Consider the following 57,333-nt stretch of genomic DNA (forward strand, 5'->3'; position numbering starts at 1 on the left):
TGAAGTACCACAAGGCGGTCATCGACGCCGGGGTGGACATCTTCGTCATCCGTGGCACGACCGTCTCGGCCGAGCACGTCTCGGGCAACGCCGAGCCGCTCAACCTCAAGCAGTTCATCTACGAGCTCGACGTCCCGGTGATCGTCGGCGGGTGCGCCACGTACACCGCGGCGCTGCACCTGATGCGCACCGGCGCGGCCGGCGTGCTCGTCGGCTTCGGCGGCGGCGCCTCGCACACCACCCGCACGGTGCTGGGCGTGGCGGTGCCGATGGCGACCGCGATCTCCGACGTGGCCGCGGCGCGGCGGGACTACATGGACGAGTCCGGCGGCCGGTATGTGCACGTGATCGCCGACGGTGGCATGGGGACCTCCGGTGACATCGCCAAGGCCATCGCCTGCGGGGCGGACGCGGTCATGGTCGGGTCGCCGCTGGCGCGGGCCACCGAGGCGCCCGGGCACGGGTTCCACTGGGGGTCTGAGGCGCACCACCCGGATCTGCCTCGGGGCAAGCGGGTGCATTTCGGGACGGTCGGGTCGTTGGAGCAGGTGCTGCATGGGCCGTCCAGTGCGGCTGACGGGTCGATGAACCTGATGGGGGCGTTGAAGCGGACGATGGCTTCGACCGGGTACTCCGACATCAAGGAGTTCCAGCGGGTTGAGGTTGTGGTGGCGCCGCCTCAGCGGTAGGGGCTTTTCCTTGTGCGGCGGGGGTCTGGCTTCGCCGCACAGGAGCATTTCCCGGGGATCGGGGTGCTCGCCGCATAGGTGACCGTGGTGCTCGCCGGGGAAAAGAGTTTGTCGGTGGGGTGGGCCGGTGCGGCATGATCGGGCGGGTGTCTTTGTGGAGAAACCGGAACTTCCTGATCTTCCTCACCATCCAGGCGTTGTCCGTCGCCGGTGACTCCTTCTCCGCGATAGCCGTACCGCTGCTGGTGTTGCAGGAGACGGGCTCGGTCGTGCAGATGGGGTTGCTGACCGGCACCTCCGCGGTGGCCTCGCTGCTGGCGGGGACGTTCGCCGGGGTGATCGCCGACCGGTTCGACCGCAGGCGGCTGCTGATCCTGTGCGACGTGGTCCGGGCGGTGCTGTTCGCCGCGGTGCCGGTGGTGTGGTTCTTCTCGCCGCAGATCTGGCTGCTGTACGTGATCATGCCGCTGGCGGCGGCGATCGGCATGTTGTTCCAGGTCACCTACGTCACCGTGGTGCCCGCGCTGGTGGACGACCGGGAGCAGCTCACCCAGGCCAACAGCCGGCTGTACGCGGTCTACGCGCTCGGCGGCATCGGCGGGCCGGCGCTGGCCGGCCTCACCTCCCAGTTGTACGGTCCGGCGGTCGCGCTCGGCATCGACGCGCTGACCTTCGCGGTCTCGGCCGTGGGGCTGCTGCTCGTCCGGCTGCGGCCCGCCGAGCCGGTCGCGGCGGCCGATCGGGGCGGCTTCTTCGACGGGGCGCGCTTCCTGTTCCGCCAGCCGGTGCTGCGGGCGCTGACCATCCTGCTGACCTGCTACATCTTCCTGACCAGCGGGCTGGACGACATCGTCATCTACTACCTCAAGCACGATCTGCGGCAGAACGACGACGCGGTCGGTCTCGTGCTGGCCTGCGGGGCGGTCGGCTCGATCCTGGGTGCCAGCGCGCTCACCCGGTTGCGCCGGCGGTTCGGGTTCGGGGGGACGTGGATCGGGGCGGTCAGCTTCTCCGGCCTGGTGATCGCGGCCGTGGGGGTCGGGCCGGGGGTGATCGGGCTCGCCGCGATCATGATGGGGTACTTCCTCGGGCAGGCGGTGGCCGGGATCTGCTCGCAGACGTTGCGGCAGGAGATCACGCCGAGCCATTTGCTCGGGCGGGTCACCTCGGCGTTCTGGACGATCCACTTCGCGCTCGGGCCGGCGGGGGCGGCGCTGCTCACGCTGGCGGTGGCGGGGTTCGGGGTGCCCGCGGTGATGCTGGCCGCCGGGGCGGGGATCGTGCTGATCGCGGTGGCCGGGTCGTTGACGCCGGTCCGCCGGCCGCGTCCCGAGGAGGGGGCGGCCGGCTGACCCGGGTTCAGGTCGCGGACGGGGTACGGCGGCGCCGTACCAGCAGCCAGGTGAGCAGGCCGAGCACGGCGGCGGCCCCGGCCACGACGGCGGGGACCAGCGGCGACGGCGGCGAGGCGGCCCCGGACCCGGCGGCCGGGACGGCCGAGGGGTCCTGAGCCGGGTCGGAGGTGTTTCCGGTGGGCCTGCCGGCCGGGGCGGGCTGGGGGGCGGGGAGGGCGTCCAGGACGGCCTCGGCCTTGGCCGGCTCGGGGAAGTCGGCCGTGGTCACGGGACCACGCCCGGCGGCGACGACCGCGTTGCCCGAGCACAGCGAGGTGTGGAAGCCGGTGCCCGGGTCCTGCTCGCCGAGCAGGCCGGACTCGCCGGTGCCGGCGTAGACCAGGTAGCGGGTGCCCTTGCTGAAGTTGTAGCCGCAGGCGGCGCTGTCGGACGCGGTGGCGACCTCGTAGGTGGCGCGCGGCTCGCCCTTGTAGAGGTGATCGGCCTGGATGGTGGCGATCATCGGCGTCGGACCGGCGGGGCCGGTGGACGGGGCGGGGCGGAGGTCGGTCACGGTGCCGGTGAAGATCAGCGGCGTCTCCTTCGCGGCGCGGACCGGCTCGAAGGGCGCGCAGGAGCAGGCGCACGCGGCGCCGGCCGGGATCAGGACCAGCCCGGCCAGGAGGCTGAGGACGGCGAGGATGCGCATGGTCTACTCCGATCGGTTCCGGCGAAGCCTGAGGACGAGCAGGAGGCCGAGGGCCAGCAGGAGCGCGGCGCCGCCGACGACGGCCGGCGTGGTGCCGGTTCCCGAGGAGGCCGCCACCGGACTCGTGGTCGCCATCTCCGCGGGACGTTCCGTGCTGGAGGTGGGCTTGGCCGGTGTCTCGGGGCGCTCGGTGCCCGAGGCGGCCGGGCCGAGGGCGGCGAGGAGTTCCTGCTCGCGGAACGGGTCGCCGAAGGCCGCACCGGCGGGGACCAGGCCGGGGCCGGGCTTGATCCGGCGGGTCCCGGCGCAGCTCGTGGTGGCCAGGAGGCCGTCCTGCTCGGTGGCGAAGACCAGGTAGCGGCGGTCCTTGGCGAAGGAGAAGCCGCACGCGGCGGACTCGGTGGCGGTGGTCACCCGGGCGGTGCGGCCCGGCTTGCCCTTGTAGACGCGGTCCACGGCGAGCGTGACGACGACCCGGTTGCCGCTCAGGCGGCTGGTGGTCACGGTCCCCGAGAAGATGACGGGATTCTGCACCCCGGTGGCCAGGGTGAAAGGCACGCACTTGCAGGCGCACGCGGCCGACGGGCTCGCCAGGACGAGCGAGGCGATCAAGCCGAGAAGGGCCACTAGACGGAAGGTCACACCCTACTGACGAGGGCGGGTGCCGGGTGGTTCACCCCGGCACCCGTGCTCCCGATCATGCGCGGCTGAACCAGGTGACCTGGGCGCCGTTGCTGAACTCCTGACGCGCGGTCGGCGTGAACGCGGTCGGGGTGAACCCGCCGGCGAAGGCGGGCAGGCCGGCGCCGCCGACCACCGGGTAGGACTTGATCACCAGCTCGTCGACCTCGGCGAAGAGCGAGCCGGCCAGCTTGCCGCCACCGGCCAGCCAGACGTCCTTGTCGCTCTCCTCCGCCTTGAGCTCGCGCACCAGCTCGACGGGATCGCCGGTCACCAGTTCCACGGCGGGGTCGGCGATCTCGCCGAGCGTCGTGGAGACCACGTACTGGCGCATGTGCCCGTACGGGTTGGTGATGCCGTGCTCCAAGGCCGGGTCGTAGGTGCCGCGGCCCATGACCATGGTGTCGAAGCTGACATTGGGCGTGTCCACCGGCATGCCCACCATCTTGCGCACGTGGGTGGGCACGGTCTCGGGGTAACGCTCGTTCATCCACGCCATCATGTCGTCGGCCACGGGGTAGAAGTCGACCTCGCCGCTGGGGCCGGCGATGTAGCCGTCGATGGTGAGGGCCACGTAGTACACGAGCTTTCGCATATGCATCTCACTTCGTTTGGAGTACTCTGTTTGGAGTGGTTTCACCGTAGTACTACATGTGGAGTGGTGTCAATGCGGAAGAATCCGGAACGCCGGCAGGCGCTGGTGGACGCGGCGATCGAGGTGCTGGCCCGGGAGGGCGCCCGCGGGCTGACCTTCCGCGCGGTGGACGCCCAGGCGGAGGTCCCGCCGGGCACGGCGTCCAACTACTTCGCCAACCGCGACGAGCTGTTCACCCAGGCCGGCGGCCGGATCTACGAGCGGCTGCTGCCGGACGACGCCACCCTGGCCGAAGGGCACACCGGGCCGCGCACCCGCGAGCGCTACGTGGAGCTGATGCAGGAGCTGGTCGAGCGCATCACCGCCTTCCGCTCGGGCTACCTGGCCCTGCTGGAGCTGCGGCTGGAGGCGACCCGGCGGCCGGAGCTGCGGGCGGTGCTGACCAAGCGGATCCGCGAGGACATCGACGCCAACCTGGCCTACCAGGCCGCCTCGGGCCTGCCGGGGGACGACACCTCGGTGCTGTTGCTGTACCTGGCGCTCAACTGGCTGATCGTCGAGCGGCTGACGTTGCCCGACATCTTCACCGAGGACGAGGTCCGCAGGCTGGTCGACGCCGCCGTCGAACGAGTGCTCTGACCGGGGTCGCGGCCCGCCGTTCCGCTCTGGCTAGGATCGCGGCCATGCGGATCGCGACCGAGGACGACCGGAAGACCGTCGAGGAGATCGTGCGGGCGGCCTACGAGCCGTGGATCGAGGTGATCGGCACGCCGCCGCTGCCGCTGGAGTCCGACTACCGCGCGCTGATCGAGGCCGGTCACGTGCACCTCGACGGCGACCGGGCGCTCATCGTGCTGATCCCCGAGCCGGACGTGCTGCTGGTGGACAACGTCGCGGTCCGCCCGGGGCTGCACGGGCAGGGCATCGGGCGGGAACTGCTCGCCTTCGCGGAGGCGGAGGCGCGGCGGCTCGGGCTGAGCGCGCTGCGCCTCTACACCAACGTCAAGATGGCCAGGAACATCCGGTTGTACGAGTCCCTGGGGTACGTGTCGCAGGGCGTGGTCGGGCTCAAGGGCCGCCAGGCCGTGCACTTCCGCAAGGAGCTCTAGCCGAGCACGCCGAGCAGGTGCTCGACCTCGCGGGCCACCGCCTGGCGGCCGGCCTTCACGTACTTGCGCGGGTCCACGTTCGACGGGTTGGCCGCCAGGTGCTCGCGGACCGCGCCGGTGAACGCCTTGTTTAGGTGCGTGGCGATGTTGATCTTCTTCATGCCGTGCCGTACCGCCTCGCGCAGCGTCTCGTCGGGCACGCCGGACGAGCCGTGCAGGACGAGCGGCACGGGCACGGCGGCGCGCAGCTCGGCGATCAGGCCGAGGTCGAGCACCGCGTCCTTGGTGGTCATCGCGTGCGAGCTGCCCACGGCGACGGCGAGCGCGTCCACGCCGGTGCGGGCCACGTAGTCGACCGCCTCGTGCGGCTTGGTGCGCGCGCCGGGCGCGTGCACGCCGTCCTTGCCGCCCACCTCGCCGAGCTCGGCCTCCACCCAGACGCCCCGGGCGTGACACCACTCGGCGACCGAGGCGGTCTGCGCCACGTTCTCCTCGTCGGACAGCGCGGAGGCGTCGAACATGACCGAGCCGACGCCCAGCTCGACGGCCTGCTCGACCAGTGCGCGGTCGGTGGCGTGGTCGAGGTGCACCGAGACCGGCACCTTCGCCGCGCGCGCCACGGCCAGCGAGGCGGCGGCGATCGGCTCCAGCGCGCCGTGGTAGCGCACGCAGTTCTCGCTGATCTGCAGGATGACCGGCAGCCCGGCCGCCTCGGCCCCGGCCACGATGGCGGTGGCGTGCTCCAGCAGGATCACGTTGAACGCGCCCGCCCCGTGGGGGCTGCTGGCGAGAATGTCGCCGGTTCCGACGAGAGGCATCTGGGGCTCCCTTTACTCGATCACGATCTTGGGCTGCAGCTCGGAGAAGACCTCGTGGTCGATCTCCCCGGCGACGGGGGTGGCCACGGCCGCCGCGCCCAGCGCCGCCGCGCGGCGCAGGCGCTCCGGCCAGGGCTCGCCGCCGACCAGGCCCAGGGCCAGCCCGGCGACCAGCGCGTCGCCCGCGCCGGTCGGGTTGCCTTCCACCCGGTACGGCATGCGCGCACGGAAGGCGCCTTCCGGGGTCACCGCCAGCAGGCCGTCGGCGCCCATGGACACGACCACGGCCCCGGCGCCCTCGGCCATCAGGTGGCGGGCGGCCTCCTCGGGCGAGGCGCCGGGCACGGCCCGCGCGAGCTCCTCGGCGTTCGGCTTGATCAGCGCGGGGCGGCCGGGGACGGCCTGGCGCAGGGCCTCGCCGTCGGCGTCGACGATGACCGGGCAGGCGGCCCGCCGCGCGATCTCGGCGTAGACATCGGTGGGCACCCCTCGCGGCAGGCTGCCGGACACCACCACGGCCTGGGCGCCTTTGGCCAGGCCGTCGAAGGTGTCGAGGAAGCAGGCCAGCTCGGCGGCCGAGACCTCGGGTCCCGGCTCGTTGAACAGGGCGGCTCCGCCGTGGGAGGGGGCGACGACCAGGGTGCTGCGCGACTCGCCGGCGACGCGGACGAACGCGTCGGGCAGGCCGGAGGCCTCCAGGTCGGCCTTGATGGCCTGGCCGGTGAGGCCGCCGGCGAGGCCGGTGACGATCACCTCCTGGCCGAGGGCGACCAGCACGCGGGCGACGTTGACGCCCTTGCCGCCGGCTCGCCGGTGCACGGACCGGACGCGGTTCACGCCCTCCCAGTCGACCTCGCCGACCTGGTAGGTGACATCGAGGGCGGCGTTCAGCGTCACGGTGACGATCATCAGATCCAGGCGCCTTGCTTCATGACGGTGTCGACGGACAGGTCGGCGTCGAGCACGACCAGGTCGGCCCGCTTGCCGACGGCGATGGAGCCGATCTCGGCGTCGAGGCCGAGCACGCGGGCCGGGGTGAGCGAGGCGACGACGGAGGCCTCGGGCAGGCTGAGGCCCACCTCGCGGACCGAGCGGCGCAGGGCCTCGTCCATGGTGAGGGTGCTGCCGGCGATGGACCCGCCCTCGGTGAGCCGGGCGACGCCCGCGCTGACCTGGACCTCCATCGAGCCGAGCAGGTAGGTGCCGTCGCCGAGGCCGGTGGCGGCCATGGCGTCGGTGATCAGCGCGGTGCGGGCGGGCCCGGCGGCGGCGTAGGCGAGCTTGAGCATGGCCGGGTGCACGTGCACGCCGTCGTTGATCAGCTCGACGGTGACCCGCGGGTCCTCCAGCAGGGCGGCGATCGGGCCGGGGGCGCGGTGGCCGAGCGGCGGCATCGCGTTGTACAGGTGGGTCGCCACGCGGGCGCCGGCCTCGATGCCGACCAGCGTCTGCTCGTAGGTCGCGTCGCTGTGGCCGAGCGCGGCCAGCACGTTCTCGGCGACGGCCAGGCGGATGACGTCGAGGGCATTGGGCAGCTCGCCGGCGATGGTGAGCATCCGGACGTGGCCGCGGCCGGCCTTGATCAGCCGCTCGACCTCCGCCACGTTCGGCTCGCGGAGCTGGGCGGGGTTGTGCGCGCCGCACCGGGCCTTGCTGATGTACGGGCCCTCGAAGTGCAGGCCGGCCAGCAGCCCGTCCTCGCACAGGTCGGCCAGCGACGAGGCGGCCGCCGCCAGGTCGTCGAGCGGCCCGGTGACCAGCGAGGCGACCAGCGTGGTGGTGCCGTGCCGGCGGTGATGCTCGACCGCGGTGCGGGCGGCGGCCTGGTCGCCGGTGGGGAAGGAACCCCCGGCGGCTCCGTGGTTGTGGATGTCCACGAAGCCCGGCAGGACGTGCTTGCCGCCGAGGCTGTGCCCGGGGCGGGGGGCCGCGCCATGACCCACGTGGGTGATCCGGCCGTCCTCGATGGTCAGCCAGCCCTCGTGGGTCTCGTCGGGAGTGACGATCAGCGCGTCGGTCAGTGTGAGGCTCATGAAGAAAGAATCACAGATCGGGTCAGGTGCAACGGCTCGTCGGGGTCCAGTCCGCGGGCGAAGGCGCGGGCGACCGCCACCCGCTGGGCGAGCACCAGCTCGGCCATGGGGTCGCGGCCCGACTCCAGGAAGGTGCCGCCGGTCGCCTCCACCTGCTCGCGCAGGCCCTCGGGGGCGGCGCCGAGCATCCAGGTCACCCGGCCGGGGCCGGCGATGCTGATCGGGCCGTGCCGGTACTCCATCGCCGGGTAGGCCTCGGTCCAGGAGCGGGAGGCCTCGCGCATCTTGAGCGCCGCCTCCTGTGCCAGGCCGACCGACCAGCCGGCGCCGAGGAAGGTGAACTGCTCGGCCTCCACGCCGGTCAGCGGCGCGGCCAGCGCGTCGCGGGCGTCGGCGATCGCGCCGGTCAGGTCCTCGCCCAGGCTGGCCCGCAGCAGCGCGAGCTGCGTGGTGGCGAACCGGGTCTGCACGACCGACTTCTCGTCGGCGTAGTCGAGCACGACGACCTGGTCGGCCAGCGTCATGATCGGCGTGTTCGGGTCGGCGGTGATCGCCGTCGCCTTGAGGTCGCTACGGCGCAGCAGCTCCAGCACCTCGGTCGTGGTGCCGGACCGGCTCAGCGCGAGCACCCGGTCGTAGCGGCGGCCGAAGGGGAACTCCGAGGCCGCGAACGCGTCGGTCTCGCCGAGTCCGGCCTGCTCACGCAGGGTGGCGTAGGCCATGGCGATGAACCAGGAGGTGCCGCAGCCGACGACGGCGACCCGCTCGCCGGGCTTGGGCAGGGCGTCGGTGGGCACGCTCTCGACGGCGCGCTCCCAGCAGTCGGGCTGGGACGCGATTTCGGCCTCGGTGTGGGTGGCCACCACTTACCTCCATAGATGCTTGTTTCTGCCAATTTTATAGCACAAAGCTGCAGATTTGGGCAGGGCCGGGTTTCGCTAGTCTTGGCGCATGAGTCGCTACGACAGATGGAACGCGATTCTCGCCCTCCTCGCCGAGGAGGGAAGGCTCTCGGTCGAGCAGGCTGCCGAGGCGCTGGACGTCTCCACGGCCACCGTGCGGCGGGACTTCGACCAACTAGCGCAGCAGCAGATGCTCATGCGCACCCGCGGCGGAGCCGTGGCGCAGAGCGTCAGCTACGACCTGCCCCTGCGCTACAAGACCGCCCGGCACGCCGATGAGAAGCACCGGATCGCGGCCGCCGCCGGCGAGCTGGTCGGGCCCGGCGCGGTGGTCGGCATGAACGGCGGCACCACCACCTCCGAGCTGGCCCGCAACCTGGCCACGCGCTCCTCGCTGGAGTCGGGCTTCACCATCGTCACCAACGCGCTCAACATCGCCGCCGAGCTGGCCGTCCGGCAGCACGTCAAGATCGTCGTCACCGGCGGCGTCGCCCGCCAGCAGTCCTACGAGCTGATCGGGCCGCTGGCCAACGGCATCCTCGACCAGGTCACCCTCGACGTCGCCTTCCTCGGCGTCGACGCCATCGACGTCGAGCAGGGCGCCTCCGCCCACCACGAGGGCGAGGCGAGCGTCAACAGCCTGCTGATCAGCAGGGCCGCCCAGGTCGTGGTGGTCGCCGACGCCTCCAAGGTGGGCCGGCGGGCCTTCGCCCGGATCTGCGAACTGTCCCGGATCGACACGCTCGTCACCGACGAGCGGTTGCCGGAAGAGCAGGCCTCGCGGTTCACTGACGCGGGGGTCAAGGTCATCAGGGCCTGATCGCTCGACCACCCCCAAAGCGGGTACGTTTCGGACGCAGACGCGACACCTGGGGGTTTCGATGACGGCAAGACTTGGCACCGCTCGACTTGGACCCGCCGAGCGCACGGCGGCTCTGGACGCCATGGCCACCCGTGAGCTCGACGTGGTGGTGGTCGGCGGTGGCGTGGTGGGTGCGGGCGTCGCGCTCGACGCCGCCACGCGTGGCCTGGACGTGGGCCTGGTGGAGGCGCGGGACTTCGCCTCCGGCACCTCCTCGCGCTCGTCCAAGTTGATCCACGGCGGGCTTCGCTACCTGGAGCAGCTCAATTTCGAGCTGGTGCGCGAGGCCTTGCAGGAGCGAGCGCTGCTGCTCCAGCGCATCGCCCCGCACCTGGTGCGGCCGGTGCCGTTCCTGTTCCCGATGACGCACTACGGCTGGGAACGTCCCTATGTCGGGGCGGGCGTGGCGCTCTATGACACCTTGGGCTACGCTTCCGGCTTGACCAGGGGCGTTCCGGCGCACCGCCACCTGTCCCGTACGCGTGCCCTGCGGCTGGCCCCGGCGCTGCGCCGTACCGCCTTCACGGGAGCGATCCAATACTGGGACGCCCAGGTGGACGACGCCCGCTACGTGATGACCCTGCTGCGCACCGCCTCCGCCTACGGGGCGCACGTCGCGCAGCGCGCCCAGGTCGTCGGCTTCCTGCGCGAGGGCGAGCGCGTGACCGGCGTGCGGGTGCGCGACCTGGAGGAGGGCGGCGAGGTCGAGATCCGCGCCCGGCAGGTGGTCAACGCCACCGGCGTCTGGACCGACGACATCCAAGAGCTGGTCGGCGGGCGCGGCCAGATCCACGTGAAGTCCTCCAAGGGCATCCACCTGCTGGTCCCGCGCGACCGCATCCACTCGCTGACCGGGATCATCCTGCGCACCGAGAAGTCGGTGCTCTTCGTGATCCCGTGGGGCCGGCACTGGATCATCGGCACCACCGACACCGAGTGGACGCTCGACAAGGCGCACCCGGCGGCCTCGCGGGTGGACATCGACTACCTGCTCGACCACGTCAACGCGGTGCTCAGCGTGCCGCTCACCCGCGACGACGTCGAAGGCGTCTACGCCGGGCTGCGGCCACTGCTGTCGGGCGAGTCGGAGGAGACCTCCAAGCTCTCGCGCGAGCACGTCGTCGCCCACCCGGTGCCCGGCCTGGTGATGATCGCCGGAGGCAAGTACACGACCTACCGGGTCATGGCCAAGGACGCGGTCGACGCCGTGGCGCACGGCCTCGACCAGCGGGTCCCGCCCTCGTGCACCGACCGCATCCCGCTGGCCGGGGCGGAGGGCTACCAGGCGCTGTGGAACTCGCGGCACCGGCTGGCGCACGAGTCCGGCCTGCACGTGGCCAGGATCGAACACCTCCTGCAGCGGTACGGCTCGCTGATCGAGGAGGTCCTGGAGCTCATCGTCGCCGACCCCGACCTGGGCCGCCCGCTCCAGGGCGCCGACGACTACCTGCGCGCGGAGGTCGTCTACGCGGCCACGCACGAGGGCGCCCGCCACCTGAACGACGTGCTCACCCGGCGCACGCATGTCTCCATCGAGACCTTCCACCGCGGCGTCGCCGTCGCCCAGGAGGCCGCCGAACTGCTGGCCGGGCCACTTGAGTGGGACGCCGAGCAGGTCAAGCGGGAGGTCGAGTACTTCACCAAGCGCGTGGAGGCCGAGCGCCGCTCGCAGGAGCAGGACAGCGACCAGGAGGCGGACGCGATCCGGCTCGGCGCTCCGGAGATCGTTCCGGTGGTGGTTCCGGAACGGATGCGCTAAAAGGAACTGGTGGCTGATTTACCGCCGTTACGGCGAAACCGGAGCTTCCACCTCCTGTGGCTCGGCGGCACCGCCTCGGCGCTGGGCTCGTCGATCAGCGGGATCGCGGTGCCGCTGCTGCTGCTCGGCATCACCGGCTCGGCGGCCTACGCGGGCCTGGTGAGCTTCCTCGCGATGGCGGCCGGCACGCTGGTCTCGCTGCCGGCCGGGGTCTGGGTCGACCGGCTCGACCGGCGGCGCATCCTGGTGGGGGCCGAGCTGGTGGCCTTCGCCGCCTGGGGCTCGGTCGTGGTGGCCGACTACGCCGGCGGGGTCTCGGTGGCGCACGTGCTGGGAGCCGCCGTGGTGGGCGGTGCCGCGCTGGCCTTCTTCGAGCCGGCGCAGCAGGCCGCGATCCGGGCGGTGGTCCCGGCGGCGCAGCTGCCCACCGCCTTCGCGCAGGACGAGGCGCGCTCGCACGCCGCCAACCTGGCCGGGCCGCCGCTCGGCGGGCTGCTGTTCGCGGCGAGCCGTACGCTGCCGTTCCTGGTGGACGCGATCAGCTTCCTGATCTCGGCGGCGTGCGTCCTGGCCGCGCGGGTGCCGCGCCGGCCCGAGGGGGAGCCGCGGGAACGGCGCAGCATGCGGGCCGACGTGGCCGAGGCGGCCGGCTGGCTGTGGCGGCAGCCCGGCATCCGGGCGGCCATCGCGCTGGGGCTCGGCGCCAACCTCATGCTCAACTCGATGATCATCCCGCTGATCGTGCGGGCCGGGGAGGCGACCGCGGCCGGGGTGGTCGTGGGCTCGCTGGGCGTCGGCGGGCTGGCGGGGGCGCTCCTGGCCGCGCGGGTGAGCCGGCTGCTGCCCGCCGGGCCGCTCTTCCTCACCGTGATCGCGCTCTTCGCCGGCTGCATGATGCTCGCCGCGCTGCCGCTCGGCCGGTACTGGCCGGTGGTGCCGATCGCGGTGGGCATGCTGGCCGTACCGGCACTGAACGTGGTGCTGAAGACGCTGCTGTCCACCCTGGTGCCGGACGAGATGATGGGCCGGGTCAGCGCCCTGCTGCAGGCCAGCGCGATGGCGCTGGTCCCGCTGAGCCCGCTGGTGGGCGGGACCCTCGCCGAGACGCTCGGCGGCTCGGGCGCGCTGCTGGCGCTGGGCGGGCTGCTCGTGGTGGTCTGCGCCGCCATGGCGGGCAGCCGCGCCCTGCGCGAGCTGGAGGTGCCTACCCCAGCTTGACGAACGCCTGCTCGGTGAGCGTCGCCAGGTCGTTGATCTTGAAGCCGACCTCGGAGAGCGTCCACAACGAGTCGCCGATGACCAGGCTGCGCTGGATGCCGGGCTCGTAGGTGTAGTCCTTCTGCTCGACCTTCGGGTGGCTGATCATCCCGAGCTTGGTCACCGCGGAGTCGGTCACGCTCAGCACCAGCGCGCCGCTCTTGTTGACGCCCTTGGCGTTGTAGCTGTTCAGCGGCACCACGGTCAGGCCGGTCTTCGGCCAGTACAGGAAGGCGTGCGGGTCCCACTCGGCCTCGGAGCCGGAGTCCTTCTGGAAGAGCTGGGAGAGCCGGGTCGGGTTGGCCGGGTCGCGCACGTCGAACAGGGAGAGCTGGGTGCCGAGCGTGCGGCCCTTCTCGCTGGCCTCCTGGCCCAGGCCGATCAGCCGTCCCTCGCCCGCCGGGTGCAGGTAGGCGGAGAAGCCGGTGATCTTGAGCTCGCCGGTGACCTTGGGCGCGGCGGGGTCGCGCAGGTCGAGGGTGTAGAGCGGGTCGACCTGCTTGAAGGTGACGACGTAGCCGGTCGGGCCCATGAAACGCACCGAGTAGATGCGCTCGCCCTTGCCCAGGCCGGTGACCTCGCCGATCTTGTGCATGGTGTCGGTCTTGAAGACGTAGACGCCGCTGGAGCTGGCGTCCTCGGGCGGCTGGGTGGGCTGCGGGCCCCCGTTCGACAGGGTGGTCGCGACCCGGAGGTGGCCCTCGTGCTCCGACAGCGAGTACTGGTTCAGCAGCCGGCCGGGGACCTTGGCGCTCGCGACGTAACGCGGCGCGCCCGGCCGGCTGATGTCGAAACGGTGCACCTCGGTCTCCTCCGGCGGCACCGGCGAAGCGCTCGCCGAGCTCTCCGCGCCGCCGCGGAACATGATCGGCCCGGGCCACCACCAGCGGGGATTGCTGGCGACGTAGAAACCGGTGCCGTTGCTGTAGACGGTCTCACCGTCGGCGACCAGGCTGGACGGGTCGGTGCCGGCCGCGGTCACCCCCTGGGCCAGGTCGATGGTGTGCATGGTCAGCATCGAGGTGCCGGTGTAGTCCTGCGGGTGGCTGACCCGCTCGCACGGCACGCTCGCGCTGCGCTCGGCGCCCGAGGCGTCGGTGATCTGGATCTTCGGCAGCCAGGCCTCGATCGGCGCCTGGCGGACCACGCCCTGGTTGACCTTCTTGCGCTCCGACTCCGGGACATCGCCCTTGGCCTGCGGGAAGGTGATGTTGGGCATGTTCCGGGTGACCAGGCGGACGGTCGAGCCGACCATCCGGGCGTCCACGTGCGTGCCGGAGGTCTTGATGGTGCCGATCACCTTGGGCTCGCCGGACAGGTCCACCAGCACGTAGCGGGGCGAGGTCGGGGCGATGTAGTCGGCGAGGTAGGTCCCGCCGGAGACCTGGCTGTCCTGCGTCAGCACCAGCGCGCGGTCACCGCTGAGCAGCAGGTTGGCCGGCATGTAGGCGTCCTGCTCGTCGTCCACCAGGTTCAGCGTGCCGGTCACCTGGCGGGTGGCCGCGTCGATCACCCGCAGCACGCCCTTGGAGACGGTGACCACCCGCTTGCCGTCCGTCTTGACCAGATCGGGCTCGTCCACACCGGCTTCGTGCACGTTCGTCGAGGAGAAGTCGGAGGACTTGCCCTCCGCCATGGCGGTGTCGGCCTGCGCCGGCTGCACGTCCGAACGCGCGTACGCCTCCGGGAAACCGCCCATCCCGAACCCGTACGGCCCGACCTGCTCGGCGGCCTTCTCCCGCAACTTGCCCAGCAGATCCTCGCAACTGTCGTAGGCGACCAGGCGGATGTTGGCGCTCAGATCGACCGTGGAACGCGGCGGAGCCGCCTGCTCAGAACCCGGCGAGGCGGTGCAGGCCGCACAGGCGGCGGCGAGAGCGGCCGAGGCGGCGGCCGTGCGGATCAGCTTCATGTCCCTAACACGCGTCATGACGTCGGATGGTTCAGCGTGAACACCGGGCTCAGCTCCAAGCCCTTCTCGCTCTCCAGCAGCAGGCGGTCGGCCCGGCCGTCGAAACCGACCACCCGAACCTCGTGGCGGCGGCCATTGTCCAGCTCCCAGCAGTACAGGCTGTTCTCGTCGAACCAGCCGAGCACCTTGTCGCAGTCGGAGGTGAAACGGGTGGTGTTCTCGCCGGTCGCGGTGTCCCAGACGCAGTGCCGGCCGTCCGCGCAGGTCGTCACGAACCTCCGGCCCGACGGGGAGAAGAGGCGGTCGGTGCCGGCCGGCAGGGTGCCTACCTCTTTGACGGTACGGCGGAGCCGGCCGGACAGGTCGAGGAACTGCAGCGCGCCGGCCTCGGCGTCCCAGCTCACCACGCCGTCGCCGGCGCCGTTCCAGCCGAAGGCTGAGCGGCCCTTGGTGGTGACCGTACTGGCCTTCTTGGACCGGACGTCGATGACGGTGAAGCCGAGGTTGGCCCACTCGCCGCCCACGTTGCGCTCCACGTTGAGCAGGAGGCGGGTGCCGTCCTTGGACCAGGCCCGCAGGCTGGCGTTGAGCGGGCGTTTCACGGTTTTGACGGTGTGGCGGGCGCCGGTCTCGCGGTCGGTGATGATCACCGGGTCGTAGCCGTCGGGGGTGTAGTCGCGGGCGCGGCCGGCCAGGTAGCGGCCGTTTGGGGAGACGAGGGACTCCCAGTGGGCGGGATAGGTGGCGAACTTGCCGGTCAGGGAGGCGCGGGCGTAGTCCACCCACTCGCCGTCGCTGTTGCGGATCTCGTAGGAGGTCAGGCGGACGGGGTCGTCCCGGGTCTCGTAGAGGGTCGCCTTGCCGCCGGGGAGGGGGACGGGGGTGGCTTTGGTCTTGGGCTTCGGTTGTTCGGTGGGGGGCTGGGTGGGCTGCTTGGTTGGTTGCCTGGAGGAACCGTCGGATGGCTTACCCGGCTGTTCTGTGGGTCCGCCGGGGGGTGGCTTGGCGACCTGGGGCTCCTGGGTTCCCGCGCTCCAGGGGGCGATCAGGAGCAGGCCGGTCACCAGGACCGCCACGAACGCCGCCGCCGCCCCGATCACCAGCCCCCGCCTCCCGCTCCAGCCTCCCCGCCCAGCCCGCCCGGGGCCCCCGCCCTGACCCACGGGACCCCGGCCCTGTCCTGCGGGGTGCCCGCCTTGGCTCGCGGGGCCTCCAGCCTGTCCCACTTCCCCCACCCACCCCTGGGGCGCGCCCGGGTGGCCGCCGGGCGGGGGAGTGGGCTGTGCGAGCGCCCCGGAGCGCCCAGGCCCGCCCGGGTGGTCGGGATAACCGGGAGCGTGGGGGCCGGCGAGGGATGGGGGGCCGGCGGCGGCTGCGGCGGCGTCGGGTAGGGCGGTGGGGTGGTGGAGCAGCCGGTGGATGACCTGCTCCGCAGTGGGCCGGGCGCCGGGGTCCTTGGCCAGGCAGGCCAGCACGACCTCCTTCAACGGCCCTTCCTCCAGCGCGCTCACGTCGGGCGGCTGGTTGAGGACCCGGTTGATGACCGCGTGCATGGTGTCGTTCCCGAACGGCGCTCGCCCCGTGGCCGCGTACACGATGGTGTTCGCCCACGAGAACAGGTCGGCCGCCGCCCCGACCTTCTCGCCCATGATCTGCTCGGGCGCCATGTACGACGGCGTCCCCACCGGCATGTTGCTGATGGTGACGTTGGCGTCCAGCGCCCGCGCGATGCCGAAGTCGATCACCCGGGGCCCGTCGGCGGCGAGGAGCACGTTGGCCGGCTTGAAGTCCCGGTGCACGATCCCCGCCTGGTGGATCGCGGCCAGCGCGGTCGCGGTGCCGATGGCCAGCCGCAGCAGCCCGTTCCCGCTGCGCGGCCCGTCGTCGAGGACGATGCGCTGCAGCGACGGCCCTTCGATGTACTCGCTGACGATGAACGGCCGCTCCTGTGCCACGCCCTTGGCCAGCACCGCGGCGGTGCAGAAGGGCGCCACCTGTTCGGCGACGTGCACCTCGCGCAGGAAGCGGGTGACGCTCACCTCGTCCCCGGCGAGTTCGGGCCGCAGCCATTTGACCGCGACCTGCCGGTCGTCGGGCGCGGTGGCGAGGTAGACGACTCCCTGCCCGCCCTCACCGAGCCGGCCGAGGAGGGCGTAGTCCCCCAGTCTCTCCGGGTCCGATGCGTTGAGCGGCGCAAACAGCGTCATAGTGGGTCATTCTTGCCTGAGCCTTCCGGTCTGAACAAACGAACTAAGCTCAGGCACCGTGAGCGAGTACGACGTCGTGGTGATCGGTTCGGGCTTCGGCGGCAGCGTCTCGGCGCTGCGACTGACCGAGAAGGGTTACCGCGTCGCGGTCCTGGAGGCGGGCCGCCGCTTCGACGAGTCGACGCTGCCCAAGTCCTCCTGGCACGCCCGCGACTTCCTGTGGGCGCCGTGGCTCGGCCTCAAGGGCATCCAGCGCATCCACGTGCTGCGCGGCGAGGCGGGCGGCAAGGTCATGGTGCTGGCCGGAGCCGGGGTGGGCGGCGGGTCGCTGGTCTACGCCAACACCCTGTACGAGCCGCTCGACCCGTTCTTCGCCGACCCGCAGTGGGCCTCGATCACCGACTGGCGGGCCGAGCTGGCCCCCTACTACGACCAGGCCCGGCGCATGCTCGGCGTGGTCACCAACCCGGCCTTCACCCCGGCCGACGCGCTGATGCGCAAGGTCGCCGAGCGGATGGGCTGCGGCGACACCTTCCGCCTGGCCCCGGTCGGCGTCTACTTCGGCGAGGACGGCGTCGACCCCTACTTCGGCGGCGCCGGGCCGGAGCGCCGGGGGTGCGTCCAGTGCGGCGAGTGCATGACGGGCTGCCGGCACGGCGCCAAGAACATGCTCATCAAGAACTACCTCTACCTCGCCGAACGCGCCGGGGCCAAGGTCTACCCGGAGTGCACCGTCACCTCCGTCCGGCCCCGGTCCGAGGGCGGCTACCTGATCACCGTGCGCAAGACCGGGTCGTGGCGGCTCCGCCGTACCTTCACCGCGCGGGAGGTGGTCTTCGCGGCCGGGACGTACGGCACGCAGCGGCTGCTGCACCGGCTGCGGGCCGACGGCAGCCTGCCCGGGCTGTCGGCCCGGCTCGGCCACCTGACCCGCACCAACTCCGAGGCGTTGCTCGGCGTCGAGCGCCCGGCGGTGGGGGAGGAGCCGCTCAACCGGGGCGTGGCGATCACCTCCTCCATCCACCCCACGGCCGACACGCACATCGAGCCGGTGCGGTACGGCGACGGCTCCAACGCCATGGGCCTGCTGCGCACTCTCCTCATCGACGGCGGCCGGCGGCGCTGGGCGGCCTTCCTGCGCGAGGTAGCCCGTGACCCGCTGCGTGCCGCCCGCCTGCTCAACCTGCGCGACTGGTCGCGCCGTACGGTGATCGCCCTGGTCATGCAGGCCAAGGACAACTCGCTCATCGTCCGTGGCGGCCGCTTCGGCCTGCGGGCCTCGCCCGGCCACGGCGAGCCCAACCCGACGTGGATCCCCGCCGGTCACGAGGCGGTACGGCATGCGGCCGAGGAGGTCGGCGGGGTGGCCGGGGGCACCTGGCTCGACCTGTTCGACATCCCGACCACCGCGCACTTCCTCGGCGGCTGCGTCATCGGCGCCTCGGCCGACGAGGGCGTGATCGACCCCTACCACCGGGTCTTCGGGTATCCCGGCCTGCACGTCGTGGACGGCTCGGCGGTCTCGGCCAACCTCGGCGTCAACCCGTCGCTCACCATCGCCGCGCAGGCCGAGCGGGCGATGTCCTTCTGGCCCAACCTGGGCGAGGCCGACCCGCGGCCCGCGCCCGGCCTGCCGTACCGGCGGGTGGAGCCGGTGGGCCCGCGCAGTCCCGTGGTGCCCGCCACGGCGCCGGGCGCGCTCAGGTTTTCTGTCAGACCCGCTGGTTAAGGTTCCCTCATGGCTTACGACTTCCAGGTTGCCGTCGACTCCGCAGACCCGCACGCTTTGGCCGACTGGTGGGCCGAGGCGCTGGGCTGGGAGGTGGAGAAGCAGGACGAGGCCTTCATCCGGAGCATGGTCGAGCAGGGCCATGCCACGGAGTCCGACACGCTGGTGCACAAGGGGGCGCTGGTGTGGAAGGAGGGCGCGGCGATCCGGCATCCCGAGGGCCTGGAGCGGGCGCCGCGGGTGCTCTTCCAGCTCGTGCCCGAGGGCAAGACGGTGAAGAACCGGGTCCACCTCGACGTGCGCGTGGGGGCCGACAAGATCAAGGCCGAGGCGGAGCGGCTGGCCGGGCTCGGCGCGACCTTCCTGCACGAGGGCCGGCAGGGGCCGACCGAGTGGATCACCATGACCGATCCGGAGGGCAACGAGTTCTGCGTGGCCTGACCGGCCGGGGGCACGATTCTTCGACCGGCGGGGGCCGTCAGAGCGTGTGCACGACCCACACGTTGGGCTCGACGTAGACCGCGTGGTCCTGGACGAGGTCGACGTGCACGGGGGAGAGCGCCTTGGGCACGATCTGCTGGCCCGGGGTGTCGAACGGCAGGCCCGTCCAGCCGCGCCACTCGTCGAGCGTGCCGCTGATCGTCATCGACCGCGGCGCCACCTTGGCGATCCGCGCGCCGGCCCGCACGTGCACGCGCAGCCACGCGTCGTACGGCAGGCCGTCCTCGCGGGTGCGGAAGGCGTACTCCTCCATGGGCGTCTCGGGCTCGACGTGCTTCTGGTTCGGCCGGACCGGCGCGACCAGTTCGCTGAAGCCGAGCCGGATGGCGTTGCCGCGCATGGCGTCGAGCATCACTCCCGACAGGCCCTTGCCGAGCAGGTCGGGGCGGATGCTGATCTCCAGGGCGGAGATGCGGTCGTGCTCCCGGCCGCGCTCCTTGGCCAGGTGGCTGCGGCGGATGACCCCGTCCCAGCCGTCGTCCGGCAACTCGTCCCCGGCCAGCGCGAACGGCACCGTGTAGGCGCGGGCCACCGGGACGTCGGGGTCGGTGTCGTCGTCGGCGACCAGGATGTGCTCGGCGTGGTCGCGTGCGCAGAACGGGTAGTAGAGGTCGGCCATCGGGTCGTTCAACATGAACATGGGCCATGCGCTGGGCATGTCCGCCGTGGCGTCGGCGAGATGGGGACGTTCGGCGAGAGTGGTGACGCGCAGGGCCATATCCATGATCGTGCCAGCCCCGCCCGTTCACCCTCAACCGATTTCACAGTGATCTCCGCCGCTCAAGGGGGCGACTGAAAGGCCGCACGGGCTGCTCACTCAGAGGTGCCCGGGCGCGGGCGGTCGGTTGGCCTCCGCCCGGTAGGGGGTGGCGTGGGCGGGTGGTCGGTTGGCCTCCGCCTGGTCAGAGGGCGGCCTAAGGGGGCTCGGCTGGCGGTCCGTTGGCCTCCGCCCGGTCAGCGGGTGGGTCGCAAGGGGCTCGGGGGCCTCCACCTCTCAGGGGGCGGTTCAGGGGGTGGCTGGGCGTTGGATGGGCTGGTGTTCGGTCTTGAAGATGAGCGTGGTCTGCAGGTGCACGATCTCCGGCCGCACCAGGAAGTGCTCCAGGGTCAGCCGCCGCAGGTGGTCGGCGTCCCGGACGGCGACGTGCACCAGGAAGTCCTCGGCCCCGGCGACATGGAACATGGTGATCGTCTCCGGCAACCCGAAGACGAAGGCCCGGAGCGGCTCGACGAGCTGGGTGGTGTGCGGCCGCACCCGCAACGCGAGCAGCGCCTCCAACGGCCGCCCGAGCCGGGCCAGATCCACCTCGGCACGGAAAGCGGTGATCACCCCACGCCGGCGCAACGACCGCACCCGCTCAAGCGCGGTGGACGGAGCGACCCCGAGCCGCGCGGCGAGGTCCTTGTTGGGCAGCCGAGCGTCGTTCTGCAGCTCGGCCAGAATGGCCAGATCGATCGAATCCAGTTCGGCGTTATGCACCGCCCCTGCCCTCCTATTCGCCCGATCTAGCACCAGACCCCGCCACTCACTCATATTTCGGGTTATGTGGAGTATTGAGGAGTTCGTTACAGCCACCGGCATCACCGTCGAGGAACTCGCCGCCTACGTAGCGGCCAGCCAGAGCGGCACGCCCCCGGTCCTCCGCCGCCGCCCACCCCGCGAACTGGCCGAACGGCTCGGCCTCGCGGACTGGATCGCCAAGGGCGGGATGACCCCCGACACCTACCGCCCCTTCTTGCGCGACTTCCTCGCCGAGGGCACCCGTCTGCACCACCCGGGGTTCCTGGCCCACCAGACCGCCTCGCCCGACTTCCCGGCCGCGCTGGCCGACTTCGTGCACGGCACGATCAACAACCCGATGGCGATCTACGAGATGGGCGCGGCGGCGGCGACCGTCGAGTTCGAGGTGATCCGGTGGATGCTCGGCAAGGTGGGCTTCGCCGAGGGCGGGGGCGTGCTGACGCACGGCGGGTCGCTGGCCAACCTCACCGCCCTGCTCGCCGCGCGGGCGCGTGCCGTACCTGAAGCTTGGGAGGAGGGGGTGCCCGGGGACGTGGTGGTCCTCGCGCCCGAGTCCGCGCACTACTCGGTGGCCCGCTCGGTGTCGATCCTGGGGCTCGGCCGCCGGGCGATGGTGACGCTGCCGACCGACCGGCTGGGCCGCCTCGATGTCACGAGATTTCCGGACGTGGTGGATGGGCGGCTGCGCACCGGCTCCGGCCAGAGCCGCCGCGTGCTGGCCCTGGTCGCCGGCGCCTGCGCGACCGGCACCGGACTCCACGACGACCTGCGCGCGATCGGCGAGTGGTGCCGCGAGCGTGGCGTGTGGTTCCACGTCGACGGCGCGCACGGCGCCTCGGCGCTGCTCAGTCCCGGCCTCCGCCACCTGCTGGACGGGGTGGAACTGGCCGATTCGGTGGTCTGGGACGCGCACAAGATGCTCCGCACCTCCTCCCTGGCGGCAGCCGTACTGACCAGAAGGGAGGCCGACCTGGACGCGGCCTTCCAGCAGGAGGCGAGCTACATCTTCTACGGCGACCAGGGCTTCGACCTGATCAACCGGACCGTCGAGTGCACCAAGGGCGGGCTGGGCCTGAAGGTCTTCCTCAACCTGGCCTGGCGCGGCGAGCACGGCCTGGGGGAGTACGTGGCCCGGCAGTACGCCACCGCGCACCGGCTGTGGGAGCTCGGGCGGGAGCGGCCCGGTTTCACCTTCCCGTACGAGCCGGAGAGCAACATCGTCTGCTTCCGCTACGGCAGCGGCGACCAGGCGGAGATCCGGGAGCGGCTGATGGCGGCCGGCGCCTTCCACCTCAGCTCGGCCGAGCTGGACGGTGTGCGGCACCTGCGGGTCTCGGTGATGGCTCCCGCGACCGGCGACGCGACGATGGAGGCCCTGCTGGACGCGGTCGAGGCGGCGGGTTGACAGGCCACCGAGAAGCGAATTATACGTATAAGCTGTTGGTAGCATGCCAGGAGTGACCGACGATATCCAACGGCGACCGCCGACCAGTGTGGATGTGGCGCGCGCCGCGGGTGTCTCCCAGGCCACCGTCTCCTACGTGTTGAACGACAACCCGAACGCCCGGGTCAGCGAGAAGACCAGGGAGCGGGTGCGGGAGGCGGCGGCCCGGCTGGGGTACGTGCCCCACGCCAGCGCCCGGGCGCTGCGCACCGGCCACAGCGGCCTGGTGCTGATGCCGTTGCCCGCCGCCCGGACCGGACGGCTGGCCGCGAGCTGGCTCGACGCCATCGGCGACGAGCTGGCCGAGCGCGGTTACACGATGGTCCACTACGGCGAGCGGCGGCTGAAGGGCGTGCCCGCGGCCAAGGTCTGGGCCGAGCTGCGCCCGGTGGCGATCCTGGTCGACACCGACCGGCTCACCCGGGCGTCGGTGGACCTGCTGCGGTCCTCCGGCACGCGGGCGGTGCTCGGCATGGGTGACGGTCCCTCCGACCTGGTGCCCTCGGTGGTCATGGACCACCGGGAGATCGGCGCGCTCGCCGCCCGCCACCTGCTCGCACGGGGCCGGAGCAGGCTGGCGGCGATCGTGCCGCGCGAGGAGGGCATCGACGAGATGGGCGCCGCCCGCTGGCGTGGCGTCCGCGAGGTCGCGCCGCAGGCCGAGCGCATCGACCTGGCCTTCTCCGAGGCCGAGGCGGGACGGCTGGCCGTACGGGACGACCTGCCCGACGGGATCTTCGCCTACAACGACGAGTACGCGATGCTGCTGATCAGCGCCTTCCAGGACGCCGGGGTCCGGGTGCCGGAGGACGTCGCGGTGGTCGGGGCCGACGACCTGCCGATCGCCAAGCTGATGCGGCCCAGGCTGACCAGCGTGGGTTTCCAGCCGACCCGCACGCCCGCCGAGCTGGTGGCGTTGCTGGACGCGGTGATCCGGGGCGAGCGGGAGTTCGAGGCGGGCGAAGTGATCACGCTGGCCCGGCCGCTGCTCGTGGCGCGCGACAGCGCCTGATCATCTCGCTACGCCGGCCGGGTGCCGCGCGGTAACAACTTGGCACGGTGCCTTGTCAGGCGTGCCCGGGCGACCTACAGTCCAGAGCAATCGTCGGGTGATACGTATCACCACGCGTTTGATCAGGAAGGTCCTGCCCCCATGAAGCAAGTGCAGGGTGCTGCTCCCCCCACGGCCGTCACTCCCGGATTCCGCCTCGGCCCGCTGTACGTGACGCTCCCGGTGGCCAACGCCGCGGTCTTCTTCCTCTGGCTCACGGTCGGCGCCTTCGTCCTGCCCGCCCACGTGCAGCGCATCACCGGGGAGAACAACGTCGCCGCGCTCGGCCTGGCCAACACCATCGGCCCGCTGCTCGCGACGATCGCCAACCCCGTCTTCGGCCAGATCTCCGACCGGACCCGCTCCCGCTTCGGCCGCCGCTCCCCGTGGATCCTCGGCTGCGTCGCCCTGGGCATCATCGCCCTGGCCGTCCAGGCCAGCGCGAGCACCGTCCTGATGCTCGGCCTGAGCTGGGCCGCGGTGCAGGCCATCATGAACGGCTACCAGGCCGCGGTCACCGCGATCCTGCCCGACCGCGTGCCCGAGCGCCGCTACGGGACCTTCTCCGGCCTGGTCGGCCTCGGCGTCCCGCTGGCCACCGTGGTCACCTCGATCGTCTTCATCGCCTACCCCGAGCTGGCCCAGGGCGGCGCGTACTACATCGTGATGGTCGTCCTGGCCGCCGCCGCGCTGCTCATCGTCTTCGGCAGCCCGGACAAGGACTCGCGGGACCTGCCGCCGCAGCCGCTCAACCTGGCCCAGTTCTTCGCCGGCTTCGTCCGCCCGCTCAAGAGCCGCGACTTCGCCTGGGCCTTCCTGTCCCGCTTCGGGGTCATGGCCGGCTACATGATCATCTTCACCTTCAACTTCTTCCTGCTGGAAGAGTTCATCGGCATCCCCAAGGGCGAGGTCGTGCAGAAGATGGGCATCCTCATGCTCATCGGCCAGGTCTCCACCATCGCCGCCGTGGTGATCGTCGGGCCGCTGTCCGACCGGGTCAACCGCTTCCGGCTCTTCGCCCTCATCGCCGGCATCGCCTCCGCGGTCTCGCTGGTCATCCCGCTGCTCATGCCGACCTTCGAAGGCATGATCATCTACAACGTGGTGCACGGCATCGCCTTCGGCATCTACGGCGCGGTGGACATGGCCCTGGTGACCAAGGTGCTGCCCAACGCGCACGAGGTCGGCAAGGACCTCGGCGTCATCAACATCGCCAACGCCGGCCCGCAGATCCTCGCCCCGGCCATCGCCGCCTTCGTCGTCCTCAACCTCGGCGGCTACGCCTCACTCTTCATCGTCGGCATCGTCATCTCGCTGATCGCCTCGTTCGGGGTGATGAAGATCAGGGGCGTCCGCTAGAGCCCGCGCGCGAGCCCGGCCACCGCCCGTGGCCGGGCTCGTCCCCGCCGGTACGGCAGGCGCCGGAGGGCATACCGTCGGGGCATGACCGAACTCGACGCGCGCCTGCGCGCAGCCGCCGACCTGATGGTGCCCGAGGCCAGGGAGCACGGCGGCCGGCACGAATACGACGGCCGGATCCAGGACCTCTCACCCGAGGGCGTCCGGGCGGGCCTGGCGCGGCTCGGCCAGGGCGAGGCGCCCGCCGACCCCTACGACGCCGCCCACCTGGAGGTCTTCGAGGAGGCCTTCCGCGTGCAGTACGGCGAACTCGGCCTGCACCGCAAGAACCCCCTGATCCACGCGAGCAACCTCGACCTGGCCTGCTACGACCGCGAGTACGCCCCCGAGGCCGAGCGGGCGGCGGCGAAGGCGGCCCACCTGGCGCGCTGGCCCGAGGCGGTCGACATGGCCATCGCCTCGCTCGACGAGGTGAGCGCCCCGGTGGCCCGGGCGACGCTCGGCGCGGTGCGCGGCCTGGCGGCCGGGATCACCGACCCGGCGGCGCTGGCCGCCCACGCCCGGCTGGCCGAGCACGTCGCGCACGCCGCCGAGCACGGCCCGGCCGACGCCTCGCTCGGCGCCCCGGCGCTGGCCCGCCTGATGGGGGCGAGCGAGGGGCTGGAGGTGGACCTCGGCGCGCTGGCCGCGCGGGCCGACGCCGAGCGCGACCGGCTCATGGCCCGCCTGGCCGAGTCCTGCCGCCGGCTGGGCCGCGACGGCGACCCGCTGGACGTCGCCCGCGACCTGGTGGAGCAGCACCCGGACGCCGACGGCGTCATCGAGGCGGCCCGCGCCGGCACCGAGGCGGCGATCGCCTTCACCCGGGAGAAGGACCTGGTCCCCTTCCACGACGGCGAGTGCCGGGTGGGGCTGGCGCCGGAGTCGCGGCGCTGGGCGATGGCGATGATGAGCTGGAACGCGCCGGGCGAGCCGGAGGGCCCGTCCTGGTACTACATCACCCCGCCGGAGCCGACCTGGTCGCGCCAGGAGCAGGACGAGTGGCTGGAGGTGTTCAGCGACACCACGCTCCCGGCCATCAACGTGCACGAGGTCGCGCCCGGCCACTTCTCGCACGGCCGCGCGCTGCGGCACGTCTCCTCCGACGTGCGGCGCCTGCTGCTGTCCAGCTCCTTCGCCGAGGGCTGGGCGCACTACGGCGAGGAGCTCTGCGTCGAGCAGGGCTTCCAGGACGGCGACCCGCGCTTCGAGATCGGCGTCTGGCTGGAGGCGCTCATCCGGGTGACCCGGCTGGCCTGCGCGATCGGCGTGCACACCGGGCAGATGACGGTCGAGGAGGGCGCGCGCCGCTTCGAGAGCGACACGCACCTCGCCGGGCCCGCCGCGCTGTCGGAGGCCCGCCGGGCCACCTTCGACCCGACCTACGGCCGCTACACCTGGGGCAAGCTGCTGATCATGGACCTCCGCGAGCGGGCGAAGGGCCGGTCGCTGAAGGAGTTCCACGCCGCGATGCTGGAGCTGGGCTCGCCGCCGCTTGGCTTGCTGGACCGGATCCTCTAACGTCGTCCCCAAGCGTGCGCTTGGGAGGCGTGGGATGCGAGAGCTCTCCGGCAGGGTCGCGGTGATCACCGGCGCGGCGAGTGGCATCGGCAGGGCCCTGGCCCTGCGCCTCGGGGCGGAGGGCATGACGCTCATGCTCGCCGACGTCGAACCGGGCGGTCTGGCCGAGACGGCCGCCCTGGTCGAGAAGGCCTCGGCGGTGAAGGCGCTGACGCAGATCACCGACGTCTCCGACAGCGCGGCCGTCCACCACCTGGCCGACCGCACCTTCGGCGAGCTGGGCGCGGTGCACGTGCTGTGCAACAACGCCGGCGTCTTCCAGGGCGGGCGCATGTGGACGCGGGAGCCCGAGGACTTCGCCTGGCTGCTCGGCGTCAACCTGTGGGGCGTGCTGCACGGCATCCACGCCTTCGTGCCGAGGATGATCCAGCAGGACAGCGAGGGGCACATCGTCAACACCGTGTCCATCTCGGGGCTGTTCGCCGCGCCGTACTCCGGGGCCTACTCGGTCAGCAAGTACGCCGCCTTCGCCGCCTCGCAGTCGCTCGCCCAGGACCTGGCGCTGGCCGGCAGCAAGCTGCGGGTGACCGCGTTGTGCCCCGGCGGGGTCCGCACCGCCATCGCCAGCTCCGAGCGGGTGCGCCCGCCGGAGCTGGCCACCGGCCGCACGCCCGACGAGCGCGACGGCAACGAGATCATCGGCGGCATCGTCGAGCGGGGCATCGAGCCCGAGCGGGTCGCCGGGCAGGTCGTCGAGGCGATCCGCGAGGAACGCTTCCTCCTGCTGACCCATCCGGGCTACCCGGCGGGCCTGCGCGAGCAGACCGAAGCCCTGCTGGCCGGAGGACTGCCACCGCTGCCCAGGTACGAATGACGCGCCGATACACTGGGGACACCGCATCCACCTTGCTTGGGGGTCTTCTCGGTGTCTGAGTTCGACACAGTGCTCGTGGTCGACTTCGGTGCGCAGTATGCGCAGCTCATCGCCCGGCGGGTGCGCGAATGCCACGTCTATTCGGAGATCGTGCCCTCGACGATGCCGGTCTCCGAGATGCTCGCCAAGAAGCCCAAGGCGATCATCCTGTCCGGCGGCCCCTCCTCGGTCTACGCCGAGGGCGCGCCGGCCGCCCCCGAGGGCCTGTTCGAGACCGGGGTGCCGACGCTCGGCATCTGCTACGGCTTCCAGGTGATGGCCCAGTCGCTGGGCGGCGAGGTGGCCCGCACCGGCACCGCCGAGTACGGCGGCACCGCGCTCGACGTCACCCGCGAGGGCGTGCTGTTCGCCGGCCTGCCGGCCAAGCAGAAGGTCTGGATGTCGCACGGCGACAGCGTCTCGGCCGCCCCGGTCGGCTTCATCGTCACCGCCTCCACCGCCGAGACCCCCGTCGCCGCCTTCGAGTCGAGCGACCGCGGCCTGTACGGCGTGCAGTTCCACCCCGAGGTGCTCCACTCCGAGCACGGCCAGACCGTCCTCAAGCACTTCCTCGAGGCCGCCGGCTGCCGCCCGAACTGGACCATGCTCAACATCGTCGAGGACGCCGTCGAGGCGGTCCGCCGGCAGGTCGGCCCCGAGGGCCGCGCGATCTGCGCGCTGTCCGGCGGCGTCGACTCCGCGGTCGCCGCCGCGATCGTGCAGCGCGCCATCGGCGACCGGCTGACCTGCGTCTTCGTCGACCACGGCCTGCTGCGCAAGGGCGAGGCCGAGCAGGTCGAGCGCGACTTCGTCGCGGTCACCGGGGTCAAGCTCCGCGTCGTCGACGCCGCCGACCGCTTCCTGAAGGCGCTCGACGGGGTGACCGACCCCGAGGAGAAGCGCAAGATCATCGGTCGCGAGTTCATCCGCGTCTTCGAGGACGAGCAGCGCGCCATCCTGGCCGACGGCCCGGTCGACTTCCTGGTGCAGGGCACCCTCTACCCCGACGTGGTCGAGTCCGGCGGCGGCACCGGCACCGCCAACATCAAGTCCCACCACAACGTCGGCGGCCTGCCAGAGGACCTGCAGTTCCAGCTCGTCGAGCCGCTGCGCACGCTGTTCAAGGACGAGGTGCGCCGGGCCGGCGAGGAGCTCGGCCTGCCCGCCGCGATGGTCTGGCGCCAGCCCTTCCCCGGCCCCGGCCTGGGCATCCGCATCGTCGGCGCGGTCACCCGCGAGCGGCTCGACCTGCTGCGCGAGGCCGACGCCATCGCCCGCGAGGAGCTGTCGCGGGCCGGGCTCGACCGGGAGATCTGGCAGTGCCCGGTGGTGCTGCTGGCCGACGTGCGCTCGGTCGGCGTCCAGGGTGACGGGCGCACCTACGGGCACCCCGTGGTGCTGCGGCCGGTGACGTCCGAGGACGCGATGACCGCCGACTGGGCCCGCGTTCCCTACGACGTGCTGTCGCGGATCTCCACCCGGATCACCAACGAGGTCCGTGAGGTCAACCGGGTCGTCGTCGACGTGACGAGCAAGCCCCCGGGCACCATCGAGTGGGAGTAGCCTGGCAAGGGAGGAGGCACCATGCGGAGCTTCGTCCCTTGGCTGGCGATCGGCGTGGCGGCGGCCGTGACCGTCGTCGCGGTGGTGCTGGGCTGGCTGGTGGTCGTGGTCAACTGGGCGGCAGCCCTGGTGATCGCGGCCCTGCTCGGCCTGCTGGTCAGTGTCCGGATCCATCGGCACTGACCGTTTTCACCGCCTTGCTTGCGCCCTGGTTCAGGGCCGGGCGTCCTGGCGCTGCGGGTGCCACACCACGCGGCGCGACACCAGCCAGTCTCGGCGTGCCCCGGGAGCGCGCGTGGCTCGGCGGGCCTGGTGAGGAGCGCGCCACAACAGCACCTGCCCGCCGGTGACCGGCAACCGCCGCCAGTGCTGCGAGCCGGCCGGCTCCTTCAGGGGCAGAGGTTCGGGCCTCGGCTGCGGTACGGCAAGCGGTACCCCGCCGGTGGTGCGCCTGGCCCGGCGGCGGCGGATCAGCTCGGCGGTGCTGGAAACTAGCAGCGGCAGCAGCAACATCCCGATGAAGATCGGCGAGGCCATGTAGCGGAAGTCCTGCGCCGAGATGTTGGCCAGCACCGCGAGCTGCTGCCCCATGACGATCGCCCCGGCCGCCAGCACCGCCCGCCGCCGGCGCACGATCGCGGCCAGCCCGAGCGCGAGGTAGGTCAGGTAGCTCCACAACGCGCCGCGCCACATCAGCCAGTCGAGCCGGTAGGTCAGGTCCAGCCAGGAGTAGGCGGCGCCGTACAGGCCGGGGAAGTCGGTGCGCAGCGTGAAGACCTCGCGGCCGGGGAAGTCGGTGACCTTGTCCGGCCCGACGTACTCGTCGGCGGTCGGGCGGCGCGAGAAGTGGTAGGTGAGCCCGCCCTCCGCCTCGGCGTCGGCCGCGATCCGCCAGGCGATGGCGCCCCGGCACAACCGCGCGTCGATCACCTGGCCGGGGCTTTCCAGCAGCAGCCGCTTCCACATGTTCAGCAGCTCGGCCGAGTGCACCTCGGCCTGCTGCCAGCTGAAGTCCTTGCGCCAGATGAGCGGGTTGACCGTCGCGCAGGAGCCGCCCTGCCACCAGCGCGAGAGCGGCGCGACCTGGCTGAGCACCTCGATCTCGCGCGGCTGGAAGCGCCCCGGGCGCTCGTGGAAGGCGTAGGCCAGGTCGGCGAAGGCGGTGTGGTAGACGTAGGTCGCCGACGGGGCGGTGATGCCGACCGCGGGGAAGGCCACGTTGTTCAGTCCGAGCGGGATCACCGCGGCGACCAGGCCGGTCAGCGCCAGCCGTACCCGCATGGTCCTGACCACGAGCAGCAGCACGACGACGGCGACGGCCACGACCAGGAAGCCGTTGGCGCGGAAGAGCCCCAGGCCGACGAAGAGCGCGCCAAGCACCAGCAGGTTGCGGCGATCGAGGCCGCGGCAGGCCACCGCGGCGATGGTGATCGCGCAGATGGTGAACGGCACGTCCTTCCACAACGCCACCGTGAACGCGCCGACCGGCGGCAGCAGCGGGAGCACGATCGCCAGCACGGTCGTGCTGCGCGGCGGCGAGCCGAGGCGTTTGAGGGACTGCGCGAGGAAGGTGAGGGCCGCCGCCATCGCGGTGGTCTGGAGCAGGGTGACCGCGCCGAGGTCGCCGGTCACGGTGAAGCTGAGCCACATCAGCGCGTCGTAGAGCACCGAGTGGTCGCTCACCCAGGGGCCGGCCAGCGTGTGGCTGAGGTACAGCACCGAGTCGCGGCTGAACAGGCCGGGGTAGAAGGCCGCCCACCACAACAGCAAGATCGCCTGAATCGCGGCAAAGGTCGCGAAAGACACCCTGGCGTTCTTGCTCACTGTCGTCCCACCCCTGTAGCGCTCCATCCCCACAGGGGCGCTCTACCGCATTCTGCCGCTTTTATGGATATTTCTCGCCAGGCGCCAGCTTGCGCTCACCGAGCAGCGTCGACACCGTCACCAGGTGGAAACCCCGCTTCTTCAGCTCGGCCAGCACCTCCGGCATCGCGGCCACGGTCTGCGGCACCGGGTCGTGCATCAGGATGACCGCGTTGCGCTTGGCCAGCTTGAGCACCTTGTTCCTGATCCGCTCGGTGTCCCGGATGCTCCAGTCGAGGCTGGTGGCCGTCCACTTCACCTGCGCCAGGTCCTGGAGGTAGGCCTCGTGCAGCACGCGGTCGTCACTGTGCCCGTACGGCGGGCGGAAGTACTTGGGGCGGACCCCGGTGGCCGCCTTGATCGCCTGCTGGGTCACCGCCAGCTCGTCGGCGATGGCCTCGTCGTCGAGCGAGGTCAGGCTCGGGTGGGAGTAGGTGTGGTTGCCCACCTCGTGCTTGTCCGCCACGATCTGCCTGGCCAGCGCGGGATCCCGCTCGACCGCCCGGCCGACCAGGAAGAACGTCGCCTTGGCCTTCGCCTTCTTGAACGTCTTCAGCAACTCGCCCGTGCGCTTGCCCGGCCCGTCGTCGAAGGTCAGCGCGATGCACTTGACCTTGGAACAGTCGACCGCCGCCTGGGTGGCCGGGTGCAGGGGTGTCGCCGCGAGCACGAGCGCCAGTAGTCCTTGTCCGATCACGGGCGCCATTGTGTCAAGGTTTGCCCCCGCTCAGGTAAACGGTCTCAGGGTTTGTGCGCCCGGAGGAACAACGTCACCCCGGGCAGGCCCTTCACCGGCAGGTAGCGCTCCAGCGTGATGATCGCGGTGAGCCCGGCGTTGACCAGGCCGGACAGCTCCTCCAGGTCGCTGCCGGTGGAGCGCTTGCGGCGCAGGACCACCACGGGCCGCAGCAGGACGTTCCACGACCACACCCGCTCGACCACCAGCCCGGCGCCGGTGACCACGCGGACCAGCTCGTCCTTGGCGTAGCGGCGGACGTGCCCCACCGCCTCGTCGTGCGCCGACCACAACGCCATGTCGCACGGCACCGCGATCAGCGCCGTGCCGCCCGGCCGGAGCACCCGGGCGATCTCGGCCGCCACCCGGTCGTCCTCCTCGATGTGCTCCAGCACGTCGAAGGCGGTCACCAGGTCGGCCTCGCCGTCCTCGAAGGGCAGCTTCCGGGCGTCGGCCTGGACCGCGTCGAGCCCGCGCTCGCGCGCGACCTCCACCGCCAGGTCGGAGAAGTCCGTCGCGGTGGCCCGCCAGCCGGCCTTCGCGATCACCCGGGTGTTGCCGCCCCCGGCCGCGCCGATGTCGACCGCCCGGCCGGGCTTGAGCGACCTGAGCTCCTTGCGAAGGATCGCCCGGCGCTCGCGGTACCACCAGTGGGTCTCTTCGAGCTGGACGAGGCGGCGGATCTCGGTAGTTTCCACGCGACAGCTTTCCTAGCGGTGAGGGGGACCCCAGGCTATCGTGCGGCCTTCCGGAAGACCCGCAGGTCGTTGCCGTAGACCACGCGGTGGGCGGTCTTCGCCACCTCCACCGTCAGCCCGTTCTCGGCCGCCCACCCCTCCACCTCGGCCACCGGGATCGGGTAGATCCACTCCCGGGCGATGATCAGGTCGTGCACGCGGCAGAAGAAGTTGCGCCAGCGCGGCCGCAGGCTCATGTCCTTGTAGATGAAGATCCCACCCGGTCGTACGGCTCGGCAGGCCTTGTCGAAGACCTCGCGCTGGCTGGCCACCGGCACGTGGTGGATCACGTCCTGCATGCTGACCACGTCGAACTGCCGGTCCGGCCACTCCCGCCTGGCGTCGCGGTGCTCGTAGTGCAGGGTCGAGCCGCTGCCGGCCAGATGCTTGGTCATCTCCTGGGCCAGCCCGATCGCCACCTCGGACGGGTCGAACCCGTGCCCCTCGATCTCCCGCCCCCGCGCCGCCATCAACGCCAGCGACAGCCCCGAGCCGCACCCGATGTCCAGCACGCTGGACCCCTTGGGCACGAACCCCACGACCTCCTCGAACGGGCACACCAGCACGCGCAGCCGCTGCTTCAGCCGCAGGGCCTTGGGCGCGTCTACGTACAACCGCCACGCGTCGTCCAGGAGCAGGCGGCGGTCGAACACCTCGGTGCCCAGCGGGAGCGGAGCGGCGGACGGGTGAGAGGACACGGACTCTCTCCTGAGCTCGGAAGCAGGCTGATGGGATCGGACGCTACCGCCCCTGCCCGCACTCCGTCGACACGACTGCCCGGCGTCCCCCTCGCGGCTCCGCAAAGGCGGTGCAATTCCGGGATCGGTAAACGAGGGCGCGGATACAATTCCCGAGTTTCTGATTCCGAGGGGAGCGGTATTCCGAGATGATTCTCGCCGATAATGCGCAGATATCAGCCGAAGCCCGCTTGGGCGAAGGTGTGCGCGTCTGGGATCTCGCGCAGATCAGGGAAGGCGCCGTCCTGGGCGACGGGTGCGTGGTCGGCCGGGGGGCCTACGTCGGGGCGGGGGTGCGGATCGGGCGGAACGTGAAGATCCAGAATCACGCCCTGGTGTACGAGCCGGCCGAGCTGGGTGACGGGGTGTTCATCGGCCCGGCGGTCGTGCTCACCAACGATCACAACCCGCGGGCGGTCGCCCCGGACGGCCGGTTGAAGGGCGGCGACGACTGGATCCAGGTGGGCGTGAGCATCGCGGAGGGCGCCTCCATCGGGGCGAGGGCGGTGTGCGTGGCGCCGGTGCGGATCGGGCGGTGGGCGATGGTGGCCGCCGGCGCGGTGGTGACGCGGGACGTGCCGGACTACGCGCTGGTGGCCGGGGTGCCGGCCAAGCGGATCGGCTGGGTGGGCCGGCACGGCACCCGGCTGGTGGAGCATGAGGACGGGACCTGGCTGTGCCCGGTCATGTCCGAGGTTTATCGGGCCGATGAAGCTGGCCTTTCTCTGATCGGGGGATAAAGCGTGAAAATTCTTAGCGTGGTGGGCGCCCGGCCCCAACTGGTGAAATTGGCGCCCGTCGCCCAGGCGCTGGAAAAAGCCGGGCACGAACATCTCGTCGTGCACACCGGCCAGCATTACGACGCCGACCTGTCGGAGGTGTTCTTCGCCGGCCTGAGCCTGCCCGCCCCGCACGTGAACCTCGGCGTGGGCTCCGGCGGCCACGGCGCGCAGACCGGCCAGATCCTCACCGCCATGGACACCGTCCTGGAGGCCGAGCGCCCCGACTGGGTGCTCGTCTACGGCGACACCAACTCGACGCTGGCCGGGACGCTGTCCGCGGTCAAGCTGCACCTGCCGGTGGCGCACCTGGAGGCGGGGCTGCGTTCCTTCAACCGGCGGATGCCGGAGGAGCACAACCGGGTCCTCACCGACCACGCCGCCGACCTGCTGCTCGCGCCGACCGAGGTGGCCATGCGGCACCTGGCCGCCGAGGGGCTCGCGGCCCGCTCGGTGCTGGTCGGCGACGTGATGGTGGACGTCTGCCACCAGGTCAGGGACGCGCTGCTCGCCCAGCCGGCCGTGCCCGCGCTGCCGGGGGGTCTCGACCCGGGCGAGCCGTACCTGCTGTGCACGGTGCACCGGGCGGAGAACACCGACTCGGCCGAGCGGCTCGGCCGGATCGCCGACGCGCTGGCCGACCTGCCGGTCCAGGTGGCGCTGCTGGCCCACCCGCGGCTGCTGGCCAGGGCCGAGCAGCACGGGGTGAAGCTGGAGCGCGGGGCCGTCCGCGTGGGACGGCCGCTGCCGTACGCGGGGATGGTCGCGGCGGTCATGGGGTCGGTGGGGGTGGTCACCGACTCGGGCGGGCTGCAGAAGGAGGCGTTCCTGCTGGAGCGGCCGTGCACCACGGTCCGAACCGAGACCGAGTGGCCGGAGACGCTGGCCGACGGGTGGAACGTGCTCGTGCCCGACCCAAGTGAGCTGGGCCGGGCGCAGTGGGCCGCGACGGTGATGCGGCCGGCGCCCACCGCGCCGCGCGCCGCCCCCTACGGAAGCGGCGACGCGGCCCGGCGGGCGGTGGAGATCCTGGCCCAGCGCCTGCCCTGAGCGGTCAGGCGGCCTCCTCACCTGCCTTGAGGGGTCAGGTGAGGAAGTCGGCCAGCGCCCGTGCCGTCCACGTGCCGTCGTGGTAGGTGCGGGCGTACTTCGCCGACTCGATGCCGATGGCGCTCGTCCCCTGCGGGTCGGCGACGAGCGCCTCCAGGGTCTCGCCGAGGGTGGCCACGGTGGCGCTGACGATGGGCGGGCGTGCGGTGCCGGTGACGTCCGTGTGGTCGTTCACGTAGGCGATGACCGGCTTGCCGGCCGCCATGCCCTCGCAGGCGAAGGTGCCGTAACTGCCGATCATGAACTGGTCGACGACGATGTCCGCCTCGTGCACCAGGTCGCGCATCTGCGTCCAGGTGACCTGCTCGGCCAGCCGGAAGTCGATGACGCCGCGCTCGTGCAGGTCGGTCAGCACGGGCAGGATGCGGTCGGTGCCCTTCTTCCACCGGCGCGAGGGCGCGTGCACCACGATGGGCCGCGCCCGCTCCATCACCGGCCGGTCGCACGCCCAGGCGTCCACGTCCACGACCAGCGGCGCCCAGGTCGCGGTGGGCAGGTCGGCCAGCAGGTCGGGCGTGGTCACGAAGAGCGGCAGCCCCGACTCGACGGCGATCCGCGCGTTGCGCTCGGTCATCCTGGCCAGCTTCTCCACCGAGTCGGCGGGCGCGTCCTGGAACAACGAGAACTCGTGCCGCGCCAGGTGCCGGACCGGGTGCCGGATCTCGCTGCCGTGGGCCAGCAGCGCGACCTTGATGCCGGCCTGCTGGAGCGCCGGCAGGTCGCCCTCGATGCTGTCGCCGTTGAGCCGGCCCAGGACCGGCAGGAAGCCGTCGGCGATGAAGTGCGTGAAGCGGCCGATGATGCGCTGGATCTGCTCGGCCTGGCAGGCCGGGTCGCCGAGCCGCGCCGGGTTCACGTAGACGTCGGCCGGATAGTTGAAGGAGCTGTTCGGCTTGCGGTACATCAGCACCTCCGCCGACACGTCCTGGCGCCGGGCGGTCAGCGCGCCGGCGAAGGCGGCGAGCTGGCCCGCGTAGTTCGCCGGGCCGAGCCCGAGCCGGATGGGCGTCTCGCCGAGCCCGGCCCACGTCTCGTGCTCGCCGCGCGTGCGGACCTCGGGGGCGTCCCACGGGACGACCTCGGCCGGGGCGGACGGCTCCTCGCGGGCCAGCTCGCGGTAGAGCCGCAGCAGCCCGGCGCTCTGGTGCTCCCAGGACAGCTCGTCGAGCACCTCGTCGGAGATGCCCGCCACCAGCTCCGTCCGCCGGTCGAGGGCCCGCTGGACGGCCTGCGCGAAGGTGACCGGGTCCCCGGAGACGAACACCTCGCCGACCTGGTGCTCGGTGACGTAGGCGGAGGCGGTGCGGACGTCGCTGACCACCACCGGCAGGCCGGCGTGCAGGTACTCGGCCAGCTTGGTCGGCAGCGACATCTCGTAGTTGGGGGAGCGGCGCGAGCAGATCAGCCCGACGTCGGCCGTGGACAGGTACTGGGTGACCTCGGCCTGCGGCACGTAGGGCACCACGTGCACGCGGTCGCGCACGCCCAGCTTGCCCGCCTGCGACAGCAGCTCGTCGAGCAACTGGTTGGCCCGCCCCGAGACGATCGCCAGGTGCACGCCGGGCAGCGCGGGCAGCGCCTCGACGGCGGTGTCCACCCCGCGCTCGACGTCCAGCCAGCCGGAGTAGACCAGCAGCGGCGTGGAGTCCGGCAGCTCGCACGCGGCCCGCACGCTGGCCTCGGACTCGGCCAGGCCCTCGGTCTCCCGGATCGGCGTGTTGCGCACGACCAGAGGCAGCGCGGGCAGCCGGTACTCCCGGCGCAGGGTCTCGGCGATCTCCGGCGAGACCGTCACCACGGCGTCGGCCCGGTGGATGAACTCCGCCTCCAGCGCGTTGTAGGCGGCCTCGCGCTGCGGGTTCTTCCAGTCGACGCCGCGGACGTACTCGTGCGCGTCGTACAGCCAGCGGCACTCGTGGCCCTTGAGCCGCATCCGCGCGGCGCTGTGCGCGGCGACCCCGATCATGGTGATGTCGTTGGCGTGGATCACGTCCGGCTGCAACTTCTCCAGGGCCCGGCCGAAGGCCAGGTCGAGGTCGAGCAGCTCCGGCATGTCCTTGCGCCAGTCGCCCGTCACCCGGTCGGTCCGCTCGCGCTGCTGCTCCCACTGGAACAGCCGCACCCGGTCGCGGTGCACCCGCTTGGCCACTTGGAGCAGCAGCCGCGTGCTCTTGCGGGTGAGCAGGGGAGTGAGCCCCCGCTGCTGGTAGGTCCAGCCGATCTCGGCGGTCTTCTCCCGCAGCCAGGCCCGGTAGGCGTGCCGGTACTCCTCCAGCGACCGCTCGTCGGGCAGTCCCCACTGCGTGATGCGGGCGCGCAGGCCGCGCTGGTCCTTCTTCCGGTTCTTGGCCCGCCGCCGCATCTGCGGGCCCACCGTGATCCGGAGCACCTCGACGGGGCCCATGGTGGCACGCTCGGCTTGGCCGCTGGTGCTGCGGCCGATGAGGGTGACCTCCCAGCCGTCACGCGCGGCGGCCAGGGCGGTCTTCTGGACGCGGGAGTCGCCCGTGATGGAGTTTCCGACGATGACGGCAAGTCTTGGCACGAAGAGTCCTCAGGTCGTGGCGGCAGCGTCAGCCGCCGATGACGATTCGGTGGGCCGCCGTCCAGCGGCCCGGATCGGTGATGCGGCGGCCGTCGACGAGCACGCGCACGCCGGGCAGGTCGGCCGAGCCGAGGGTCTGGTAGTCGGCGTGGTCGGCCTGGACCACCGCGGCGGCGACGGGCTCGCCCCGGTGCGGCGGCAGGCCGAGCGCGGCCAGCTCGTCGGCGGTGTAGAGCGGGTCGGAGACGTACGGCTCGGCCCCCGCGGCCCGCAGGGCGGCGACCGTCGGGAAGACTCCGGAGAAGGCCGTCTCCTTGACCCCGCCCCGGTAGGCGGCCCCCAGCACCAGCACGGGCACGCCGGTCAGGTCGCCGCCGAGCGCCCCGGCCAGCAGGCCGACCGCGTAGCCGGGCATGGCCTCGTTGGCCTCGCGGGCGGCGCGCACGACCGTGGCGTCCGGGTCGTTCCACAGGTAGAGCCGCGGGTAGACCGGGATGCAGTGGCCGCCGACCGCGATGCCGGGCCGGTGGATCGCCGAGTACGGCTGGCTGTTGCAGGCCTCGATGACGGCCATGACGTCGAGCCCGAGCGTGCCGGCGTGCCGGGCGAACTGGTTGGCGAGGGCGATGTTGACGTCCCGGTAGGTCGTCTCGGCCAGCTTGGCCAGCTCGGCCGCCTCCGCCGAGCCGAGGTCCCACACGCCGTTGGGCCGGGGCAGGTCGTCGCGCCGGTCGAAGTCGAGCGCCGCCTCGTAGAAGCGGACGGCCCGCTGGGCGGAGCCGGCGTCGATGCCGCCCACCAGCTTGGGGTAGCGGCGCAGGTCGGCGAAGACGCGGCCGGTCAGCACCCGTTCGGGGCTGAAGACGACGTGGAAGCCGACGCCCGCGGTCAGGCCGGAGCCGGCCTCCAGCAGGGGCGTCAGCCGGTCGCGCGTGGTGCCGACCGGCAGGGTCGTCTCGTAGCTGACCAGCGTGCCGGGCCGCAGGCCGGTGGCGACGGCCCTGGTGGCCGCGTCCATGGCACGGAAGTCGGGCTCGCCGGTGGCGTCCACGTAGAGCGGCACGACCACGACGACGACCTCGGAGACCGCGACGGCGGCCTCGGTGGAGGTGGTCGCGGTGAGCAGGCCGTCCTGGACCGCGCGCTTGAGCCGCAGGTCGAGTTCCGCCTCGCCGGGGAAGGGCTCGAGTCCCTGGCTGACCAGGTCGACGACGTGCTGGTCGATGTCGGCGCCGATGACGTGGTGGCCCTTGGCGGCGTACTGCACGGCCAGGGGGAGTCCGATCTTGCCGAGCCCGACGACGCAGATCTTCATGGCTGTCTCCTTCGTAGGGGGCGGAGAGAGATCTTCGACACGACGAGCAGGAGGTTGTCGTGCTTGCCGCTCTGCAGGAGCGCGCGGCGCGGGCCGAAGCGGTGCCAGGCCCAGGTGCGCTGCGGTGCGGCGGGGGCGGGCAGGCTGATCTCGTAGCGTTCGCCGCCCGCGCAGAAGGACAGGGTGAGCCGCCGCCGGCCGAGCTGGCGGACCAGGCGGCGGGCGCTCAGCCGGGCGGTCAGCACGGTGCCCGACCCGTCGGCGGCCAGGGCCCTGCTCACCTCTGCCGGCGCGCCCAGCAGGGCGAGGTCGGCGGGGACGCGGGCGCACGCGCCGAGCAGCGGCACGGTGACGCGCATCGTGAACCCGCCCCGCGCGGGGGACAGCTCCAGGCGCATCCCGCGGGCGACGCGCTTGGCCACCGCGCCCTGGAAGGCGAAGCACTCGGGGTCGAGGCTGCCGTAGCCGGGCAGCCGCTCGAAGACCTCGTCGCCCTCCAGCACCAGCGGCTCGGTGCCCGGCCGTCGCAGGCTGCGGCAGAGCGCGGCCACGTCGCGCCGGGCGGCCAGGGCCAGGCGGTAGCGCTGGGTGCGGGTGAGCCCGGCCCGGATGCGGTCGGTGAGGTAGCGGCACGACAGCTCGTCGACCCGCTCGCAGATGGCGTCCTGCTCGTCGGGCTCGAAGTCGAGGAACTCCACCCGCAGCAGCTTGGCCAGCTCCCAGGCGAAGTGCCGTTCCAGCACCGCGTCGCGGCGCGGTCCCGGCGGCAGCAGGCCGGCGGTGAAGGTGATGAGCTGTTCGGCGCTGCGCAGCCGGGCCAGCGGTCCGGTCCGGTAGGTGATGTTGCTGTCGTCGGCCCGCCGTACCGCGTAGTAGTAGGTGTAGTCGGCCAGCACCGAGATGCGCCGGGCGCGCACGCACGCCTCGATGGTGAACGGCTGGTCGCTGGCGACCGGCATGTCCTCGGGGAAGCGCAGCCCGTGCTCGGTGATCAGCGAGCGGCGGAAGAGCTTGGTGTTGGACAGCGAGTACGGCAGCGCCGAGTCGTAGAGGCTGAGGTCCGGCTCGGTGCGCTCGTAGACGTCCTGGAGGATGTGCCGCCCGTTGACCCCTTCGGTCCGGCCCAGCACGACGTCGGAGCCGTGCTCGTCGGCGCAGGCGACCATCCGCTCCAGCGCCTCGGCGCCCAGGTGGTCGTCGGCGCCGAGGAAGAACACGTACCGGCCGCGCGCCGCCTCCAGCCCGCGGTTGCTCGGCGCGGCGGGCCCGCCGGAGTTGTCCTGGTGGATGACGCTGAACACGCCGGGGTAGAGGTCGGCGAAGCGGTCGAGCTCCTTGCCGCTGCCGTCGGTGGACCCGTCGTCGACCGCGACGACCTGCAGCCGTTCCAGCCCGATGGACTGCCCCGCCAGCGAGGTGAGGCAGTCGGTCAGGTACGGCATCGTGTTGTAGACCGCGACGATCACCGTCACGTCGGGCGTCTCAGCCAACGAAGCAGGCCTCTCGCTGGTGGTCGAGGACGGAGGTCCGGCCGGTGGCGGCCGACTCCAGCACCGCGGCGGAGACCTCCACGGTCCGCAGGCCCTCGCGCAGGGTGACGATCTCGTCGGAGACGCCGAGCACCGCGTCGCGGAAGGTCTCGTGCTCGACCAGCAGCGGCTCGCGCTTCTGCAGCGCGAAGCGGACCATGTCCCCTTCTGACACGCCGCGGAAGGTGCGCAGCGCCTCCCACTCGGTGTCGACGGCGCCGTTGGCGTAGAAGGTGAGGTCGGCGGTGAGCGTGTCGGCCACGAAGCAGCCGCGCTCGCCGGTCACCACGGTCGAGCGCTCCTTGAGCGGGCTGAGCCAGTTGACCAGGTGGCTGCACATCGCGCCGCCGGACAGCCGGCCGACCGCCGAGACCATGTCCTCGTGCAGCCGGCCGCTCTTCGACATGGTGAAGGCGGAGACCGACACGTACTCCTGGCCGGTCACCCAGCTCGTCAGGTCGATGTCGTGCGTGGCCAGGTCCTTGACCACGCCCACGTCGGCGATGCGGTGCGGGAAGGGGCCCTGGCGGCGGGTGGAGACCTGGAACAGCTCGCCCAGCTCGCCGGCCTGGAGCCGGGTGCGCAGGCTGCGCAGCGCGGGGTTGAACCGCTCGATGTGCCCGACGCCGGCGACCAGCCCGGCCGCCTCGAACGCGGCGACCAGCCGCTGGGCCGCCGTGACGGTGTGCGCCAGCGGCTTCTCGATCAGCGCGTGCACGCCGCGCCGGGCCAGTTCGAGCCCGATCTCCTCGTGCAGCGCGGTCGGGCAGGCCACCACGGCGTAGTCGATGCCGAGCGCCAGCAGCGCCTCCAGGGTGGGCACGACCGGGACGCCCGGCGCGCAGCCCACCCGGTCGGCGGCCGGGTCGGCGACGCCGGCCAGTTCGACGCCGCCGAGCCCGGACAGGATCCGCGCGTGGTTGCGGCCCATCGCGCCGAGCCCGATCAGCCCGGCCCGCAGTGGCCTCACAGCTCGTTCACCGCCTTCGCGACCCGTGCCATGTCGCCCTCCCCGAGCGCCGGGTAGACGGGCAGCGACAGGACCTCGCGGGCGGCCCGCTCGGTCTCCGGCAGGTGCCAGGGGCCGGTCCCGGCGTAGGGCGCGAGCCGGTGGATGGGCGTCGGGTAGTAGACCGCGCTGCCGATGCCGCGCGAGGTCAGGTGCGCCTGGGCGGCGTCGCGGTCGCCCTCGATCCGGACGGTGTACTGGTGGTAGACGTGCTGCGCGCCGTCGGCGACCACCGGGGTCGGCACCGTGGTGATCTGCGCGTCGAGCGCCTTGGCGTTGGCCTGGCGCTGCTCGTTCCAGCCGGCCAGCCGGCCCATCTGCACGCGGCCGATGGCCGCCGCCACGTCGGTCATGCGCATGTTCGCGCCGACGATCTCGTTGGCGTAGCGCTGCTCCATGCCCTGGTTGCGCAGCAGGCGCAGGGTTCGGGCGAGCGCGGCGTCGGCGGTGGTGATCATGCCGCCTTCGAGGGCGTGCATGTTCTTGGTCGGGTAGAAGCTGAAGCAGCCCGCCGTGCCGAAGGCGCCGGCCGGGCGGCCGTGCAGGGCCGCGCCGTGCGCCTGGCAGGCGTCCTCCACCACGGCCAGGCCGTGCCGCTCGGCGAGCGCCTGCAGCCGGTCCATGGCGGCCGGGTGACCGTACAGGTGCACCGGCATGATCGCGACCGTGCGCGGGGTGATGGCCGCGGCCACCGCCTCGGGGTCGAGGCAGTAGGTGGCCGGGTCGATGTCGGCGAACACCGGCGTCGCGCCGGCCAGCCGTACCGCGTTGGCGGTCGCGGCGAAGGAGAAGGAGGGGACGATGACCTCGTCCTGCGGGCCGACGCCCAGCGCGAGGAAGGTCAGGTGGAGGGCGGAGGTGCCCGAGTTGACCGCGACGCAGTGCCGGCCGTCGACCCAGGTGGAGAACTCCTCCTCGAAGGCCGCGACCTCCGGCCCCTGCACCACTTGACCACTGCGCAGGACTCGGACGGCGGCTGCGATCTCCGCCTCCCCGATGTGCGGGCGAGCGGGCGGAATCGTTGGGTCCATCAGCGGACTCCTCATGAGCCTGGCGATTTACAGTCCGCAACGGACTGTAAGTGGCTGTCGCGGAGAGTAGTCGGCGCATCCTGCTCGCTTGGCGCAAGCTTTACCGTGCGCGCTCAGGTCAAGACTCGGTCAGCCGTGGCTCCACGTGTGCCCATGCCCGGCCTGCCTCCCCCCTGCAGATCGCCATCCTGGCTGGTATGACGACCCGTCTGGCGAGCGCGCCCCGGTCGATTTCCCCCATCCGAGCCGACGCGGGTCGGTGGCCCGATCCGCGCTGGCTGTCCGTGCCGGTCTGGCTGGCCGCCACCGCCGCCGGGTTCGTCCTGGTCGGATGGATCCGGCCCGATCCCTTCGCCGTGCGCGGCGTCCTGCTGCCCCTGACCGTGCTGGGCCTGCTCGCGCTGGTGCTCGTGCCGGCCGCGCTGCGGCTGCGCGTCTCGGCCGTGGCCTGCGGCCTGTTCGCCGGCTGGGTGGCCCTCGATCTCAAGACCATGCTGTACGGCACGCCGTACGGCTTCGCGGGGCTCTTCGGCGACATGGGCCGCATCGCCGCCGCCGCGACGAGGTACTCGGTGACGCCCTGGAGCGCCGACGCCTTCGTCGAGGAGGTGCCCGCCGAGTACCCCATGCTCTACCCCTGGCTGATCGGCCGGGCCTCGGCGCTGAGCGGGGTCCCGGCCTGGCGGCTGGTCGCCGAGGCCGAGATCCTCACCGTCTCCGGCGCGGTCGTCGCCGCCTTCCTGCTGTGGAGCCGGCTGGTGAAGCCGCCGGTCGCGCTGGCCGTCGCGGCGGCGAGCCTGGTGGCCTTCGGCGACCCGCGCAAGGCCTTCGGCGTGGTCGCCGTGCTGGTGGTCATCCCGTGGATCCTGCTGACCTTCGGCTCGCCGCCGCGCGGGCGGCTGCCGTGGTGGTCGGCGGGCGCGATCGGCGGCCTGATCGTCATCACCTACCAGGGCTTCCTGATCTACGGCTCGCTCGGCATTCTCGCGCTGGCGGGGCTGACCTGGTGGCGGCACGACGACCGCCGGGCCTACCTGCTGCGCCTGCTCAAGGTGTCCGGGGTGGCGGCGCTGGTCTCCGGGGTGTACGTCGTGCCGTACCTGGCGGCGACACTGGCCGGGGGCGGGCAGGCGGTCGCGGACCTGTACGTGGCGCCGGACCTGGTGGCCAACCCCTTCCCCTTCCTGCAGCCGACGCCGCTCGGCCTGCTGCAGTTCGCCGGCCTGGCCGGGGTGATCGGCTACCGCCGCACCGCCTGGTGGGCGCAGCCGCTGCTCCTCCTGATCGCGGGCGCCTACGCCTACCGGGTGCTGATGATGGCCCGCTTCGTCGCCGACGGGCACACCGGCTTCTTCCACTACACCTCGCGCCTGCTCGGCCCGCTGCTGGTCGCCGCCGGCGTGCTCACCGTCGCCACCCTGCTCAAGCGGCACGCCGCCCGCGAGTACGGCGTGGCCGCCCTGGCCGTCGTGCTGCTGTGGGCGGGCGTGTCCTACTGGCGGCTGGCCCTGCCCGAGGGCGTGCAGCCCTGGGCGGCGAAGTGGCCGTCGGCCACGCACTTCTACACCGCCAGGGCGCACCACGAGCCCGCCTTCCCGGCCCGGGAGATCAGGGCGCGGGTCGAGGAGGTACGCGGCCGGGGCGCCCGGCCCCGGGTGCTCTCCGCCGACGAGCGCCTGTTCGCCTACCTGCCCTGGCGCGGTTTCACCTCGGTCGACCGGACGTCGGCCAACACCCTCATCCGCTGGGACGAGCGCCGGGCCGAACTGGTCCGGCTCGCCGCCGTGACCGATCCGCAAGCCTTCGCCGAGGCCTCGGCCTCGACCGCGTTCGGCGCGATCGACGTCTTCGTGCTGCGGGACTGGCGCTGGCGCGACGTGAGCTTCCAGCGCGGCCAGTTCGACCCCGCGCGCTTCGCCGTCGTGGACGACCTGCCCGGCAAGACCGTCCTGTTGATCCGCAAGTGACCGGAGGACCCTCCGTGGACCGTGTCAGCGTCGTCGTCCCCGTCTACGACGTCGAACCCTATCTGCGGGCCTGCCTCGCCTCGCTGGCCGCGCAGACCTGGCCGGAGCTCGAGATCGTCATGGTGGACGACGGCTCACCGGACGCCAGCGCCGAGATCGCCGCCGAGTTCGCCGAGCGCGACCGGCGCTTCCGGCTGCTCCGCCAGGCCAACGCCGGCCTCGGCGCGGCCCGTAACACCGGCATCCGGGCCGCGACCGGCGACTACCTCGCCTTCGTCGACAGTGACGACCTCCTGCCCCTGGACGCCGTCGAGACCCTGGTCGCCACCCTGCAGGCGACCGGGTCCGACCTGGTGACCGGCAACGTGCAGCGCTTCAACGGCCGGCGGGTCACTCCGTCGCGGATGCACAAGGCGATCTTCGAGGAGTGCTCGACCCGGACGCACGTCACCGAGCGCGAGATCCTGATGAAGGACCGCCTGGTCACCAACAAGCTGTGGCGGCGCTCCTTCTGGGACGCCCACGGGCTGTCGTTCCCCGAGGGCGTGCTGTACGAGGACATCGCGGTCGCGCTGCCCGGCCACTTCCTGGCCCGGTCGGTGGACATGGTGCCCGCGCCGATCTACCTGTGGCGCGAGCGCGAGGGCGAGCGGCTGTCCATCACCCAGGACCGCGCCCAGGTGAAAGGCGTCGTCGACCGGCTCTCCTCGGTCAGGAGCGTGCGCGAGTTCCTGGGCAGCCGCAGCCCCGGCCACGTCCCGGCCTGGGACCGGATGGTCCTGGAGAGCGAGCTGTCCAACTTCTTCGAGGCGGTGGAGACCGGCGACGAGGAGTTCCGCACCGCCTTCCGCGAGCTGGCCGGCGCCTACGCCGACCAGGCCACGCCCGGCTCGATGGCCGCCGTCCACGTGCTGCGCCGGATCAAGTGGCACCTCATCCGCGGCGGCGACCTGGCCGGCCTGGCCGAGGTGCACGCCTGGGAACGCCAGGGCCGCATCCGCGCGGTACGGCGAGGCACCAAATACCAGCTCGACTGCCCCGTCCCCGGCCTGCCCGAGCCGACGCTGCGCGTGGACCGCGAGCTCGACGTGCAGCAGCGCGTCGACTCCCTGCACTGGCAGGACGGCAAGCTGGTCGTCACCGGCCGCGCCGGCATCCGCTACCTGCGCCCGGCCCGGCGCTTCGACCAGTTCGTGTTCGCCGCCGCAGTGCACGAGGAGAGCGGCCGCCGGGTGCGGCTGGCGGTGAAGAAGTCCGCCGCCCCGCCGCTGGGCAAGGGCAAGCACCCGGTCTGGGGCGGCTTCGCCTTCACCGTCGATCCGGCGCGGCTGCGGCCCGGCCGCTGGCGGATCATGCTGACCGTGATCCACCGCGGGCTGGTCCGACGCGAGGCCGCGGCCCAGCTCACCCCGGCGCTGGCGCGCGAGGCGGGCGCGGGCCGGTCGGCCGGCGGCGTGCAGGTGACGCCGCGCCGCAACTCGCTCGGCCGCTTCGTGATCGACGTCGCGGCCGAGGAGGCGACCGTCACCTCGTGGCGGATCGACGGCGGCGAGCTGATCCTCTCCGGGCGCTTCGGGCCGCACGCCGCGCTCGTGGCGAGCAAGCCGCACGGCGGCCGGACGCTGGTCTGCCCGGTCGCCTCGCGCGACGGCTCCCGCGTCGCGTCGCTGCCGCTGTCGGCGCTGGTCCAGGCCAGGCGGCCTGACCTCGACCCGGACAGCCGGGAGGCGCGGGTGCTGGAGTTCGTGGCGCAGTGGTCGTTCCAGGCCGGGCAGTCGCCGGTCCGGGTCGAGCCGGGCGCCATGACTACCCGGCACATGGTGGGCGAGCGGCAGCTCGTGGCCGGGCCGGGGCTCAACGGCGAGTTCCAGGTGCGTGACCAGGCTCCGGCCGCGGTGCTGGCCGAGCCCGCCTGGGACGGCTCGGCCCGGCTGGGCCTCCGCGCCGGCCTGCCGTACCCGGTGGAGGGCGCGGTGGAGCTGGTGCTGGACTCGCGGGACAGCAACGCGGAGTACGCCTTCCCGGCCACGTGCGACGGGCGCACGGTGACCGGCACGCTCGCGCCGATGGAACTGGACTCCCCGGCCGGACGGCTGCCGCTGCCCGCCGGCGAGTACGGCCTGGCCGTCCGGACCACGGCCGGCGACATCCCGGTCGAGTACACCGCGCTCGACCCGCTGACCTGCGAGCACTCCGGTCGCACGCTGAGCCTGCTGGCCGACCTCGACGGCCGGGCGCTGCTGGCCGTCCCCAGGGACCTGCGGCCCGACGAGCGCGGCGCGACCAACCAGGCGCGGCTGCGCGAGGTCTACTACCCGGCCCGGTGCGGCCTGCCGCTGCGCGAGGAGATCTTCTTCGACTCCTACACCGGCAAGCAGTTCTCCGACAGCCCGAAGGCGATCTACGAGGAGCTGCTGAGCCGCGGCTGCGAGCTGCCGATGGCGTGGAACGTCCGGGACGGCCAGGTCGCGCTGCCCGACGGCGTCACCCCGGTGCGGCTGCACGGCGCCGAGTACTACGACGCGCTGGCCCGCAGCCGCTACATCGTCACCAACGCCCACCTGCCCGGCTGGTTCCGCCGCCGCGAGGGGCAGACCGTGCTGCAGACCTGGCACGGCTCCACGCTGAAGAAGATCGGCTTCGACATCGAGAAGGTGCTCTTCGCCAAGCCCGACTACCACGAGCGGCTGGCCACCGAGATCGACCAGTGGAGCTACCTGGTCTCGCCCAGCCCGTGGTGCTCGCCGATCCTGACCCGCGCCTTCCGGTTCAAGGGCGAGCTGCTGGAGACCGGCTACCCGCGCAACGACGTGCTGCACCGCGCCGACCTGGTTGAGGAGGTCAGGCGACGGCTCGGCCTGCCGCCCGGCAAACGGGTGGTGCTCTACGCGCCGACCTGGCGGGACGACAAGTTCCACGGCAAGGGCAAGTACCGCTTCGAGCTCAAGCTCGACCTGGAGCGGATGTGGCGCGAGCTGGGCGACGACCACGTGGTGCTGGTGCGCCGGCACCCCAACGTCACCGACCACGTCCGGCCGGTGGGCCACGACTTCGTGCTGGACGTCTCGCTCTATCCGGACATCCAGGAGCTCTACCTGGTCGCCGACCTGCTGATCACCGACTACTCCTCGGCCATGTTCGACTTCGCGGTCACCGGCCGGCCGATCCTCTTCTACACCTACGACCTGGAGCACTACCGCGACACGCTGCGCGGCTTCTACTTCGACTTCGAGGCCGAGGCCCCCGGCCCGCTGCTGCGCAGCACCGAGGAGGTCGTCGAGGCCGTGCGGGGGATCGAGGAGACCACGGCGAAGTACCAGGGGCTCTACGCGGCCTTCGTGGCCAAGTTCTGCCCCCTGGACGACGGCATGGCCAGCGCGCGGGTCGTGGACCGCGTGTTTCCCGATTGGCCCCGGTGGCGTTCGCCCATTGGTCAAGAAGAGGCATGGACATCCTCCAGTAGTTCCAGAGAGTAATCGGGGAACGGCAGAACGTCGCCATGCTGGAATCCATGCGGACCTATTCGCTCGCCGACGTGCATGCGACACGGAAGCGGAAAGACGCCTGGTGGACCGTCCTCGCGGTCGATCCCCTGGCCTGTCCGCTGACCCGCATCATCGCCAGCCGTACCCGGCTGACCCCGAACCAGATCACCGTGTTCTCCCTGATCCTGGGGATGGCCGCGGCGGGGTGTTTCGCGGCGGACAGGCTCATCGCGGGGGCGATCCTGTTCTACCTGAGCTTCCTGGTCGACTGCGTGGACGGCAAGATCGCGCGGTTGAAGGGGACGGGGACGCCGTTCGGGTTGTGGCTCGACTACGTGGGCGACCGCCTCCGGGTGGTCGCCTGCGCGGCGGGACTGTCCTACGGGCAGTACGCCCTGACCGGCGAGGTCATGTTCGTGGTGATGGGGGCGGCCGTGGCCGTCCTCGACCTGTTCCGGTACGTCAACGCGCCGCAGATGAAGCGGGTCCGCGAGGAGCTGCCGGAAGGCACGCGGGCCGCCAAGGGCCGGTGGGCCAGGCGGCTGGCCAGGCGCAGGATGCGCAGCCACCTGTTCAGCGGGATCGAGTTCCACGCGGCGGTCTTCGTGGCCGCGCCGCTGCTGGCGGTGGCCGCGGGGAGCGGCGTGGTGCTGGTCTGGATGACGGTGGTGGCGGGGGCGCTGCTGCTGGGGTACGAGGTGCACCTGGTCTACCGGTTGTGGATCTTCACCCGGCAGGCTGCGATTCAACGGGGGGTTTGACCTGATGAGGCCAGTGTTCGTCATTGGCTGTGCCCGATCGGGCACGACGATGCTGCAGCTGATGTTGCACGCGCACCCGAGGCTGGCGGTGCCGCCGGAGACGCGGTTCGTCGAGCAGGTGTACTACCGGCGGCGCGAGTTCGGCGACATGCGGGACCTCCGCAATCGCCACAATCTAGCCGAATGGATCGCAACCGAACGGAGCACGAAATTTCGTGACCTGGGGTTGAGCCAGGAGGCCTTCGTCCGCCAGGCGGCCCGCGGGGGCGGCTCGCTCGGCTCGGTGCTCGGCACCGTCTTCCAGATGTACGCCGAGCGCTTCGGCAAGCCCCGCTGGGGCGACAAGCGGCCCAGCTACGTGCGCAAGACCGAGGTGCTGCGCCGGCTGTTCCCCGACGCCCAGTTCATCCACCTGATCAGGGACGGCCGCGACTGCGTCTCCTCGCTCAAGGAGATGCCCTGGTACAGCCTCGACTCCTACCACGCCGTGGCCACGTGGGCCGAGGCGATGGACGCCGGACGCAAGCTGCGCCGCACGCTCCCCGAGGACAGCTACTACGAGCTGCGCTACGAGGACCTCACCGACGACCCGGCCCGCGAGCTCAAACGCCTGTGCCTGTTCCTCGGCGAGGACTTCGACGCGGCGATGTGCGAGCCGCACATGCTGGCCGGCGTGGCCGTGCCCAGCCGCAAGACCTGGCACACCAACACGCACGGCGAGGTGACCACCGCCCGGGTGGGCTCCTGGGCCGAGCGGCTGGCGAACTGGGAGATCCAGCTCTGCGAGGACGTGCTCGGCGACCGGCTGCGCGCCAACGGCTACGAGCTGACCGGCGCCGCCCGGCCGGACAAGAGCCACGTGCAGGCCTTCCACCAGACGATGGCCAAGCGCCGCGCGAGCCGGGTGCGCACCTCGCTGCGCGACCGGCTCAACCGGCTGCGCGAGCCGGGGCCGGTGGCCGCGGTCGCGACCTTCCCCAGCCGCCGCGAACCGGTGAGGGTGGCCTGAATGAGCTTCACGATCGCCCAGGTGCACGCCACCCGCAAGACGCGTGACTCCTGGTGGACGGTGTACGTGGTGGACCCGCTGGCCTGCCCGCTGACCCTGCTGGTGGCCAACCGGACCCGGCTGACCCCCAACGACGTCACCGTCGTCTCCCTGCTCCTCGGCGCGGCCTCGGCCGTCGCCTTCGGCGTCGACCAGCTCGTCCTCGGGGCGGTCTTCTTCTACCTGAGCTTCATGGTCGACTGCGTGGACGGCAAGCTCGCCCGGCTCAAGGGCACGGGCACGCCGTTCGGGCTCTGGCTCGACTACGTGGGCGACCGGATCCGGGTGGTGCTTTGCGCGGCCGGGCTGGCCTACGGGCAGTACACGCTGACCGGCGAGGTCGGCTACATCGTCCTCGGCGCCACGGTGGCCATCCTCGACCTGTTCCGGTACGTCAACGCGCCGCAGATGAAGCGGGTCCGCGAAGCCGTACGGGAGCTGAGAGGGCCGCGGGAGCCGCAGGCCGAGCCCCGGCAGCCGTCACGGCGGGTGCTTCCTCGGGTCAACCGGCTGCTCGCCCGGCACCGGGTGCGCTCGCACCTGATCAGCGGGATCGAGTTCCATGCCGCGGTGTTCGTGGTCGCGCCGCTGGTCGGGCCGGCCGCGCTGATCCCCGTCGCCACCGTCGCCAGCCTCCTGCTGCTGGCCAACGAGATCTTCATTGTTTACCGGATGTGGCTCTTCACCCGCCGTGCCCTGGCGCAGCCCCGGGAGAGCCGCGAACACGCGCTAATCGGGGGATAGAAAATGGCTTCAGACCGTCCCGTCTTCGTGATCGGCTGCCCGCGTTCTGGCACGACGATGTTGCAGCTCATGTTGCACTCGCACCCCAGGATCGCGGTCGCGCCCGAGACCCGCTTCGTCATCCCGGCCTACCAGCGCCGCCGCGCCTTCGGCGACATGCGCCTGGCCGAGCGCCGCCGCTCGCTGGCCGAGTGGATCGCCGGCGACCGCAGCACCAAGTTCCGCGAGCTCGGCATCGACAAGGACGACTTCGTGCGCGAGGTGGTCGACGGGCCCGGCTCCTTCGGCTCGGTGCTCGGCATCGCCTTCCGCATGTACGCCGAGCGCTTCGGCAAGGCCCGCTGGGGCGACAAGCGCCCGAGCTACGTCAAGCAGGTGGACCTGCTGCGCCGGCTCTTCCCCGACGCCCAGTTCATCCACCTGGTCAGGGACGGCCGCGACTGCGTCTCCTCGCTCAAGGAGATGCCCTGGTACACCGCCGACTCCTTCCACGCGATGGCGACCTGGATCGAGGCGATCGACCACGGCGCCAAGCTGAAGAAGTCGCTGCCCGCCGACACCTACTACGAGCTGCGCTACGAGGACCTGACCGACGCCACGGACGTGGAGATGAAGAAGCTCTGCGACTTCCTGGGCGAGGAGTTCGACCCCTCGGTGATCTCGCCGCGCGAGGCCGCCGACACCGTCGTCCCGCTGCACAAGGTCTGGCACGGCAACACGCACGGCGAGGTCACCAAGGCCCGCGTCGGAAGCTGGTCCAAGCGGCTCGACCCGTGGGAGATCGCGCTGTGCGAGGACCAGTTCGGCGACCGGCTCCAGGCGTGGGGCTACGAGCTCAGCGGCGCGCCCAAGCCGCCGAAGGAGCACCTCACCGCGCTGCAGAAGACGCTGCAGAAGCGGCGTTCGTCGCGCATGCGCAAGGCCATGCGCGACCGGATCGCCCGGCTGCGCGAGCCCAGCCCGGTCGCGGCCATGCTGACCACCGGGCAGCGCGCCCTGGCCGGCGTCCCGCAGCAGCGCGCCGAGGCCGAGGCGGCACAGCGGGTCTGACCCCGGTCACCGGGTGATGTGCGCGAAGAGCTCTTCCCAGCGGTCCAGGACCCGCTCCAGGCGGAAGTCGGCCGCCCGCGCGCGAGCGGCGGCGCCCAGGCGCCGCCGCTCGTCGTGATCGGCCAGCAGCCTCCCGAGCTGCTCGGCGAAGCCGTCCACGTCACCCGGCGGGACCAGCACGGGCTCGGCCGAGCGCACCCCGCCGGAGACGTCGAAGGCGACCGCGGGCACTCCGTGCGCCGCCGCCTCCAGCAGCACCAGCGGCAGCCCCTCGTGCTCGCTCGTCAGCCCGAGCACCGCCGCCCTGCGGTACTCCTCGGGCATAGCCGACACCGGCACCCGGCCACGGAACACCACCCGGTCGCCCACGCCCTCGCGCGCCGCGTGCGCCCGCAGCCGCGGCAGCTCGGCCCCGTCGCCGATCAGGTGCAGCTCCCACGGCGGCGGCGCGGCCAGCGCGAACGCGCTGATCAGCCGGTCGAACCGCTTGACGCCCTCCAGCCGGCCGACGCCCAGCACCCGGCGGTGATCCAGCGCCGAGACCTGCTCCGGCCAGCTCTGCAGCGGGTTGGGCAGGGCCCAGGTGTTGGGGAGCAGGCCGTCCTCGGCGAAGCGGCAGGCGTCCGCCTCGCTCAGGAAGACGGCCTGCTCCAGCTTCCAGTAGTGGGCGCGGATCGAGCCGAGGTGCCAGGAGCCGCGGGCGTGCTCGAAGGAGCCGTGGTACTGCCCGATGCGCAGCAGCCCGCCGTCGAGCCCGGCCAGCCGGGTGACCACGCCGGGTGAGGTCATCACCAGGAAGCCCTCGGACGGCAGCGCCAGGCGCAGCCGCCGGTCGGCCCACCGCCGCCGCTCCACGCCGATCGGGGTGTGGTTGATCACGGCCTGCCGGTAGAGCGGGCGCTCGACGTAGCGGAAGGGCCTGCCGTCGCGGTGCAGGCCGATGACCCGCACCTCGTGGCCGCGTTCGGCCAGGCCCTGCGCGAGGGTGTGGGTGATCTGCTGGATGCCGCCCAGCGTGTCGGCGTCCATGCAGGCGAACGTGACCGGCGTCATGTCGTCGTCCCCCAGACCAGGCTCAGCTCCGGTACGGCCAGCGAGCCGGCGAAGAAGTCCTCGACCGCGCGGGCCGAGGCGTGCCCGCGCTCCTCGGCGCACCACAGCCGCCGCCACTCGGCGTAGCGCCGGGCGTAGGAGGCGTGCACCGCGGGCAGGTCGCGCAGGCAGGCGATGAGCTCCTCGGTGGTGCGCACGCACGGCCCCGGGGCGATGGCGGGCAGGTCGTGGTAGACGCCGCGCTCGGTGCGCCGGTACTCCTCCCAGTCGTCGAGGTAGAACAGCATCGGCTTGCCGGTCACCGCGTAGTCGCTGCTGACCGAGGAGTAGTCGGTGAGCAGGGCGTCGGACAGCAGCATCAGGTCGTTGATCTCCGGGTAGGAGCCGGCCGGCCGGACGAAGTGCCGCACGTGCTGGGGTACCCGGTAGCGGTCCACCGGGTGGGTGCGCAGCAGCAGCACCCACTCCTCGGCCAGCTCCTCGGCGAGCAGGTCGAGATCGACCCGGACCGAGCGGCCGGTGTACTTGGCCGCGTCGCGGTAGGTGGGCGCGTACAGCAGCACCTTGCGGCCGGGCGGGATCTCCAGCGCCTCCCGCAGGCCCTCGGGCGCCTCGCCCCTCACCAGCGCGTCGCAGCGCGGCGTGCCGTACCGCAGGATCGGGCCGGTGTAGCGGTTGGCGGTGACGAAGATCCGCTCGAACTCGGCGCCGGGGGAGACGAGCGCGTCCCAGCGGCGGATCGCCTCCTGCCACTGCTCGCGCGGGCGGGCGAAGTCGGCGCGCAGGTCGGGCGCGTCGAAGCCGATCGACTTGATGCCCTGCCCGTGCCAGGTCTGCAGGTAACGGGTGCCGGGCGGCTTGGGGAAGTCGAGCGGGAAGCCGTGGCTGTCCACCCAGTAGGCGGCCCTGGCCATCGTCCAGATGTAGCGCCAGCTCATCCGGCGCACCAGGACGGCGTCGCTCGGGAAGTGCGCCCGGTTGCGCGCCACCGACCAGACCGCGGTCACCGGCAGCTCGCGGCGGCGCAGCTCCTCGTACAGCGCGCGCGGGCTGCCGGTGTATCCCTTACCGCAGTCGGACTCGAACAGCGCGAGATCCCTTCGCCGCGGCACTACCCGGATGAGCACCTTGTAGACCTTGAGCTTGTTCTGCGGGGTGCTCCAGCGGCGCAGGGCCTTCTTCGCCACCCGCCGCAGCAGCCTGGTCCGGTACGGCGGAGCCTTGACCCGCAGGAAGGCCGCGCGCCCCACCGGCTCCAAGGTGTAGCCCCGCGCCTTCACCGGGGGCAGTTCGGGGTCGACCAGCAGCCGGTCGGTGGTGGTGTGGCCGTCCGACAGCCGGGTGAAGCCGAGGCGCGGGTCGCCGCCCTTGCCGGGGACGAAGGTGATCTCGCTGACGTATCCGCCGGAGCCCGACGGCTGGGGGTCGATCGGGATCCGCTCCCCGCCGACTTCGAGGAAGGCCTCCCACTCCGCGGGGAGCGCCCCGAACGGGTCGTAGGTGTGCACGGTCATCCGCACCTCTTCGCCGTCGGCGGCCACGTCGGTCACCTCGTGCCGCAACCGCGAGGCGGGGAAGGGCAGCTCGGCCAGATGCAGCCGGGTGATGTCCAGGCCGGGGGCGACCGTGGTGCCCCAGTAGGTGCGGCCGTCCTGCCGGACCGCCGCGCGCGGCGGCGCCTGGGGCCCGGTCAGCGAGCGAGCCGCGACGACCAGCTCCTCCGGCCGGTCGTCGAGGATCAGGGCGCAGCAGACCTTCACGATCGGGTGCACCCGCTCCAGCACCTCCGCGGGGACGCCCGCCAGGTACGGCCGGACCACCGCGGCGAACTCCTTGACCCAGACCGGCTCGCGGGAGGGCAGCCAGTGCAGGTAGACCGGCAGGTCCTGGCGCAGGAAGCGGTACTGGCGCTCGGGGACCAGGTCGGCCAGGCCGTGCTCGGTCAGGATGCGGTCGCTGGTCCCGGCCGCACGGACGCGCTGCCGTACGTTCTCCATCTCCTTGTGGCTGAGCGAGATGGAGGTGTCGTCGGGCGCGCGATGCCACAGGTAGACCACCCAGGGCACGACGGCGAAGCGGTCGGCGACGCTGTACAGCTCGGCGGAGAAGACGTGGTCCTCGAAGTGCACGCCCTCCGGGAAGCGCAGCGCCTTGGACCGCAGGAAGGCCACGTCGTAGAGCTTGTTGGTGCTGAAGCTGTCGAGGAAGAGCTCGGGCTCGGCGCGGATGCCCTCGACGACGCGGCGCCTGGCGAACAGGTGCGGGTAGTAGCGCTGCTGGCGGCGGCTGGTCTCGTACAGCCGGGAGATCTGGCCGGCGACGAACTGCGCGCCGGTGCGCTCCAGCTCGGCCAGCAGGCTCTTGACGGCGTGCCTGGGCAGCTCGTCGTCGCTGTCCAGGAACATCACCGTGGGCGAGAGCGCCGCGTCGATGCCGTCGTTGCGCGGTGCGCCGCAGCCGCCGCTGTTGGTCTTGCGGCGGATGTAGCGCACGCGGCGGTCGGCGCGCGCGAGTTCCCCGGCCACCCGTGCGGTGTCGTCGGTGCTGTCGTCGTCCACGATGATCACTTCGAGGTCGCGCAGTGTCTGGTTCAGCACCGAACGCACGGCCCTGGGCAGACGGGCGGCGTCGTTGTAGGTGATCACGACCACGCTGCAGGCCGGCATGCCGATTCCCCCCCGAGAATGAGACGCTCGGAGTGAGACATGCCCCGCGCTGGGGTGATGTGTCCGGACTTGCCGTAGCTTTTACCGGAAGATCCTCCTGATCAACCACGCGATGACCAGCAGGAAGGCCACGGCCCCGACCACCGGAGCGGCCCGCTTGAGCAGCGGGGTGCCGGCGATCTCCAGCAGATCCAGGGCCTCCTCGTCGGGGGTGCGCGAGGTGCGCATGGCCCCGGCCGGCGAGGTGTCGCGCGGCGGCTCGGGCACGGCGCTCAAGTGCCGCTCACCGCCCCAGCCGTCGGCGACCGAGGTCCCGTCGCCGGCGGGCTCGCTGTCCGCGAGGCCGGTCGCCGCGAGGGCGTCGGGCTCGGGCGACGAGCCGTGGTCGGCCGCGAGCTGCTCGGCCAGGTTCGCCGCGAACCGGTCGATCAGCTTCCCGCCGACCTCTTGCATCACGCCCCGCCCGAACTGCGCGGGCCGGCCGGTGACGTGGAACATCGTCTCGATCTTGACCATCGTGCTGTCCCCGGCCGGCGCGAGCCGCGCGTTGACCGTGGCCTCGGCCGTGCCGGCCCCTCTGGCCTCCTTGCCGCCGGCCTTCAACCGGAGGCTGTAGGCGTCCTTGTCGATCTCCTCGAAGGCCGCCGTGCCCTTGTAGGTCACGGTGATCGGACCCACCTTGACCTTCATCCTGCCGGTGAACTCGTCCCCCTCGACGATGTCGAGGCTGGCGCCGGGCAGGCACGGAGCCACCCGTTCGACGTCGAGCAACACCGCCCACGCCTGCTCGACCGGAACCGGGATCGAGAACTCGTGCTCGAACCGCATCGCCATGACCGCTCCCCTTCCGCCTGCTTCCATGGTGCGACCCGTGCGGGGGCGCCGCCAAGGGGCGCCCCCGCAGCCCGGTCAGGGCGACCCGGCAGCCGCCTGAACGGCGCGGTACGTCAGCACGTGCGCCAGATGGCGACGATAGTCGGGTCGTGCGTGCAGGTCCGAGGGGGGCGAGGTGTCCTCGGGCGCGCGAGCGCACGCCTGCCGAACCTGGTCTCCCAGCTCGATGCCCTGGAGAGCGGACTCCACTCCCCGCGCGCGCACCGGAGTCGGTCCCATGTTCGTCAGACCGATCCTGGCCTCGGCGATGGTGCCGTTGGAACGGCGCACCGCCGCCGCCACCCCGACGATCGCCCACGCCTGGGCGGTGCGGTGGAACTTCTCGTAGTGGTAGCCCCAGCCGGGGCCGAGCTTGGGCACCTTCACCCCGACGAGGACCTCGCCGGGCTCCAGCGCCGTCTCCAGGTAGTCGACGAAGAAGCGGGCCGCCGGGATCTCGCGCCGCGAGGTCACCAGGACCGCCTCCAGCGCGAGCGCCACGGCCGGCAGGTCGCCCGCCGGGTCGGCGTGCGCCAGCGAGCCGCCGAAGGTGCCGCGGTGCCGTACCGCGGGGTCGGCGACGGTGGCGGTGGCCAGCGCGATCAGCGGGCAGGCGTCCCGGACGAGGCCGGAACGCACCACCTCGTCGTGCGTGGCCGCGGCGCCGATGAAGACGTGGTCGCCGCGGTCGTGGATGCCCTGCAACTCGCTCAGCCTGCCCACGTCGACGAGCAGCGAGGGGTAGGCCAGGCGCAGGCGCAGCAGCGGCAGCAGGGACTGGCCGCCCGCGATGACCTTGGCGTCCTCGTCGCTCGCCAGCGCCTCGGCGGCCTCGGCGAGCGAGCCGGCACGGACGTAGTCGAACTTGGCCGGGATCACTGCAGGGCCCTCCAGACTCTCTCGGGCGTGCACGGCATCTGGATGTCGCGCACGCCGTACGGGCGCAGGGCGTCCACGACGGCGTTGACGACCGCCGGGGTGGAGGCGATGGTGCCGGCCTCGCCGACGCCCTTGACGCCCAGCGGGTTGGTGGTCGCCGGGGTCTCGGTGCGGTCGGTGACGAAGTCCGGCAGGTCGGCCGCGCTGGGCAGCAGGTAGTCGGCCATCGTCGAGGTCAGCAGGTTGCCCTCGGCGTCGTAGACGGCCTCCTCGTAGAGCGCCTGCGCGATGCCCTGCGCGAGACCGCCGTGCACCTGGCCCTCGACGATCAGCGGGTTGACCACCTTGCCGACGTCGTCCACGGCCACGTACGAGCGGATCTTCGTCAGGCCCGTCTCGGTGTCGACCTCCACCGCGCACAGGTGGGTGCCGTGCGGGAAGGAGAAGGTCTGCGGGTCGAAGGTGGCGTCGGAGTCGAGCCGCGGCTCGACGCCGTCGGGCAGGTCGTGCGCGGTGAAGGTGGCCAGCGCCACCTCCTGGATGGTCTTCTGCGCGCCGGTGCCCTTCACCCGGAAGGCTCCCTGGACGAATTCCAGGTCGTCGGGCGAGCACTCCAGCGCGTGCGCGGCGACCTTCCTGGCCTTGTCCTTGACCTTGTCGCAGGCGGCCAGCAACGCCATGCCGCCGACCACCAGCGAGCGCGAGCCGTAGGTGTCCATGCCCTTGTGCGAGATCGCGGTGTCGCCGTGCAGGACCGACACGTCCTCGTACGGCACGCCGAGCGAGTCGGCGACGATCTGGCTCCACGCCGTCTCGTGCCCCTGGCCGTGCGCCGAGCTGCCGGTGACCACCTCGACCTTGCCGGTCGGCAGCACCCGGACCGAGGCGTGCTCCCAGCCGCCCGCGC

49 protein-coding genes (2 of these 49 only partly in view) are annotated in these 57,333 nt (G+C 72.1%); 24 read left to right on the top strand and 25 right to left on the bottom strand.

What is annotated here, in order from left to right:
• A protein-coding gene (locus AB0I67_RS01755; RefSeq protein WP_357915945.1) for a GuaB3 family IMP dehydrogenase-related protein crosses the window boundary here: on the top strand, positions 1-689 show its 3' portion. Its footprint begins 433 nt before the window's first position; 689 of the gene's 1,122 nt are visible here — the last part of the coding sequence; its start codon lies beyond the left edge, outside the window; its stop codon occupies positions 687-689.
• A gap of 146 nt (positions 690-835) precedes the next feature.
• A complete protein-coding gene (locus AB0I67_RS01760; protein WP_357915948.1) occupies positions 836-2,041 on the top strand; it encodes an MFS transporter in 1,206 nt (401 codons plus the stop codon).
• A gap of 7 nt (positions 2,042-2,048) precedes the next feature.
• Here AB0I67_RS01760 and AB0I67_RS01765 read toward each other — a convergent pair whose 3' ends face one another.
• The 3 genes from AB0I67_RS01765 to AB0I67_RS01775 all read right to left on the bottom strand — a co-directional run bounded on the left by AB0I67_RS01765 (position 2,049) and on the right by AB0I67_RS01775 (position 4,008).
• On the bottom strand, positions 2,049-2,732 hold the full coding sequence (locus tag AB0I67_RS01765; RefSeq protein ID WP_357915951.1) for a hypothetical protein: 684 nt from the start codon (positions 2,730-2,732) through the stop codon (positions 2,049-2,051).
• A 3-nt stretch (positions 2,733-2,735) separates the two neighbouring features.
• Entirely contained in the window at positions 2,736-3,359 is a 624-nt protein-coding gene (locus AB0I67_RS01770) for a hypothetical protein (protein ID WP_357915954.1), read from the bottom strand.
• A 70-nt stretch (positions 3,360-3,429) separates the two neighbouring features.
• A complete protein-coding gene (locus AB0I67_RS01775) occupies positions 3,430-4,008 on the bottom strand; it encodes a dihydrofolate reductase family protein (RefSeq protein ID WP_357915956.1) in 579 nt (192 codons plus the stop codon).
• 72 nt (positions 4,009-4,080) lie between these two features.
• Between AB0I67_RS01775 and AB0I67_RS01780 the strand changes: the two genes are divergently transcribed.
• Both AB0I67_RS01780 and AB0I67_RS01785 read left to right on the top strand, forming a co-directional pair.
• On the top strand, positions 4,081-4,647 hold the full coding sequence (locus tag AB0I67_RS01780) for a TetR family transcriptional regulator (protein WP_357915959.1): 567 nt from the start codon (positions 4,081-4,083) through the stop codon (positions 4,645-4,647).
• 44 nt (positions 4,648-4,691) lie between these two features.
• The gene (locus AB0I67_RS01785) at positions 4,692-5,117 is read left to right on the top strand and encodes a GNAT family N-acetyltransferase (protein WP_357915962.1); all 426 of its coding nucleotides are present in this window, start codon (positions 4,692-4,694) and stop codon (positions 5,115-5,117) included.
• Here the strand turns inward: AB0I67_RS01785 and AB0I67_RS01790 are convergent.
• Genes AB0I67_RS01790 through AB0I67_RS01805 form a run of 4 tightly spaced genes read right to left on the bottom strand, consistent with a single transcriptional unit; the run spans position 5,114 to position 8,831 of the window.
• Positions 5,114-5,935 (bottom strand): class II fructose-bisphosphate aldolase, encoded by an 822-nt coding sequence (locus AB0I67_RS01790; protein WP_357915965.1) that lies wholly within the window; start codon positions 5,933-5,935, stop codon positions 5,114-5,116. The genes AB0I67_RS01785 and AB0I67_RS01790 overlap by 4 nt on opposite strands.
• Before the next feature lie 12 nt (positions 5,936-5,947).
• Positions 5,948-6,844 (bottom strand): 1-phosphofructokinase family hexose kinase, encoded by an 897-nt coding sequence (locus AB0I67_RS01795; protein WP_357915968.1) that lies wholly within the window; start codon positions 6,842-6,844, stop codon positions 5,948-5,950.
• Positions 6,844-7,968 carry an N-acetylglucosamine-6-phosphate deacetylase gene (nagA, locus tag AB0I67_RS01800; protein ID WP_357915971.1) on the bottom strand — a complete coding sequence of 375 codons (1,125 nt, stop codon included), beginning with the start codon at positions 7,966-7,968 and terminating at the stop codon, positions 6,844-6,846. The genes AB0I67_RS01795 and nagA overlap by 1 nt, the downstream gene beginning before the upstream one ends.
• On the bottom strand, positions 7,965-8,831 hold the full coding sequence (locus tag AB0I67_RS01805; RefSeq protein WP_357915974.1) for an SIS domain-containing protein: 867 nt from the start codon (positions 8,829-8,831) through the stop codon (positions 7,965-7,967). The genes nagA and AB0I67_RS01805 overlap by 4 nt, the downstream gene beginning before the upstream one ends.
• Positions 8,832-8,919: 88 nt before the next feature.
• Here AB0I67_RS01805 and AB0I67_RS01810 point away from each other — a divergent pair, with 88 nt between their 5' ends.
• From AB0I67_RS01810 to AB0I67_RS01820, 3 genes are all read left to right on the top strand, one after another.
• A complete protein-coding gene (locus tag AB0I67_RS01810) occupies positions 8,920-9,690 on the top strand; it encodes a DeoR/GlpR family DNA-binding transcription regulator (RefSeq protein ID WP_357915977.1) in 771 nt (256 codons plus the stop codon).
• A gap of 61 nt (positions 9,691-9,751) precedes the next feature.
• Entirely contained in the window at positions 9,752-11,491 is a 1,740-nt protein-coding gene (locus AB0I67_RS01815; protein ID WP_357915979.1) for a glycerol-3-phosphate dehydrogenase/oxidase, read from the top strand.
• A gap of 9 nt (positions 11,492-11,500) precedes the next feature.
• The gene (locus tag AB0I67_RS01820; RefSeq protein ID WP_357915982.1) at positions 11,501-12,709 is read left to right on the top strand and encodes an MFS transporter; all 1,209 of its coding nucleotides are present in this window, start codon (positions 11,501-11,503) and stop codon (positions 12,707-12,709) included.
• Here the strand turns inward: AB0I67_RS01820 and AB0I67_RS01825 are convergent.
• Entirely contained in the window at positions 12,696-14,678 is a 1,983-nt protein-coding gene (locus AB0I67_RS01825; protein WP_357915984.1) for a beta-propeller domain-containing protein, read from the bottom strand. The genes AB0I67_RS01820 and AB0I67_RS01825 overlap by 14 nt on opposite strands.
• Entirely contained in the window at positions 14,675-16,867 is a 2,193-nt protein-coding gene (locus AB0I67_RS01830; protein ID WP_357915987.1) for a protein kinase, read from the bottom strand. Before AB0I67_RS01830 ends, AB0I67_RS01825 begins: the two co-directional genes overlap by 4 nt.
• 58 nt (positions 16,868-16,925) lie before the next feature.
• On the opposite strand from AB0I67_RS01830, the gene AB0I67_RS01835 reads away from it, so the two are divergent.
• Together AB0I67_RS01835 and AB0I67_RS01840 are read left to right on the top strand one after the other, a co-directional pair.
• Positions 16,926-18,596: a GMC family oxidoreductase gene (locus AB0I67_RS01835; protein WP_357915990.1), complete on the top strand. Its 1,671-nt coding sequence runs from the start codon at positions 16,926-16,928 to the stop codon at positions 18,594-18,596.
• Positions 18,597-18,605: 9 nt separating this feature from the next.
• Positions 18,606-19,037, top strand: a complete 432-nt coding sequence (locus AB0I67_RS01840; RefSeq protein ID WP_357915993.1) for a VOC family protein — start codon at positions 18,606-18,608, stop codon at positions 19,035-19,037.
• A gap of 37 nt (positions 19,038-19,074) precedes the next feature.
• Here the strand turns inward: AB0I67_RS01840 and AB0I67_RS01845 are convergent, their stop codons facing one another.
• Both AB0I67_RS01845 and AB0I67_RS01850 read right to left on the bottom strand, forming a co-directional pair.
• On the bottom strand, positions 19,075-19,815 hold the full coding sequence (locus tag AB0I67_RS01845) for an N-acetyltransferase (protein WP_357915996.1): 741 nt from the start codon (positions 19,813-19,815) through the stop codon (positions 19,075-19,077).
• Positions 19,816-20,103: 288 nt separating this feature from the next.
• A complete protein-coding gene (locus tag AB0I67_RS01850) occupies positions 20,104-20,577 on the bottom strand; it encodes an Lrp/AsnC family transcriptional regulator (RefSeq protein WP_357915999.1) in 474 nt (157 codons plus the stop codon).
• Between the two features lie 64 nt (positions 20,578-20,641).
• Here AB0I67_RS01850 and AB0I67_RS01855 point away from each other — a divergent pair, with 64 nt between their 5' ends.
• The 7 genes from AB0I67_RS01855 to AB0I67_RS01885 all read left to right on the top strand — a co-directional run bounded on the left by AB0I67_RS01855 (position 20,642) and on the right by AB0I67_RS01885 (position 28,692).
• Positions 20,642-22,024: a pyridoxal-dependent decarboxylase gene (locus AB0I67_RS01855; protein WP_357916002.1), complete on the top strand. Its 1,383-nt coding sequence runs from the start codon at positions 20,642-20,644 to the stop codon at positions 22,022-22,024.
• Between the two features lie 52 nt (positions 22,025-22,076).
• Entirely contained in the window at positions 22,077-23,075 is a 999-nt protein-coding gene (locus AB0I67_RS01860; RefSeq protein ID WP_357916005.1) for a LacI family DNA-binding transcriptional regulator, read from the top strand.
• A gap of 141 nt (positions 23,076-23,216) precedes the next feature.
• Positions 23,217-24,473 (top strand): MFS transporter, encoded by a 1,257-nt coding sequence (locus AB0I67_RS01865; protein ID WP_357916008.1) that lies wholly within the window; start codon positions 23,217-23,219, stop codon positions 24,471-24,473.
• An 84-nt stretch (positions 24,474-24,557) separates the two neighbouring features.
• The gene (locus AB0I67_RS01870) at positions 24,558-26,033 is read left to right on the top strand and encodes a DUF885 family protein (protein ID WP_357916010.1); all 1,476 of its coding nucleotides are present in this window, start codon (positions 24,558-24,560) and stop codon (positions 26,031-26,033) included.
• 34 nt (positions 26,034-26,067) lie between these two features.
• Positions 26,068-26,907 carry an SDR family NAD(P)-dependent oxidoreductase gene (locus tag AB0I67_RS01875; RefSeq protein WP_357916013.1) on the top strand — a complete coding sequence of 280 codons (840 nt, stop codon included), beginning with the start codon at positions 26,068-26,070 and terminating at the stop codon, positions 26,905-26,907.
• Between the two features lie 36 nt (positions 26,908-26,943).
• Positions 26,944-28,509: a glutamine-hydrolyzing GMP synthase gene (gene guaA, locus AB0I67_RS01880; protein ID WP_357916016.1), complete on the top strand. Its 1,566-nt coding sequence runs from the start codon at positions 26,944-26,946 to the stop codon at positions 28,507-28,509.
• A gap of 21 nt (positions 28,510-28,530) precedes the next feature.
• Entirely contained in the window at positions 28,531-28,692 is a 162-nt protein-coding gene (locus tag AB0I67_RS01885; protein ID WP_357916019.1) for a hypothetical protein, read from the top strand.
• Between the two features lie 30 nt (positions 28,693-28,722).
• On the opposite strand, the gene AB0I67_RS01890 is transcribed toward AB0I67_RS01885, so the two are convergent.
• The 4 genes from AB0I67_RS01890 to AB0I67_RS01905 form a co-directional block, all read right to left on the bottom strand.
• Positions 28,723-30,315 (bottom strand): hypothetical protein, encoded by a 1,593-nt coding sequence (locus tag AB0I67_RS01890; protein ID WP_357916021.1) that lies wholly within the window; start codon positions 30,313-30,315, stop codon positions 28,723-28,725.
• A gap of 79 nt (positions 30,316-30,394) precedes the next feature.
• Positions 30,395-31,069: a polysaccharide deacetylase family protein gene (locus AB0I67_RS01895; RefSeq protein ID WP_357916024.1), complete on the bottom strand. Its 675-nt coding sequence runs from the start codon at positions 31,067-31,069 to the stop codon at positions 30,395-30,397.
• Between the two features lie 44 nt (positions 31,070-31,113).
• Entirely contained in the window at positions 31,114-31,806 is a 693-nt protein-coding gene (locus AB0I67_RS01900) for a class I SAM-dependent methyltransferase (RefSeq protein ID WP_357916027.1), read from the bottom strand.
• Positions 31,807-31,841: 35 nt separating this feature from the next.
• The gene (locus tag AB0I67_RS01905) at positions 31,842-32,543 is read right to left on the bottom strand and encodes a class I SAM-dependent methyltransferase (protein WP_357916030.1); all 702 of its coding nucleotides are present in this window, start codon (positions 32,541-32,543) and stop codon (positions 31,842-31,844) included.
• 188 nt (positions 32,544-32,731) lie between these two features.
• Between AB0I67_RS01905 and AB0I67_RS01910 the strand changes: the two genes are divergently transcribed.
• Both AB0I67_RS01910 and wecB read left to right on the top strand, forming a co-directional pair.
• Positions 32,732-33,322, top strand: coding sequence for an acyltransferase (locus AB0I67_RS01910; RefSeq protein WP_357916033.1), 591 nt, complete (start codon positions 32,732-32,734; stop codon positions 33,320-33,322).
• Between the two features lie 3 nt (positions 33,323-33,325).
• Entirely contained in the window at positions 33,326-34,411 is a 1,086-nt protein-coding gene (gene wecB / locus AB0I67_RS01915) for a UDP-N-acetylglucosamine 2-epimerase (non-hydrolyzing) (protein ID WP_357916036.1), read from the top strand.
• Positions 34,412-34,445: 34 nt separating this feature from the next.
• Here the strand turns inward: wecB and AB0I67_RS01920 are convergent, their stop codons facing one another.
• From AB0I67_RS01920 to AB0I67_RS01940, 5 genes are read right to left on the bottom strand one after another with little or no spacing between them, the layout of a single operon-like run.
• Positions 34,446-37,016: a glycosyltransferase gene (locus AB0I67_RS01920; protein WP_357916038.1), complete on the bottom strand. Its 2,571-nt coding sequence runs from the start codon at positions 37,014-37,016 to the stop codon at positions 34,446-34,448.
• Between the two features lie 28 nt (positions 37,017-37,044).
• Positions 37,045-38,331 (bottom strand): nucleotide sugar dehydrogenase, encoded by a 1,287-nt coding sequence (locus AB0I67_RS01925; RefSeq protein WP_357916041.1) that lies wholly within the window; start codon positions 38,329-38,331, stop codon positions 37,045-37,047.
• Positions 38,328-39,821 (bottom strand): glycosyltransferase, encoded by a 1,494-nt coding sequence (locus AB0I67_RS01930; protein ID WP_357916044.1) that lies wholly within the window; start codon positions 39,819-39,821, stop codon positions 38,328-38,330. Before AB0I67_RS01930 ends, AB0I67_RS01925 begins: the two co-directional genes overlap by 4 nt.
• Entirely contained in the window at positions 39,814-40,830 is a 1,017-nt protein-coding gene (locus AB0I67_RS01935) for a Gfo/Idh/MocA family oxidoreductase (protein ID WP_357916047.1), read from the bottom strand. The genes AB0I67_RS01930 and AB0I67_RS01935 overlap by 8 nt, the downstream gene beginning before the upstream one ends.
• Positions 40,827-41,900, bottom strand: a complete 1,074-nt coding sequence (locus AB0I67_RS01940; RefSeq protein ID WP_357916050.1) for a DegT/DnrJ/EryC1/StrS family aminotransferase — start codon at positions 41,898-41,900, stop codon at positions 40,827-40,829. Before AB0I67_RS01940 ends, AB0I67_RS01935 begins: the two co-directional genes overlap by 4 nt.
• A 197-nt stretch (positions 41,901-42,097) precedes the next feature.
• Between AB0I67_RS01940 and AB0I67_RS01945 the strand changes: the two genes are divergently transcribed.
• The 6 genes from AB0I67_RS01945 to AB0I67_RS01970 are packed head-to-tail and all read left to right on the top strand — an operon-like array spanning position 42,098 to position 50,955.
• Entirely contained in the window at positions 42,098-43,867 is a 1,770-nt protein-coding gene (locus tag AB0I67_RS01945; RefSeq protein ID WP_357916053.1) for an arabinofuranosyltransferase, read from the top strand.
• A gap of 14 nt (positions 43,868-43,881) precedes the next feature.
• Entirely contained in the window at positions 43,882-47,343 is a 3,462-nt protein-coding gene (locus AB0I67_RS01950) for a bifunctional glycosyltransferase family 2 protein/CDP-glycerol:glycerophosphate glycerophosphotransferase (protein WP_357916056.1), read from the top strand.
• A gap of 35 nt (positions 47,344-47,378) precedes the next feature.
• A complete protein-coding gene (locus tag AB0I67_RS01955; protein WP_357916059.1) occupies positions 47,379-48,113 on the top strand; it encodes a CDP-alcohol phosphatidyltransferase family protein in 735 nt (244 codons plus the stop codon).
• Positions 48,114-48,117: 4 nt separating this feature from the next.
• Entirely contained in the window at positions 48,118-49,122 is a 1,005-nt protein-coding gene (locus tag AB0I67_RS01960) for a sulfotransferase (RefSeq protein WP_357916062.1), read from the top strand.
• Positions 49,123-49,905 (top strand): CDP-alcohol phosphatidyltransferase family protein, encoded by a 783-nt coding sequence (locus tag AB0I67_RS01965; protein WP_357916065.1) that lies wholly within the window; start codon positions 49,123-49,125, stop codon positions 49,903-49,905.
• A gap of 3 nt (positions 49,906-49,908) precedes the next feature.
• Positions 49,909-50,955, top strand: a complete 1,047-nt coding sequence (locus tag AB0I67_RS01970) for a sulfotransferase (RefSeq protein WP_357916068.1) — start codon at positions 49,909-49,911, stop codon at positions 50,953-50,955.
• A 6-nt stretch (positions 50,956-50,961) separates the two neighbouring features.
• Here AB0I67_RS01970 and AB0I67_RS01975 read toward each other — a convergent pair whose 3' ends face one another.
• The 5 genes from AB0I67_RS01975 to AB0I67_RS01995 all read right to left on the bottom strand — a co-directional run.
• Complete coding sequence (locus AB0I67_RS01975; RefSeq protein WP_357916071.1) at positions 50,962-52,008, bottom strand: glycosyltransferase; 1,047 nt, start codon at positions 52,006-52,008, stop codon at positions 50,962-50,964.
• On the bottom strand, positions 52,005-54,674 hold the full coding sequence (locus tag AB0I67_RS01980) for a CDP-glycerol glycerophosphotransferase family protein (protein WP_357916074.1): 2,670 nt from the start codon (positions 54,672-54,674) through the stop codon (positions 52,005-52,007). Before AB0I67_RS01980 ends, AB0I67_RS01975 begins: the two co-directional genes overlap by 4 nt.
• Before the next feature lie 81 nt (positions 54,675-54,755).
• The gene (locus AB0I67_RS01985; protein ID WP_357916076.1) at positions 54,756-55,508 is read right to left on the bottom strand and encodes an SRPBCC family protein; all 753 of its coding nucleotides are present in this window, start codon (positions 55,506-55,508) and stop codon (positions 54,756-54,758) included.
• A gap of 75 nt (positions 55,509-55,583) precedes the next feature.
• Entirely contained in the window at positions 55,584-56,426 is an 843-nt protein-coding gene (locus tag AB0I67_RS01990; protein WP_357916079.1) for a xanthine dehydrogenase family protein subunit M, read from the bottom strand.
• Positions 56,423-57,333 carry the 3' end of a xanthine dehydrogenase family protein molybdopterin-binding subunit gene (locus tag AB0I67_RS01995; RefSeq protein ID WP_357916082.1) on the bottom strand. The gene runs 1,471 nt beyond the window's last position, so 911 of the gene's 2,382 nt are visible here — the last part of the coding sequence; its start codon lies beyond the right edge, outside the window; its stop codon occupies positions 56,423-56,425. Before AB0I67_RS01995 ends, AB0I67_RS01990 begins: the two co-directional genes overlap by 4 nt.

The organism is Nonomuraea sp. NPDC050310 (genome assembly GCF_040655795.1).
GTDB lineage: Bacteria > Actinomycetota > Actinomycetes > Streptosporangiales > Streptosporangiaceae > Nonomuraea.

Excerpts from the sequence above, each read along its gene's own strand:
- AB0I67_RS01780 (WP_357915959.1), top strand. The coding sequence starts at position 4,081 with ATGCGGAAGAATCCGGAACGCCGGCAGGCGCTGGTGGACGCGGCGATC.
- AB0I67_RS01975 (WP_357916071.1), bottom strand. The coding sequence starts at position 52,008 with ATGACGCCGGTCACGTTCGCCTGCATGGACGCCGACACGCTGGGCGGC.
- AB0I67_RS01910 (WP_357916033.1), top strand. The coding sequence starts at position 32,732 with ATGATTCTCGCCGATAATGCGCAGATATCAGCCGAAGCCCGCTTGGGC.
- AB0I67_RS01960 (WP_357916062.1), top strand. The coding sequence starts at position 48,118 with ATGAGGCCAGTGTTCGTCATTGGCTGTGCCCGATCGGGCACGACGATG.
- AB0I67_RS01785 (WP_357915962.1), top strand. The coding sequence starts at position 4,692 with ATGCGGATCGCGACCGAGGACGACCGGAAGACCGTCGAGGAGATCGTG.
- AB0I67_RS01940 (WP_357916050.1), bottom strand. The coding sequence starts at position 41,900 with ATGGACCCAACGATTCCGCCCGCTCGCCCGCACATCGGGGAGGCGGAG.
- AB0I67_RS01815 (WP_357915979.1), top strand. The coding sequence starts at position 9,752 with ATGACGGCAAGACTTGGCACCGCTCGACTTGGACCCGCCGAGCGCACG.
- AB0I67_RS01875 (WP_357916013.1), top strand. The coding sequence starts at position 26,068 with ATGCGAGAGCTCTCCGGCAGGGTCGCGGTGATCACCGGCGCGGCGAGT.
- AB0I67_RS01885 (WP_357916019.1), top strand. The coding sequence starts at position 28,531 with ATGCGGAGCTTCGTCCCTTGGCTGGCGATCGGCGTGGCGGCGGCCGTG.
- AB0I67_RS01970 (WP_357916068.1), top strand. The coding sequence starts at position 49,909 with ATGGCTTCAGACCGTCCCGTCTTCGTGATCGGCTGCCCGCGTTCTGGC.
- AB0I67_RS01775 (WP_357915956.1), bottom strand. The coding sequence starts at position 4,008 with ATGCGAAAGCTCGTGTACTACGTGGCCCTCACCATCGACGGCTACATC.
- AB0I67_RS01795 (WP_357915968.1), bottom strand. The coding sequence starts at position 6,844 with ATGATCGTCACCGTGACGCTGAACGCCGCCCTCGATGTCACCTACCAG.
- AB0I67_RS01765 (WP_357915951.1), bottom strand. The coding sequence starts at position 2,732 with ATGCGCATCCTCGCCGTCCTCAGCCTCCTGGCCGGGCTGGTCCTGATC.
- AB0I67_RS01845 (WP_357915996.1), bottom strand. The coding sequence starts at position 19,815 with ATGGCCCTGCGCGTCACCACTCTCGCCGAACGTCCCCATCTCGCCGAC.
- AB0I67_RS01945 (WP_357916053.1), top strand. The coding sequence starts at position 42,098 with ATGACGACCCGTCTGGCGAGCGCGCCCCGGTCGATTTCCCCCATCCGA.
- AB0I67_RS01830 (WP_357915987.1), bottom strand. The coding sequence starts at position 16,867 with ATGACGCTGTTTGCGCCGCTCAACGCATCGGACCCGGAGAGACTGGGG.
- AB0I67_RS01810 (WP_357915977.1), top strand. The coding sequence starts at position 8,920 with ATGAGTCGCTACGACAGATGGAACGCGATTCTCGCCCTCCTCGCCGAG.
- AB0I67_RS01925 (WP_357916041.1), bottom strand. The coding sequence starts at position 38,331 with ATGAAGATCTGCGTCGTCGGGCTCGGCAAGATCGGACTCCCCCTGGCC.
- AB0I67_RS01825 (WP_357915984.1), bottom strand. The coding sequence starts at position 14,678 with ATGACGCGTGTTAGGGACATGAAGCTGATCCGCACGGCCGCCGCCTCG.
- AB0I67_RS01790 (WP_357915965.1), bottom strand. The coding sequence starts at position 5,935 with ATGCCTCTCGTCGGAACCGGCGACATTCTCGCCAGCAGCCCCCACGGG.
- AB0I67_RS01855 (WP_357916002.1), top strand. The coding sequence starts at position 20,642 with ATGTGGAGTATTGAGGAGTTCGTTACAGCCACCGGCATCACCGTCGAG.
- AB0I67_RS01965 (WP_357916065.1), top strand. The coding sequence starts at position 49,123 with ATGAGCTTCACGATCGCCCAGGTGCACGCCACCCGCAAGACGCGTGAC.
- AB0I67_RS01870 (WP_357916010.1), top strand. The coding sequence starts at position 24,558 with ATGACCGAACTCGACGCGCGCCTGCGCGCAGCCGCCGACCTGATGGTG.
- AB0I67_RS01865 (WP_357916008.1), top strand. The coding sequence starts at position 23,217 with ATGAAGCAAGTGCAGGGTGCTGCTCCCCCCACGGCCGTCACTCCCGGA.
- AB0I67_RS01840 (WP_357915993.1), top strand. The coding sequence starts at position 18,606 with ATGGCTTACGACTTCCAGGTTGCCGTCGACTCCGCAGACCCGCACGCT.
- AB0I67_RS01985 (WP_357916076.1), bottom strand. The coding sequence starts at position 55,508 with ATGGCGATGCGGTTCGAGCACGAGTTCTCGATCCCGGTTCCGGTCGAG.
- nagA (WP_357915971.1), bottom strand. The coding sequence starts at position 7,968 with ATGAGCCTCACACTGACCGACGCGCTGATCGTCACTCCCGACGAGACC.
- AB0I67_RS01955 (WP_357916059.1), top strand. The coding sequence starts at position 47,379 with ATGCGGACCTATTCGCTCGCCGACGTGCATGCGACACGGAAGCGGAAA.
- AB0I67_RS01980 (WP_357916074.1), bottom strand. The coding sequence starts at position 54,674 with ATGCCGGCCTGCAGCGTGGTCGTGATCACCTACAACGACGCCGCCCGT.